This is a genomic window from Cronobacter sp. JZ38 (assembly GCF_008932145.1).
In the GTDB taxonomy this organism is placed as follows: Bacteria; Pseudomonadota; Gammaproteobacteria; order Enterobacterales; family Enterobacteriaceae; genus Cronobacter; species Cronobacter muytjensii.
In genome coordinates this window covers 1,722,726-1,780,396 of record NZ_CP017662.1, presented here as the reverse complement: position 1 = coordinate 1,780,396, position 57,671 = coordinate 1,722,726, and the positions used below count along the sequence as shown (strand labels likewise).

Below are 57,671 nucleotides of genomic sequence, written 5' to 3'. Positions count from 1 at the left end.
CAGTTGAGTAATGAATAACCCAGGCGTTAATTTTTGCCGCTTCTTTTGCAATAGCTTCAACACTGGTTGCATTTAACAGCTGTGCAAAATCACGCTCCGATTCTGCTTTATCGACGGCGGTATGCGCAGCAGCATTGACAATCACATCCGGCCTGATACGCCTTACCGTCTCCGCGACCCCTTCCGGTTTACTAAAGTCACCGCAATAATCTTCAGAATTAAAATCCAGCGCAATAAGATTTCCCAGCGGAGCCAGGGCTCGCTGTAATTCCCAGCCAACCTGGCCGTTTTTACCAAACAGGAGAATATTCATTATTAGCGTGTTCCGTAATTCTCTTCGATCCAGCTTTTATAAGCGCCGCTCTTCACATTCTCGACCCACTGAGAATTATCCAGATACCATTGCACCGTTTTACGAATACCTGATTCAAAGGTTTCCTGCGGCTGCCAGCCTAGTTCGCGGCTGATTTTATCTGCGTCAATGGCGTAACGACGGTCGTGACCCGGTCTGTCGGCAACGTAAGTGATCTGTTCGCGGTAAGGCGTTGCTTTAGGTTTAATCTCATCCAGCAGATCACAAATGGTTAATACGACATCAAGGTTCTTTTTCTCATTATGACCGCCGATATTATAAGTCTGGCCAACCTGCCCTTGAGTCACTACGGTATAGAGCGCACGTGCATGATCTTCAACATATAACCAGTCGCGAATTTGATCGCCTTTGCCGTATACCGGCAGTGGCTTACCCTCCAGTGCATTGAGGATCACAAGCGGGATCAGCTTTTCAGGAAAATGATATGGCCCATAGTTATTTGAGCAATTGGTCACAATGGTTGGCAAACCATAAGTGCGCAACCAGGCGCGCACCAGATGGTCGCTTGAGGCTTTTGATGCAGAATAAGGACTGCTCGGCGCGTAAGGGGTGTCTTCTGTGAAGAGAGGGAGCGGTTCGCCGGCTTGCCATTCATCAGGGTGTGGGAGGTCGCCATAGACCTCATCAGTAGAGATATGGTGAAAGCGAAAAGCGGCTTTGCGGTCATCATTTAATGATGACCAATACGCACGCGCCGCTTCAAGCAACGTATACGTACCAACAATATTCGTTTCGATAAAGTCAGCCGGGCCGCTGATAGAGCGGTCGACGTGGCTTTCTGCTGCCAGGTGCATCACCGCATCGGGCTGATGTTCTTTAAATACGCGATCGAGCGCAGCGCGATCACAAATATCGGCCTGTTCAAAGGCATAGCGTTCGTTATTTGCAACAGAAGAAACAGATTCCGGATTGCCTGCGTAGGTAAGCTTATCAACATTGACGACCCAATCCTGGGTATTATCGATAATATGTCGTACTACAGCAGAGCCAATAAATCCGGCACCGCCGGTGACTAATATCTTCACAGTGAGTTATCTCTTATATGTGGATATTTTGAAAAGGGACTTGTATTAACGCTCAGCGTTTTAAGCATTAATAAAACTGCCTTAACATTACGATTTGAAGGGTCACTGCCTGGCACCGCTCAGCGTGGCGAAACAATGCTACCGCCCCTGGCTCAACAGCTACCAGTGTACTGGGGGTGAAGCTATCCTTTCGCCAGGCACAAGGCACTCTTTAACAACAGAGCCGCCACAAACGTCCTCTGTTAATGCCCGTCAGAGCGCTTTTTTACATCAAAAAAACAAAACGGCAGTGAGTCCGTCGAGTATAAATGCTTATCAACCCGAATGCTCTACTGCCGTTTTATCAAAGGCTATCCTGCCTGTATAGCGTACCGCGCATAGCGACTGGCTTACGCCAGGATTTTCTTAATGCTCTCGCGGAACTTCTGCCCTTCTTTCAGGTTACGCAGGCCGTAGTTCACGAACGCCTTCATGTAACCCATTTTTTTACCGCAATCGTAGCTCTCACCGGTCATCAGCATCGCCTCAACAGGCTTCTTCTCGTTCAGACGAGCGATAGCATCGGTCAGCTGAATACGGCCCCAGGCGCCCGGCTCGGTTTTCGCAAGCTCATCCCACACATCGGCGGAAAGCACATAGCGGCCAACGGCCATCAGGTCAGAATTCAGCGTCTGCGGCTGATCCGGCTTCTCAATAAAGTCGACGATACGGCTGATTTTACCTTCGGTATCCAGCGCATCCTGAGTCGTGATAACAGAATACTCAGAGAGATCGCCCGCCATGCGCTTCGCCAGCACCTGGCTGCGGCCGTTTTCCTGGAAGCGTGCAATCATAGCGGCCAGGTTATAACGCAGCGGGTCAGCTGAAGCGGCGTCAATAATAACATCCGGCAGCACGACGACAAATGGATTGTCGCCAATAATCGGGCGCGCGCAAAGAATGGAGTGGCCGAGGCCCAGCGGCTGCGCCTGACGCACGTTCATGATGGTCACGCCCGGCGGGCAGATGGACTGCACTTCCGCCAGAAGCTGGCGCTTCACACGCTGTTCAAGCAGCGCTTCGAGTTCGTAAGAGGTGTCGAAGTGGTTCTCAACCGCGTTTTTGGAGGAGTGGGTAACCAGCACAATTTCCTTGATCCCCGCCGCTACGATTTCGTCGACAATGTACTGAATCATTGGCTTATCGACAATCGGCAGCATCTCCTTCGGAATCGCCTTGGTGGCAGGCAGCATATGCATGCCAAGTCCTGCGACGGGAATAACTGCTTTCATATTAACCATCTCTTTCCACCTCTAAATGTTTGTTATCTTGAATTTGGTCAATCACAGCCACGTGAATCAAACGAGTGTCTCAACGGCTGCCATTCTGCGATTTTCAGATACCTGATAACATAAGAACTGACTTAACTCTTAATTGGGCTCAGAGAATTCGGAAAACAGCCAAATACGATTTCCAGAGCTTCCTTTCCGTGCACAAAAGAATCAGTGCATTTTCCCTTATTGTCTGACCGCGTTTTACTCAGAGACGAAAGTAATGTCGTCATGTTTTACGGCGACAAATTCATATTGTAACGTGCGATCGAGCCCTTCTGAGAGCGTGAATGGCGCAACAAAGCCAGACTGATGCACTTTGGTGGCGTCAAACTGCGTCGTTGCGCAGAATTTTTTCACACGTACCGCGCTGACAGCGTACTTCTTACCTGTCACTTTGCTCAGTATGTCGAAACAATAACCACCGAGCATACCGATCGGATAAGGCAAATGGACTGAAGGGATCTTTTTGTCGAGGCTCTTCTCAACTTCCGCGACAAGCTGGTTCATATTCAGATCCGGCTTATCCACGTAATTGTAAACCTGGTATCCAGGTGCTACGTTTTTCAGTTTCCAGGTAATAAACTCAACAATATTGCCTACATAAGCCATTGATTTATAATTATTACCTGCACCAACCATAGCAAAACGGCCACTGGCTATTTGCTTGAGTAAATTATAAACGTTGCCGCGGTTGCGCTCTCCAAAAATAACCGTCGGGCGCACAATGGTCAGTGAACGGCTTTCCGGTGCGCGGTTAAACCACTCACGTAACACTTCTTCCGCCTGCCACTTACTTTTACCGTAATGATTGAACGGATCGACCGGGTGGTTTTCATCGGGGTTCTTTTTATTGAGACCGTACACCGCCACGGAGCTGGTGAAGATAATATTCTTGATGTTGTGTTTATCCATCGCTTCAAGCACATTGCGCGTGCCTTCGACATTAACGTCATAATAGAGCGAGGTAGGGCTCACATCATCACGGTGCTCGGCGGCCAGAAGGACAACGGTAGAGCATTCGCTAAGCTGTTTCTCAAGCGAGGCTTTATCACGCACATCGCCCGCTACCGTGATATCGGGATAGAAATGGCTGTTTTGCTTGTCAAAATTCGTGATATCGAAGTCAGACAGTGCCCTCTCAATAAGTCTGGTGCCGACAAACCCAGACGCGCCGATAAAAATTACCTTCTCTTTCATATCCTGCCCGATGCGTTAGTGACTACTTCAATAAAAAACTGAAAGCGCCGCCCTGCCTTCCAGGAAGCAACTTTCAGCTAATGAGGTTCCCTTAATAATTTGAGGAAGTATAAGCTTTTACCGTCGGATCGCCAGTATGAATCGCGTAAGTTTGCTCATAAAACACGCATTCGTTGCATTTAAAAAGGCGCTCATTGTTTTGGTCTGCCTTGTCTAACGAGCTCTTTGCGGCAGCGCAAAATTCAGCTTTTCCGCATTCACGTGCTGATGATCCACGCGGTCAATGTCGACCGAACTCTGCCCTTTTTCGTTGACCGCCTGAATATTCGCCAGCGACAGCAGCGTGTCGTCTTTGGCCATAAAGCGGCCGCGCACGTCTTTACGCAGGTCAAAGTGCATCTTCAGCGCGGGGCCAACGGACGACTCCTGCATCACCTTCACATTGCGCACAAAGAGATGCTGCGGCTTGTTATGCAGCTCAAGCGTGGCGCGCTTCATATCGACGTTGGTAATGGCGACAAAAGACGTGGCGTTGCCAGAAGAGATCTGGATACCGCGCAGCTTATACGGCAGGTTGCGGTTATCCATATGGATGTCGTTAAGCTTAAAGTTCTGCGGAATCGACAGGTAGTTGCCCTTGATAACGCCGTAGCCAATCAGCATGCCCGCGCTGTTTACCATCTGAACGTTATCAATCAAGAAGTTATCGCAGCCATAAATCGCCACCGTGGCATTATCAATGCCCGCGGTTTTACTGAAGTCCGGCGTGATATTTTTGGCCTTCACGTTGCGGATGACAAAATGTTTGCCGTTCTCCACATGCACCAGCTGGCGGCAGTTGCTGCCGGTGATATTCGCCACGACGAAATTCTTCACCGCCTGACTTTCCGGGTAGTCGTTATCGTAGGTGCTGCCCGCAAGGCCAATGCCGATGCCCCAGTTGATCTTGCCGTTGGTGCAGTTGATGTTATCAAGCACGTGATCGGAGATAAGCAGCTCCGAATCATTGATAGCCACGTTCCACTCTATGGCGTCGCCCTGCAAACGCTCAAAGCGCCCGTTGGTGATGCGTACGTCGCGCAGTTCGTTATGAAAGCCCTGGCGCAAAATGCCGTAGTTGGCGTCGTGAATGTAAATATCATCAATCACCAGCCCCTGCATTTTCTGCGGTTTTTTGCCGCCGATGTAAATCTGCATCACCGGGCCGAAGCCGGTCATCTCGACGCCTTTAATCGCTACCTGCGAGCCGCGCACGTCGAGAATAATATTATGCAGCCGCCCTTTTTTCTCGCCGAGGATCTGACAGCCGTCCTGAAGAATAAACCGCCCTTTTCCATTGCCTTTGAGCGCGCCCAGGACTCGCAGAGTTTTACCGGCAGGCATAAAGACAGGGCTGTTGATGTTGTCGCAGGTAAGGTTTGCGGGCACTTCGACGGTCTGCGCCTCGTTGAACGCGAGCTTAAACGCCTGCGGCCAGTTATCGCGGTAGTAATCGGCGACATTCACCGTTTTGCCGCCCGGCACGGCACGGGCGGCGCGGCTGTGCAACAGCGGCAGTAGCGCCGTCGCGGCGCCGGCCTGCACGAAAGTCCGGCGGGTAAGGCGCCCGGACGACATCAATTTACGCATAAAACCTCGGGTTACAGGGTTTGCAGCAGGCCCGCGAGTTCGCGGTAGATGCGCTGCTGGTTAAACTCGGTTTCCACTTTTTCACGGGCGCGGCTTAGCATCGGACGCAGCGTTTGCTCGTCGATCGCGGCGAAGGCCTGCAGTTTTTCCGCCAGCGCCTGGGGGTCGTTCTCCGGCACCAGCCAGCCCGATTTTTCGGCGTCGATAAGCTCCGGTATGCCGCTGTGCAGCGTGGAGACGACCGGAATTCCCACCGCCATCGCCTCCATCAGCGCCACAGGAATGCCTTCCATATCGCCATCCACGCCGGTTACGGAAGGCAGAAGGAACAGATCGGCCTCGTCGAGCATTGCTTTTACTTCATGGCTGGGTTTAAAACCAGGCATAAAGACGCAATCTTCCAGACCATACTGCTCAATCAGCGTATGCAGGCGGCGCTCCCACGGCCCGGTGCCCAGGATGTTGTAACGAAAGTCCACGCCGCGGCCTTTCAGCAGGCGGCAGGCTTCGATCGCCACATGCAGCCCTTTTTTCTCAGTCAGACGCGCGACCGAGATAATCTCAAGCGGCGTACCCGGCTGCTTGAGCGGACGCAGCGAGAATTTCTCCATGTCCACGCCCATGCGCGAGACAGCGATTTTCTCCTGCGGGCAGCCCATCGCTTTAAGGCGCTCGGCCCACAGTTCGCTAATCGGCAGCATTAAATCACCACGGCGAAACAGCTGCTGATACTCCGGTGTATAGCGTGTCAGCACTTCACGGTGCGAGACATCGATACCGTGGAATACGGTGGCGATTTTGCCGTCCAGCACGCCGAGTTCGCGCAGTTTCGCGGCGGTAACTCCCGCCGGGCCGAAGTGCGCGATAAAAACATCGGCTTTCAGCGTGCCCGGCACGCGCCCGCAAATGGCAGAGAGGATCAGGTTACGCGCCTCGTCGCCGTAGCGGCCCATATTCAGCGCCCGCCAGGTGCGGGCGTTAAACAGCCCGCGCGCAGTGTGCGTGGCGCGATATTTGAGCTTCGCGGCTTTGCCTTCCGGCTCTTCCAGCAGAAAACGGGTTTTCTGCGCCAGGTTGTACTCGGTATAGGCCGCATGGGTGTTCTTAAGATCGCCCTTTTGCAGCGAGACGATCTCCACCTCATACCCCATGTTGATAAAGCCGACTATCTGGTTCAGGACGAACGTTTCAGAGGCGACCGGGAATTTCAGCAGAAAAAAGCTGATTTTCATCGGGCCCCTCCCGCACGCATCAATACCGATTTCACCATCTGCTGGCCCTTCTCACGCTCGGCGGCGACGGCCGCCGCAAGGCGCTCGTTAATCGCTGGCAGCTGGCCTAAAGTGTCGCCCACCATCGCCTGCAGCGAGCCATCCAGCAGGTGGCGGATCTCAATCGCCATCTCCGGCATGCCGAGCTGCTGCATGATGCCCGCGGACTTGTGCTCGTAGTTAATGGCGATGGCAGGTGTGCCGAAGTTCATTGAGATAATCGCCGAATGCAGACGGGTGCCCACGGTCAGCTCGCAGGCGCCCAGAATTTTGCCCATTTCGAGGTCGTTCAGTTCATCCATCACCACGTGGAAGCGCGACGGATCTTTCACCAGCTTGCTGAGATTCAGCGCCACCATGCGGTCATCTTTGTTATAGCTGTCGATGCCGGTACAGGTAGAGAGCGCCAGCACCTGGTAGCCTTCATCGATGATGCGGTTGACCACATTCGCGAACGCCTGCTCGTAAGCCTGCTGGGTGGTGCCGAGACGTTTGTCGAATGGCGCGAGTTCACGCAGCGTAATCGCCACGGTTTTCTCGCGCGCCGCCACGTCCAGCCAGTGCTGTACGGCGTAGCTCGGGACGAAATCGTCGTTATGGTGCTCGACAAGCCAGGCGGTATCGACGCCGAGCTCCACTTTTGAGGTATCGATCTGGCCTTTTTTCATCAGATCAAGGCTCACGGTTTCGCGCAGGATCAGCGCGTCGCAGTGGCCAAACACATAGTTTGCGAGCTGATTAAACTGCGGCTCCTGGAACGGGCCGACACTATGACCAACCATAAACAGCGGCTTTTTCGCCATAAAGGCGCACAGCGCATGTTCGAACTGCGGAGTGCCGTAAAGATCGACGAAGAACGAGCCGCCGACCTGAATAATCGCGTCGTAGCCGCCAAGCAGGCCGACGAAATCAGTAAACCCCTGCGGCAGAGAGATATTGCGCAGCTTGCCGTTGCCGGTCACTTTGGCCAGCAGCACCTGGTGCTGATAGCGACGACGCAGCACTTTCTTCACGCGGCCCATCACGCCTGCCGCGTTATTAAATTGCTTCATCTGTTTGTAGAGCGGGTCAGGCATGACCTCTCTGTCCAGCAGCCAGGCGGAGCTCACCGGGTAGCGGCTCATGACGTCGACGTCTGCCGTCGGGTCCTGAAGCGCTATCGCATCAATCAATCCGCGCAGGATGGCGCTGTCGCCACGGTTTCCGCAGGTGTGGTTGCCAAGAATGAGTAACTTCATGTTGACCTCTGAAATATACGCTCGCCCTTTTCGCGGCACTCCGGCCGCAGGGGCTTGCGCATCAATAATTTTTAACGGGATCAGCCTGCACGGAGCAGCATTTTCATTTTATCGTTGCGGCAAAACTGACGTTTCAGTTCCACCACCAGCGCATTGCGCGACAGCACCATCGTCACGGCGAACGCCAGCACGCCGGCCGCAATCTGCACCGCCAGCAGCGAGGCGAGCGGCAGATGCCCCTTCAGCGCCACGCCCAGCGCAAAGCTGACCACCAGCGTAGGCAATGAGAGCCAGAATGGCAGCAGAATGCTCTGGATATACTCGCGGTAACTGGAGCCCAGCACTGGCTTAATCATGATGAAATAGCTCAGGATAGTGTTGATAACCTGCACCAGCAGGAAGCCGAGCGTCACGCCGAGCGCGCCGCCGAGATGCCCGCCCGCGATAATGGCCGGAATAAACAGGAAGGTTTTAAACACGTTGAATTTAAAGCTGATATCAACACGCGCTTTCGCCATCAGCAGCGAGCCAATCGGGTTGCCGATAGAGCGCAGCAGGCCGACAACGCACAGCAGTTGCAGGACAGGCACAATGCTCACCCACTTTTCGCCGAACACCAGCGGCACGAAGTTATTCGACACCACCATCAGCCCCAGCAGCGCCGGAAAGTTAATAATGCCGACCACCGAGAGCAGCTTGTAGAAATTCACGCGCAGCTTGTCAGTATCGTCCTGAATTTTGGCGAAGGCCGGGAACAGCACGCGGGTGATGATGGGGTTGAGCTTCATCGGCGGCACAACCGCCACGTTGTACGCGAGGTTATAGCCCCCGGCCACCGCCGCGCCGAGGATGCGCGCCAGCACCAGCGTTGAGAGGTTGGTATTGATATAATTCACCAGGCTGTCCGCCGTCAGCCAGGCGCCGAACTTCAGGTTAGACGACACAGACGCCAGTGAGAAATGCAGGCCCGGACGGTAAATCTTGCGCCCGAAGAAACCGAACAGCAGCGTACGCACTGCGGTATTCACCAGATAACCGAGAATGGCGGTCATCGCTACCGGCCAGTACTGCGCGGAAATCACCGTAAAGGTGAAGCCCGCCAGCACCGAGAAGGTTTCGATAGAGCCAATCTTGTTGAACTCCAGCTCTTTTTGCATCAGCGCGCGGAACTGCTGACCGTGCGGGATCACCACAAAGGCGAACGCCAGCGTTTTGATAAGCGGCGCCAGATCCGGGTTATGCAGCACGCCCGCAATCAGGTCGCTTAAGAGAAACACCGCCGCGCAGACCACTATCCCGAGACCGACGTTCAGCCAGTACAGCGTTGTCAGTTCGAGATGGCTGATGGTTTTGCGCTGGATAATCGAGTTCGCAATCCCGAAATCGGAGAGCGTATCGGCCAGCGCGATAATCACCAGACTGATAGTCAACAGGCCGAACTGATGACCATCCATCAGCCGCGCCAGGATGGTCATCTGCACCAGCCCGAGGCTGATGATAATGACCGTCGAAATCGCGGACCACTTGGCGCCGCTAATGGTTTTGTCGCGAAGGCTCATGACCCACTACCCTTAATAAGCCGCTTTGTTAACAAAGCCTTTGAACACGGTCAGGAAAACGATTTTGATATCGAGCCAGACACTCCACTCGCGGATGTACTCCAGATCGAACTCGATGCGTTTTTCCATCTTCTCCAGGGTATCGGTCTCGCCGCGCCAGCCGTTGATCTGCGCCCAGCCGGTGATGCCAGGTTTCACTTTATGGCGCAGCATGTAGCCCTGAATCAGCGCGCGATACTGCTCGTTATGCGCTACCGCGTGCGGACGCGGGCCGACAATCGACATCTCGCCGGTCAGCACGTTGATAAACTGCGGCAGTTCATCAAGCGAGGTGCGGCGCAGGAAGTTGCCTACTTTGGTTACGCGCGGATCGTTCTGGGTCGCCTGCTTCACCACCTTGTCGTTTTCCATCACGCGCATGGAGCGGAATTTCCACACCATGATAGGCTTGCCGTCCATGCCGTAGCGGGTCTGGCGAAAGATAATCGGGCCTGGCGAGCTGAGCTTCACGGCGACCGCGATACAGCACAGCACCGGCGAAATCAGCAGCAGGATCATCGAGGCCAGGATGATATCTTCCACGCGCTTCAGAATGCGGTTAATGCCAGAAAGCGGCGTGTCATACAGCGGCACCACCGGCACGCCGTTCACGTCGTCCAGGCGCGAGTGCAAAATGTTGAACGTAAATACGTCCGGGATCAGCATCACAGAGCAGGTGGTATCGGAAAGCCGGCGCACCAGCTTCTTCATCGCCGCCTCTTCGCTCATCGACATGGCGATATAGACGTTGTGGATCTTGCCCGCGCGGGCGTCTTCCACCAGCTGCTCAAGGTTGCCGGCCCAGCCGGTCGGCACGCCGCCCGGCTCCGGATCGTGATAAATACCGACCACTTCAAAGCCCAGCCACGGCTCATTGCGAAAGCTTTCGGCGAGCTGCTGGCCCACCGGCTGCGCGCCCGCGATCGCTACGCGACGGGTGTTATAGCCGCGATTACGCAGCCAGCCCGCGCCGAAGCGAATCGCCGAACGGCAAATCACCATGCCGGCGCCGGTCAGCAGATACCAGGCCAAGAAGACGCGGAACGGGCTTTCGAAATCGGGGTTAAACGCCATCAGGCCGGCGCTGAACACCAGGCTCATGGTCCAGTTCTGCAACAGCAGCAGCAGTTCGGTCGAGATTTTGACGCCGCGCCAGGAGCGGTAAAAATCGGTGATCCCGCCAATCATCTGGAATACAACAAGGGTGGTCAGGGCCATCAGCAGATGCATGTAGAAAAACGGCAGCTCATTGATCCTGCACACCACCCACAGTCCGACGAACATAATGGTTATGTCGGAGAATCGTTGCACCAGAGAGATTAACGATGCATTCGTTTTGGCTCGTTCGCGCTTTTTTAGATTTGTCATCGTCGTACCTTCAGGCGCCGTAAGGCGCAGTTAAGCGGCTGCCCGGCACCCGGCAGGCCTGCGCCTGCGGGGCGATGGCGTCGCAGTGAAGCGACGCCGGGCGGCCGCGCCGTTTTACTGATTCAGCAGAGCCAGAATTTCTTCGGTTTTCGCCTGCATCAGCGCCGTATCGCCGCGTGACTCCACATTGAGACGCACCACCGGCTCGGTGTTGGACGAACGCAAGTTAAAGCGCCAGTCGCCAAACGCCATGCTGATGCCGTCGGTGTGGTCTGTCTCGCTTGCCTGCGGCGCGAAGTGATCTTCCACGCGCTTAATCGCCACGGCAGGCTCTGCCAGCTTGCTGTTGATTTCGCCGCTCGCCGGGAACGCCGCCATACGGTCGCGTACCAGCTCGCCCAGCGACTGGCCTTTCAGGCACAGCAGTTCAGTGACCAGCAGCCACGGGATCATGCCGCTGTCGCAGTAGGCGAAATCACGGAAGTAATGGTGCGCGCTCATTTCGCCGCCGTAGATGGCGTCTTCCTGGCGCATACGCTCTTTGATAAACGCGTGACCGGTTTTGGACATCACCGGCACACCGCCGGCGGCTTTCACCACGTCCACGGTGTTCCAGGACAGACGAGGGTCATGGATGATTTTCGCGCCAGGGTGTTTTTCGAGGAACGCTTCGGCCAGCAGACCGACAATGTAGTAGCCCTCGATAAACTGCCCGGTTTCGTCGAACAGGAAGCAGCGGTCGAAATCGCCGTCAAACGCGATGCCCATGTCCGCGCCGTGTTCAATCACCGCGTTACGGGTGTCGTCGCGGCACTCCGGCAGCAGCGGGTTAGGAATACCGTTCGGGAAGTTACCGTCCGGGGTGTTGTGAACTTTAATGAACTCAACCGGCACGCCCTGCGCTTTAAAGCGCGCTTCAATGGCGTCCACCACCGGACCTGCCGCGCCGTTGCCGGAGTTAATCACCAGTTTCAGCGGTTTGAGGTTGTTAACGTCGATATAGCCCAGCAGGTGGTCGATGTACGCCTCGCGCAGGTCGATTTTTTTGTAGCTGCCGCGTTTGGCCTCGTTCACCGGCGGGAAGTCGTTCGCTTCCGCGAGACGCTGCACGTCGCGCAGGCCAGTGTCGCCGCTAATCGGGCGCGCGCCTTCGCGCACCAGCTTCATGCCGTTGTAATCCATCGGGTTGTGGCTTGCGGTCACTTCAATGCCGCCATCCACGCCCAGATGGAAGGTGGCGAAGTAGATCTCTTCGGTGCCGGACAGGCCGATATCCAGCACGTCCACGCCCGCGTCCTGCAGACCTTTCGCCAGCGAAAGCTTCAGGGATTCGCTGGTCAGGCGCACATCGCCGCCCAGCACGATAGTTTTCGGTTTCAGGAACTCGCCATAGGCACGGCCAATACGCCATGCGATATCGTCATTCAGTTCTTCGCCAAGACGCCCACGAATGTCGTAGGCTTTAAAACACGTTAACTTTTCCATTTTTTATCTCTTGGGTGGTCTTTTTTATCGGAAAAAATTCTGCACGGTTCTGCATGCCGATTTCGCGCCCCGGTCGCGCCGTCATCGACGTGACCGGGGCGCATAAACGATGCCGCAGAATCAAACCCGCCCGTAACGGTCGGCGAAGCGAATCACATCGTCTTCTTCCAGATACGTGCCGGAGCGCACTTCAATCAGATCCAGCGGGATCTTGCCGGGGTTTTCCAGGCAGTGGGTGGCGCCGAGCGGGATGTAGACCGACTCATTCTCGCCCACCAGTTTCACCTCGTCGTTAATCGTCACCTTCGCGGTGCCCGCCACGACAATCCAGTGTTCAGCGCGGTGATGATGCATCTGCAACGACAGGCCCTCGCCCGGCTTCACCGTGATGCGTTTCACCTGGTAGCGGTCACCCTGATCGATGGAGTCATATTTGCCCCACGGGCGGTACACTTCGCGGTGGATATGATGCTCATGGCGACCATCGGCTTTGATCTTCTCGACCACTTTCTTCACGTCCTGAACGTGATTACGGTCGGCAATCAGCACCGCGTCTTTGGTCTGCACCACGACGAGATCTTTCACGCCGACGGTCGTCACCAGACCGGATTCGGCATAGACGTAGCTGTTTTCGGTGTTGTGCGAAATCACGTCGCCGTGATGCACGTTGCCTTCCGGCGATCGGTTGGAGATTTCCCACAGCGATGACCAAGAGCCGACATCGCTCCAGCCCGCGTCCATCGGCACCACGACCGCGTCGGCGGTTTTTTCCATCACGGCGTAGTCGATAGACTCTTCCGGGCAGGCCAGGAAGGCTTCTTCATCAACGCGGATAAAGTCGAGATCGGGGTCAACCGTGCCCATGGCTTTTTCACAGGCATCCAGAATGTCCGGGCGGTATTTCGCCAGCTCTTCCAGATAACGGCCGGCACGGAACAGGAACATGCCGCTGTTCCAGTAATATTCGCCGCTGTTGACATAAGAACGGGCGGTCTCCAGATCCGGTTTTTCCACGAACTGCGCCACGCTGAAGGCGACGGCGTCAACCGCCACCTCCGGGTTGCACACCTCGCCGCGGCGGATGTAGCCGTAGCCGGTTTCCGGCAGATTCGGCACGATGCCGAAGGTCACCAGCTTGCCGCTCTCAGCGAACGGCATCGCGGCGCGCACGGCGCTGCGAAACGCGTCTTCGTCCTGAATCATGTGATCGGCCGCCAGCACCAGCATCAGCGGATCGGTGTCCGGGCTGTTGCGTTTCGCCGCCAGCGCTGCCAGAGCGATGGCCGGCGCGGTATTGCGTCCGGCAGGCTCAAGAATGATGTTTTCGGTGAGCTTGTTTAGCTGGCGCAACTGCTCGGCGACGATAAAACGATGCTGTTCGTTGCAGATAACCACCGGGCTTTCGCACTGCACGCCGTTTAAGCGGCAGACGGTGGTCTGAAGCATTGTCAGATCCCCTTTCAGGCAGAGGAACTGTTTTGGGTAAAGCACGCGGGAAAGCGGCCACAGACGGCTGCCGGAGCCCCCTGCCATAATTACCGGAAAGAGTTTTGACTGACTCATGGCTTAACCCCGAATATCAGCGATAAATTGGCTTAACACGTTCTCTTTTTCGAGCGTGCGTTCGGCATATTCACGTGCCACCGTGTTGTCTTTGGGCAGCGCCAGGGCGCTTTCGATCCCTGCCGCCAGCGCGTCGACCGACTCTGGCTCCACGCAGACGGCGATGCCAGGCTCCGCGATACAGAGCTGTCCGAGCTCGGTGTCGCTCTCCGCCGTGATAACCGCATTGCCGCCCACCGCCAGAATATTGGTGAGCTTGGATGGCAGAACCGCGTCGGCTGCGCCGCGCTTTTGAATCACCAGATGGCAATCCGCCATCTTGAGCAACGCCGGGAGCGCTTCATAAGGCTGTAGCGGGAAGAACCGCACGTTAGTGAGCCCGCGCTCCGCGACCATTTTTTCGAGGCGCGCTTTGCCGCCGCCCTGGCCGACAATCGCGAAAATCCACGGCTGGTCGGTAAAGCGGGCCGCCACCTCAATGGCGTTTTCCAGCCCCTGTTTCTCCCCGATGTTGCCGGAGTAGAGGATGATTTTTTTATCCGCAGGCAGACCCAGTTCGCGGCGCAGCGCGTCGACGTCTTCGGTTTTCACATCCCGGAACCGCGCCACTTCGGACCAGTTCGGGAAGAAAATCACGCGCTCCGCAGGGACCCCTTTTTCTTTGGCTTTGTTCATCATGGAGCGCGAAATGGTCGACACGTTATCGACGTTATGCAGACCGCTGCGCTCAAAACGGCTGGCGAGACGGGCGATTTTGCCCCCCTTGCCGCGGCCCGCCATGCCAAGACCGAGCATGGCGTCCACTTCGTAATCCTGTATGTGCAACACGGTTTTCGCGCCGGAGAGCTTCGCCAGCAGGCGCATGCCCGGCGTACAAAACAGTGTCGGCACCACGCCGATGATGCGATCCGGCTTCCAGCGACGCTGGGCCAGCAGCGGGAAGAACGAGCTGGCTGCAAAGCTGCCGAGATGGATCAGGCGTTTTAAAGTAGAAGGCTGTTTCGGGACATAAAGCGGGCAGCGCCACACCGTGGCGGCGCCCTGCTCTTTGCGCCAGCGCCAGGAGGAGTAGTTCTCCCCCACTTTCCAGGCCGGGTAGTATGGCGGTGCGGTAATGACCCGCACCTCATGGCCCTGACGGGCCATCCATTCCACCATCTCGCCGGTGTACTTACCGATACCGGTCAGCTCCGGCGAGTAGTTGATGCCGTAAACCAGGATTTTCATAAGCCCGGTACTCCGGCAAAGCGTTCAGCCATAAAGTAGGCGCGGCTGTTGTCATGCACATCTTCACTTGCCACGATCGAGGCGGGCGACTGCCAGCGGTAGGCTTCGTGCTGCTCTTTGGGCAGGTTGAGCTCCTCCGCGTTTACGCGCAGCCGGAAACCCAGCACGATGTAATGGGTCGTGAAGTCGGTCCCGGAGAAGTTGTCGTCATAGAAGTGCTGCCAGACGCCGTAAAACTCTCCCTCCGGCATCGAAAAGCGTTTGCCAAGCTCCGCCTGCGTCAGGCGTTCAAACGCCTGCGCCAGCGGCTCATCTTTCTGAACCCGACCGCCAGGCACGAACCAGAAGCCCTGCGCCGGACGATTGGTGCGATGACCGAGCAGGAACTCCCCCTGCTCGTTTTCGACAATCAGATCGATGGAGATAAGCGGCGTGGAGCGCACCACGGTGGCAAAATCTTCCTGACTTAAAAACATCCTTACCCCCGGAAACGATGCTGGTTTTCAAGGAACCACTGGTATGTGCTGGCAAGGCCTGCCTCCAGTGAAATCTCGTGATACCAGCCCAGTGAGTGCAGACGATTAACGTCGAGCAATTTGCGCGGCGTACCGTCCGGTTTAGACGCGTCAAACACCACGCGGCCTTTGTAGCCCACCACTTTCGCGATGGTCTGCGCCAGCTCGCGAATGGTGCAGTCGACGCCGGTGCCCACATTAATGTGCGACAGCATCGGCTCGGTGTTCTCCTGCCACACTTCGCGGTCAAGCTCCATCACGTGAATGCTGGCGGCTGCCATGTCATCCACATGCAGGAATTCGCGCATCGGCGTACCGCTGCCCCACACCACTACGTCCGCCGCGTTCTCCTGGGTCGCTTCATGGAAGCGACGCAGCAGCGCCGGGATAACGTGCGAGTTGCTCGGGTGGAAGTTGTCATGCGGACCATACAGGTTGGTCGGCATCACCGAGCGGTAGTCGCGGTTGTGCTGGCGGTTGTAAGACTCGCACAGCTTGATGCCCGCGATTTTGGCGATAGCGTACGGCTCGTTCGTCGGCTCCAGCGTCCCCTGCAGGAGTTCGCTTTCCTTAATTGGCTGGTTGGCCAGTTTCGGGTAGATGCACGACGATCCGAGGAACAACAGCTTGTTCACGTTGTGCAGATGCGCCGCGTGAATGATGTTGCTCTCAATCATCATATTTTCGTAGATGAAGTCCGCCGGATAGGTGTTGTTGGCAACAATGCCGCCCACCTTCGCCGCCGCCAGGTAAACCTGGTCAAGCGCGGCATCCGCGAAGAACGCGTTGACCGCCGCGCTGTCCAGCAGGTTCAGCTCGTCGCGCCCTTTGAGCACCAGCTCGACGTCGTCGCGCTGCTCAAGCTGGCGAACGATGGCCGACCCCACCATCCCGCGGTGGCCGGCCACAAAAATACGTTGCTTTTTCATGCTCAGGACTCCAGCGCGATGGCAACCTCGTAGCCGTGAGATTTCAGCAGCGAGTGTTTCTTCGCGGCTTCGAGATCTTTCGCGACCATTTCAGAGACCATTTCCTGCAGCGTGATTTCCGGTTTCCAGCCCAGTTTCTCGTGTGCTTTGGTCGGGTCGCCCAGCAGGGTTTCCACTTCAGCAGGACGGAAGTAACGCGGGTCAACCTGAACGATAACGTCGCCCGGCTTCACACCCGGTGCGTCGTGACCGGTCACGGAAACTACGATGCCTTTCTCTTCCACGCCTTTGCCTTCAAAGCGCAGTTTGATGCCCAGCTGTGCGGCCGCCATTTCGACGAACTGACGCACGGAGTACTGCACGCCCGTTGCGATAACGAAGTCTTCCGGCTGCTCCTGCTGCAGCATCATCCACTGCATTTTCACGTAGTCTTTGGCATGGCCCCAGTCACGCAGGGAGTCCATGTTGCCCAGATGCAGGCAGGATTCCAGACCCTGAGCGATGTTGGCGATAGCGCGGGTAATTTTGCGGGTTACGAAGGTTTCGCCGCGACGCGGAGATTCGTGGTTGAACAGAATGCCGTTGCACGCGTACATGCCGTAGGATTCACGGTAGTTCACGGTGATCCAGTAAGCGTACAGTTTCGCGACCGCGTATGGAGAGCGCGGGTAGAACGGCGTGGTCTCTTTCTGCGGAATTTCCTGCACCAGGCCATACAGCTCAGAGGTGGACGCCTGATAAAAACGGGTTTTCTTCTCCAGACCCAGGAAGCGAATCGCTTCCAGCAGGCGCAGGGTGCCCATGGCGTCTACGTCTGCGGTGTATTCCGGGGATTCGAAAGAGACCGCTACGTGGCTCATCGCGCCCAGGTTGTACACTTCGTCCGGCTGCACTTCCTGCAGGATACGGGTCAGGTTGGAGGTATCCGTCAGGTCACCATAGTGCAGGTGGAATTTCGGGTTGCTGCTGTGCGGATCCTGATAGATATGGTCAACACGCTCGGTATTGAAAGAAGACGCGCGGCGTTTGATACCGTGAACTTCATACCCTTTCTCAAGCAGAAACTCAGCCAGATAGGAGCCATCTTGTCCGGTTACGCCGGTAATGAGAGCAACTTTACTCATAATTTGTTTTTCCTCTGTTTAAATCGGACTTTGCCTGGCTCACCAGGCCGTTTATTAATTCAGGGATCAGTGTCCTGCTCCCCTTTCCCAAACCCTCTCGGCTTGAGAGGGGAAATCTGTTGTGGCGTGACGCGTTATTGCGTCTCTACGCGGTCACGAACAATCTGCGCCGGGTTGCCGCGGCAGATCTTGTTCGCCGGCAGCGTCTTAAATACGCTGCTGCGTGCGCCAACCACCGTGCCTGCGCCGACAGTGACGCCCGGTGCGACAAACACATCCGTCGCAAGCCAGGCCTTCTCGCCAATCACAATCGGCTCGGCGGTAATATCAAAATGCGGGCTCATATAGTCGTGGCTGCCGGTGCACAGGTAGCATTTCTGCGACACCACGGCGTTGGCGCCGATAGTGATGTCCCCGAGCGTGTAGAGCACCGCGTCATCCCCAACCCAGGCGTAATCGCCGATAGTTAATTTCCAGGGGTAGGTAATTTGCACCGAAGGGCGAATGACCACACCTTTGCCAATACGCGCGCCAAATAACCGTAATAAAAAGGCGCGCCAGCGATATAATATTTGTGGAGACCAGGCAAAAAGCGTCGCCTGAACCGCCCACCACAACTGAACCTTAATAGGGTGCCCGCCCCGGAAACCTTTCGGCACCGAGAATCCGCTTAAATCCTGCATATGCTTTCCTTATGGCAAGGCTTTATGCTTTGTTATACAGCGCCTTAGCTTTTCCGGTCGTACGCATGCGTAATAAATAAGAAAGTTCTGTTAATATTCCAGGAACCCGTAATATGTTGCGCTGAACTTTTTTAGCGTCCTGACATAATTCCAGATTATTCGAGGTTGACACGCCGCCCATTGAGAATTCTGACACCAGTCCTTTCAGCTTTTTAAAGCCGTAGCCGGATTTATACATTTTGGCGGTTAACGCGTAATCGGATGAGACTTTATATTGCAGATCGTAGGGGTACTTTTTAAGCCCGGAAACCGGGAAGAAAATGGCCTGATGGCTGGCAGGCAGGCTGTGGTAAATATACCAGCCGCTTTTCGCGCTGCGGCGAATTTTATTGCCGTCGCCAAAATCCAGCAGCGCGTCGCCAATATACATCGCGTCTTCATTCGCAGGCGCAGCGGCCAGCTGGCGCGCTACGTCTGCCACATTCGGATGAAATACGTCACCGGAATTCAGAAAAATCGCAAAGCGACCATTGGCCATAGCGATGCCTTTATTCATCGCATCGTAAATGCCGTTGTCTTTTTCGCTGACGAAACGCAGGTTGTACTGACCGTCGAGATCTTCCAGGAACTGCGCCGTGCCGTCGTTTGAACCGCCGTCCACGACAATCCATTCAAACTCGATTTCCGGGGCCTGCGCCAGGTGGGCCAGGGACTGCCAGGTCTTCACCACCCCTTCGTAATTGCGCCAGGCGACAGTAATTACACTTAAAAGCATCCGGGCCTACCTCATCAGGAATCTGTAATGTTTAACGCTTTACGCAGAATAAACGGACAAACAATTAAGAACGCATATTCCGGGCTAAAAATCGAACCGGTAAAAAACAGGGATACAGGTGTAAATAACCACAGCTGTACGCGAAAATTCTGATTATTACCAAAAGCGTTAATCATCATTTTCCCGACCCTGAACAAATACCAGCCGGTGAGTAACACTGCAAACCATGAGAAATAAATGATTAGCAGGTAGAGCCCATTGTCTATTGTTTTTCCGACGTCCGCACCGTTAAAAATTCCGAATGATGCGACATATTCGTAAAGCGAACCAAAACGCACTACACCATCGATATTCGTCAGCGAATATCCCACCATGACCAGCGGTCCGATGATGCGATAATAGGATGACGAACCCTCTGTGCCTAAATCACCGATACGCTCCGCGATATACGGGAAGGCGAACACCACGCCCACGATAAAGACAGCCAGGGAAACAATTGCCAGCGGCAACTTTTTACGAATCGCGTTTTTATTAAGATACTGAAACGCCCACTCAAGCAAATAAAACAGGATAAATGTCATCACGCCCGAAAACGAACCCGATAAGACTATCCCTAAAAGAATCATACCATCGGTTTTTGGGGTTTTGATACCAAACTGTTTGATGCTGAGCCAAATTGAGATTAACGCCAGAGCGAAGAACGCCGGCTCGAAATACATCGCCGTGGTGCGTTTGCCGCCAAACTTAATGAAATTGAGTACATAGCTGTTGCTGTAGATGAGGAACTTCGAAATGTTCTCCATCAGACTGCTGCCGCCGGTGAGGATAATCTGCGCCATCTCCAGCGCCGCCAGCGCGACGATAAAGCCCACCACCAGGTAAAATAGCCGCAGGATTTTGCGGTAGTTACGCGGTGAGATGGTCTTGAAGCGGATGCTCCACGTCATCCCGATAATGATGACCGTATAGAGAAACAGCATCGTCGAGGTGACATATTTACTGGCGTCGAGCGACTTACCGAACAGATAGTTGAAAAGCGTCAGACCGGCGCCGATGCCCAGCGCAATCATCAGCTTTTTCAGGTTTATCTTGTCCACGAACAGCAGCAGCAGCACCGGCAAAAACGTCACAATCGTAATCGGGAAACTCTCGCCGAGCTGCGCCAGTTTGACGTTCACCACCAGATAGATGAACGGCAGCAGCAGATAGCTACAGATTCTGATAGAACGAGACATATTCCTCCAGCATCTGTTGACCGCTGTACGCTTCCCGGCTGCGCGCCCGGAAGGCCTCAAGCGTGGTGCCGAATACCGCTTCGGCGATCTGCGCTTTGCCGCGCTGCGCAAGCAACAGCGCCTCGCCCTCATCGACCGTTTTACCGCCCGATTTATGCAGTACTTCCTGCGCCGCCTCGCTGTGGGTAGCGATAACCGGCACGCCAATCGAGAGCGCTTCGCAGAGGATAAGCGGGTAGTTGTCGACGCGTGAGGTAAACAGCAGCGCGTCCATCTGGTTCAGATCGTTCATCAGTTTGCGCTTGTCAGTGAGGAAGCCGTGGTTTACCACGTTGGCGCCCTCAAATGGCGAGAACTTGCCGAAGGTGTGCACTTCGACTTTATCGCCAAGCGCCACCAGATCGCGCACCAGGCGCTGATTGGTTTTGCCGTCATAGCGTAAATCGTGCGCAACCACCGCGATTTTCGGCGCGCCGGTGCCCGGCGCCATCAGCGGCAATTCGGCGAGGATCGCTTCCGTCGCCACATCGATGCCGTTATTGATAATTTTGCAGCGCCCGGCCCCGTAGAGGCTGTTGAAAGCGTCGGCGACATGCTGGCTTGGCGAAATAAAATGGCAGCCGAGCGCCAGCATATCGCGGAAACGCTGGCGTTTGCTGTCGACCAGGCTGCGCGCGCGGTCGACTTTGACCGGCGGATAGTTATCCAGCGTCGGGCATTTCTGGCAGCCGGTTTTCCAGCCTTCGCAGCCGTCGAGAAACGCGCAGCGGCCCGTAACGCTCCAGTGGTCGTGCAGCGTCCAGACGAAATTAACGTCGCGCTTGTGCGCTTTGAGCTTCTGGCAGAACGCCACAACCTTATCGAGATTCAGCCAGTAGCTGTGCAGTACATGAAAATGCAGCACCACCGGCCCGTCGGTGCGGGTGACGCGGCGATACAGCCCGTCGAGCGAGCCGAAAAGATCCTGGTTTGCAAAGCGGAACAGCGCAATATTGGCAATGGAGGTCAGACGCGGCGTATGTTTTTCCACTTCCGGGAAATTGTCGTGACTGACGCTTTTTTTGCCGCCCTTGCCATAGCCGTAAATAAAACGAGAGCGCATCCCTTTTTGCAGGGCGCGCTGGTGAAGATCCAGCGCTACGCCTGCTGCGCCGCCTTCTGCGAGGCGGACATTAAACTGTAAAATATTCATTTAATTACCTTCACCCGCGCTTTTTCGCCCACGACCAGCGCGTTATCCGGCACGCTGTCCAGCACCACGCTGCCCGCGCCGATAGTCACGTTATTGCCGATAGTGATATCGCCAATCACCACCACATTCGCTCCCAGCTCCACGCCGTTGCCGATGACCGGACAGGCGAGATTATCCGCGCCGCGGTTGCCGATGGTGACGCCGTGGCGAATGGTGAAATCGTCGCCCGCTACCACGTTTTTATTGATGACGACGGCATAACCGTGGTGAATGGTGAAGCGGCGGCCAATGGAGGCGGCGGCCTGGATTTCATAACCGAAGAAACACTCGGTAAAAAAGCGGTAGAGCAGCAGCACCGGCGCCGCCCAGAGGTTGTTCAGTACATTTTTTTTGCGCCACACCGAGCAGAAGTGCGCGATGCGATAGGCGACCACCATGCAGCAGGGGCGCAGGTTCCATGAGTTGGCGCGCAGATCCTCAAGCAGCATTATTTCCCCCGCAGGCTGTCGGCCAGACGTTTGGTATTGCGAACAGAGAGCAGCGTCAGCAGCGTGCGCCAGTTCATGCGCTTATTACGGATCTGATAGAGCGTAAATAGCTGATACTTTTTGCTCGCACGGTCGAATTTGTCTTTATGTTTGCGATAGAAGTGGAAATAACCGGCAAACTTTTTCGCGGATTTGGTTATCTGCATTTCACCGTGGTTGATATGCAGAATTTGCGTCGCCTCTTCCACTTTCCACGGTTCGCCATAGTTGACCACCATGCGCAGGAACATGTCGTAGTCCTGGGCGGCGGCAAGCTCGTTATCAAACAGCGACTCTTTAAAACGCCAGGCCCAGGTAAACACCTGGTTGCCGACGATATTGCGCTTGTAAAACAGCTTCAGCGACCACGGCGATTTTGGGTAAAGCGGCAGGCTGTTCGGCTGCGAGTACACCTGCCCTTCGCACAGATAGTCGTTGGCGTAGAGAAACGCGTGCTGGTTGAGCTTGTCTTTGTGCGCGAGAAAGACCGACAGACGGTTCGGCATCCATTCGTCATCATCGTCAATGCCGGTAATGAATTCGCCCTTCGCCTGCAAAATGGCCTGGTTGCGTACCGCGCACGCGCCGGAGTTGAAATCGTTGCGCGTATAGCTGACGCGCGGATCGTTGAGCGCCAGAACGAAGTTTTGCAGCTGTTCCCAGTTGCTGGAGCAGTCATCGACAATGATAAGCTCCCAGTTGTCATAGTCCTGGCGCAGCACGGAATTAATAGCCCGGATGGCCAGTTGCTGGCGATTCCACGTCGGCATGTAAACAGAAACTAATGGGCGCGCTGTGCTGGTCATTGTGGTGTCTCCGAATGCTAAATGGAAAGTTATGCACGTTGCCGCAAGGGCGCAGCCGCAGCGGGCTGTGCCTGGTTCTTTACCCTCGCCCCCGCCCTCCTCCTCTTAAAAGAGGAAGAAACTATGCCTGCCGTTGGGGGTGCTTTCCCTCCCGCAGAAAGCGGGAGGGCGGGGTGAGGGGTAATGCCGCTACTTATGATCCGATTTGTATTCGTACTCGTAGTAGCCGTAGTCCTGATAGCCTGAAGCGCGACGGAAGATGGAGTTGAGGATAACCCCTTTCACCTGGATGCCGTTCTGTTCGAAGCGGCTCAGGCTGGTCTGCACTTCTTTGAGCGTGTTGACCGCATAGCGCGCCACCATCAGCGTGGTGCCGGCGTGACGGCCGACCACGGCGGCATCGGTGACCGCAAGGATAGGCGGCGTATCGATAAGCACCATGTCGTAGTTAGCGCTCGCCCACTTCACCAGCTCCGCGAAACGTTCGCTCATCAGCAGCTCAGATGGATTCGGCGGCACCTGGCCACGCGGCACCAGGTCGAAGCCCGGCACAGAAGTTTTCTGCGCGCAGCGGCTGATATCGCCCTGCCCGGCCAGCACGTCGGAAAGCCCGTTGACATTGGTGGTGCCCAGCAGCTCGTGGGTGTAACCCTTACGCATGTCACAGTCGATCAGCAGCACGCGTTTATGGGTCTGGCTGATGACCGCCGCCAGGTTGGCGCAGACAAACGTTTTACCGATAGACGGGCTTACGCCGGTCAGCATCAGAACATTGTTCGGGGCCTGCATCATGGCGAAGTGCAGACTGGTGCGCAGGCTGCGGATAGCCTCGATGGCGAGATCCGTCGGGTTGCCCACGGCCAGCAGCTGGCTCTGTTTGAAGCGTTTGACGCCTTTGACCGTCTTCACGCTGTCGCGTGATTTCTGCCATTCAGAAAGCGGGATGCTCGCGTAAACGTTGATACCGGCTTCTTCCAGCGCCATCGGGCTTTCGATACCGCGGTTAAAGAGCGAACGCAGCAGCACAATCACGATGGAGAGCAACAGGCCGAGAATAATGCTGCCCAGCACAATCAACGCTTTCTTCGGTTTCACTACGCCCGGCTGGGTAATTGCCGGGTCGACGATACGCACATCGCCCACGGTGCTGGCCTCGGTGATTTTCAGCTCCTGCTGTTTGTTCAGCAGCTGCATGTAAACCTGCTGGCCAGACTCCACGTCGCGGGTCAGACGGACAATCTCCTGTTGGGTTTTCGGCATCGCGGTGACGCGGTTGTTCAGCTTGGCTTTCTCATCTTCCAGCGCCTGCCGTTTTTCCAGCAGCGTGCGGTACGCCGGGTGCGCTTTGGTGTAGAGCTTGGAGATTTCCGCTTCCTTGAAGGTCAGCTCATTGAGCTGGGCGTCGATGTTGACCATCGAATCCAGCACCGCTTTAGCCTCCAGCGGCAGGTCTACGGAGTCCTGCTGCTGGCGGTACGCGTTGAGTTTGTTCTCCGCGACATCCAGATTCGCGCGCACTTCCGGAAGCTGTTTGGCGAGGAAGGCCAGGCTCTTGGCCGCTTCTTCCGACTTACGCTCAATGTTCTGCTCAAGGTAGTTGCGGGTGATGCTGTTGAGGATATCGCGGATCTGATCGCGATCTTCACCCATATAGGTGAGGCTCAACACGCCGGTGTCTTTCCCGGTTTCGGTCACCGTCAGGTTGTTTTGCAACTGATTGATCATGCCGAGCGTCGAGTATTTGGTGACGGTAAATTCGCTGCCTTCCTGGGCGTGAATTTCCGAGACCGTGATGCTGACGCCGTCTTTGCTGAGCGGTTTACCCACTTCGCCGCGGGCGCTAAAGCCGCCGCTGCTGGTGAGCTGATACTGTTTCGGGCCGAGGACCGCGACGGTGAACTCCTCCTCCGCCATGCCTTTCGGCAGATTGAAGGTGGTCACTTTGATGGTCTCGTTGGCGCGGCCCATCAGTCGCTCCCAGCCTGAGCCGAATAGCGGGAAGGTCTTTTTCTCAACGGCGATGTCGAGGTCAAGATCGTCAACCGTTTTGCCAAGCACCAGACGGGACTGGATCAGCTGAATTTCCGCATCGGACGCCGGCGGCTTATTCTGCAGCGCCGTGCTGATGTCTTGCACCAGCGAGTTGCCCTGATTCTGCTCGATTTGCACCAGCGCATCGGCGCTGTAGATGGGGGTGGCGAACATGACATAAATCAGCGCGCCCAGCGCGAACAGCGCCGTAATACCAAGCACCCACCAGCGCGCTTCCACTACGGTACCGACCAGGCGTCCAATATCTATCTCGTCGCCGCCCTCCGCCGGAGCGGCAGAATGTCTCACTTTATCAGTCATCGTTATCCCTGCTGCGTTTTCAGTGCCTGCGCCCACTGGCGGGCAGAGTGATCCAGAAGTGCGTAAACCGCCTCAAAGGCGTCCCGGCTCTTACGATACGGGTCGGGAATATCGCGCTGGTCGTCCCAGTGACCAAACAGCATCACTTTGCCGCGCATCTCCGGTGCCATCTCGCAAATCGAGGCGACATGGCGTTTTTCCATTGCGAGGATTAAATCGTAATCGCGGCACATCGCGCTGGTTATCTGGCGGGCCACGTGGCCCTCCAGAGAGAGGTCGTGCCCGGCCGCTACGCTTACCGCGCTGGCGTCCGCGCCCTTCCCGACCAGCGCCCCGAGCCCTGCGGACGCCACCGTCACCTCCGGCAGGTAGCGTTTAAGCAATCGCTCCGCGGTCGGGGAACGACAGATGTTCCCCACGCAAACCACAAGAATTTTGTTAAACATACGCGTTACCAGTTGTGAACGTCGCTTGCCGTATCCGTCATATAACGGACACCACTGATGGTCGGCAGCAGTTGGTTGATAAGACGGTTCCAGCGCGCCACCGGTGCGGTGGTGACATAGACCACGTCATAAGGCTGCAGACGGAATTCCGTCGCCATCACGAGTGAAGTGGCATCGGACATATCGAGCTGGTAAATGTTGGCAATCTTGCCGCCGCGCTGCTTGTCGCCGCGCAGAGGACGGATAACGAAGATGCCGCTGGCGTTAGACGTGTTCAGATCGATGCCTTCGGCCTGGCCAAGCGCTTCGGTCAGCGTCATACCGCTGAAGTCCATTTTGAGCGTGCTCTGTTTCTTCACTTCGCCCATGACGAAGACTTTCAGATCGTCGTTACGCGGTACGAATAAGATGTCGCCCGGATAGAGCAGATGGTTCTGGCTCAGATCGCCGTTTTGCATCAGCGCCTGCAGGGAGATGCGGCGTTCCTGGCCGTTGTGGGTCAGCACCACGTTGCGCCAGTCGGCGTCTTCCGTAAGACCCCCTGCGGCGTTGATCGCGTCAAGCACGGTCAGCGGCACGTTGGTGATGGCCTGCTGGCCCGATTTCGCCACCTGGCCTGAGATGTACGCTTTTTGCGAGCGGAATGCGGCGATATTAACGTCCACCTGCGGGTCAGCGATGTACTGCGCTAAACGGCCGGTAATATCGCTGCGAATTTCAGCGAGCGTTTTGCCAACAACGTGGACTTTGCCAATGTAGGGATAGAACATGGTGCCGTCTGGCTGCACCCAGTTGCCGGTATCGCTGGAGCTGCGGTACTGGCCCGCAGGCGTGGTCAGCTCCGGGTGATCCCAGACGGTGACGTTCAGCACATCGCCTGGCCCTACGCGATATTGATAGCTGGCAATCTCCTGATCGAGAGACATATTCGGCTGGGCGACATTCGGACGAGGACGTAATTGTTCTACCAGTCGCGGCGTCAGCGGATATACGTTCACCATCCGGTCAAGATCAAAGTCTGCATCCTGTTGCTTGATCACGTCCTTTCCCATCGTAGACATATTGCTGCCGGGAAAAACAGTGCAACCGCTCATCAAGGTTACAGACACCAATAAAGGCATCAATTTCAGTCTGGATTTCATCATTGAATTTTTATCACTTTGGCAGAGTAATTATTCTGACCCTTTAAATAAGCCACCGTACCGCTTGTTCCTGCATCAAGAATGCGGCGTCAGGCGCCAGAATATAACTGGAATCATTCCTAAAAGTCGCTTATTTACCCATATACTATTGACAGAATAATTGAGGCTAATTGACAGACTTCAGGCACGCTACCGCCCTTGGCTTTCAGTTACCAATCTACTGCAAAAACAGACGGTTATATTGACACACCCCTGTGAAGCCTCTTCCAATTGGATTTGTCTTATTGAAAGAGACGGTTCATTACGCTGGCGCACCGCTCATTCATAACGCACAAAGAAAAAACCTTGTGTGCCGGTGGGAATAAGAAATGCTGAGTGGATTGTTGCAGCTAAAGTTTTAGCAGGCAAGTTAACGCACCGTTGCGAGGCTGTTTTTAAGAATAATATGAACAGCGCAATTTAATGCTTTTAGGATTTTCTTCATGTTGACAGCCAGGCGGGAATAAACTACACAGACAACCTAATTAAGATATATCTGGGTAATATTATTATTTCATTCTTTTTGATTATGACCAAAATATGGCATCTGGCTATTTATTAGCATTAATTTGCCTTTTTTGGTTATTTTCCCGCCACTGTTAATGGTTCAGATAATTCTGCCTCACATTGCAATTTAAGCGCGGTTTATCCAGGATCATCAGACTGCTATTTATCTTAAAAGGTAACTGACCTCATATGGAATGGATTGCCGACCCCTCTATCTGGGCAGGTCTGGCCACGCTTATCGTGCTGGAACTGGTGCTCGGAATCGACAACCTGGTGTTTATCGCCATCCTTGCTGAAAAACTGCCCCCTGCACAGCGCGACCGCGCGCGCGTCACCGGTCTGATGCTGGCGATGGTGATGCGCCTCGGCCTGCTCGCGTCTGTCTCCTGGCTGGTGACGCTCACCACGCCGCTGCTGACCGTAAAAGGCTTCAGCTTCAGCGCCCGCGATCTCATCATGCTGCTGGGCGGGCTGTTTCTGCTCTTCAAAGCGACGGTGGAGCTTAACGAACGGCTCGAAGGCAAGGACACGGCCAACCCGACGCAGCGGCGCGGCGCGAAATTCTGGGCGGTGGTGGCGCAAATCGTGGTTCTTGATGCGGTCTTCTCGCTCGATTCGGTGATCACCGCCGTGGGCATGGTTGATCATCTGGCGGTCATGATGGCCGCCGTGATTATCGCCGTGTCGCTGATGCTGCTGGCGAGCAAGGCGCTGACGCGCTTTGTGAATCACCACCCGACGATTGTTATCCTCTGCCTGAGCTTCCTGCTGATGATTGGCTTTAGCCTTATCGCCGACGGCTTCGGCTTTCATATTCCGAAGGGCTATCTCTACGCGGCGATTGGTTTCTCCATCATGATTGAAGCGCTCAACCAGCTCGCGATTTTCAACCGCCGCCGCTTTCTCTCTACCGCTAACCGCACGCTTCGCCAGCGCACCACGGAAGCGGTGATGCGGCTTATCAGCGGTAAAAAAGAAGATGCCGATCTCGACCCGCAAACCGCATCGCTGCTTGCCGACTACGACAACCACCCGCTGTTTAATCTTCAGGAACAACTGATGATTGAGCGCGTGCTGAACCTTAATCAGCGCAGCGTTAGCAGCATTATGACCTCGCGCCACGACGTGGAGCATATCGACATCAACGCGCCAGAGGCGCAGGTGCGCACGCTGCTGGAGCGCAATCAGCACACCCGCGTGGTGGTGCGCAGCGAAGAGGACGATGACGATCTGCTGGGCGTGGTGCACATTATCGACCTGCTGCAACAGTCGCTGCGCGGCGAGCCGCTCGATTTGCGCGCACTGGTGCGCCAGCCCCTGGTCTTCCCTGAAGGGTTGCCGCTGTTAAAAGCGCTGGAGCAGTTTCGCAACGCCCGTACCCACTTCGCGTTTGTGGTGGATGAATTCGGCTCGGTGGAGGGCGTGGTTACCCTGAGCGACGTGATGGAGACCATCGCCGGCAACCTGCCGAATGAAGTGGAAGAGATTGACGCGCGCCACGACATCCAGAAAAACGCCGACGGTAGCTGGACCGCCAACGGCCATATGCCGCTGGAAGATTTAATTCAGTATGTGCCGCTGCCGCTCGATGAGAAGCGCGAATACCACACGCTGGCCGGGCTGATGATGGAGTATTTACAGCGTGTACCGGGCGTGGGAGAAACGCTGAAGGTCGGGCATTACCAGTTGAAAACCCTGAAGGTGGAGCAACACCGCATCCAGAAGGTGCAGATTGTCGCCCAGGCCGCGCCTGAGGAGAGCCCGCCAGAAGATGCATAACACCAAAAAAAGCGGCCGCCAGGGCCGCTTTTTTACACTGTTGTGCTGCGCTTAAAGTTTATCGAGTAACTTTTTCACATCCTGCGCGTCGTTGCTGCCTTTGTGACGCTCGCTCCAGTCACTCAGGCGACGCTTCGCCTCATCCTGCATATGCTTACGCAGCAGCTGATCGACCTGCAAATTGTAGTTAAGCGCTTTCCAGGAGCCGTAGACGCGCAGCGGTACGGGCGTGGCTTTAAGCCACTGCACCAGCTTGTCATCGCCCTGCCAGCCCTCGGTGACCTGCACCTTAAAGCGCGTGTCGCACTGCTCGCGCACCAGATCAAGCGTGCCTTCGCCGCTTAACGCCAGCAGCGATGAACGCCCCTGCATCTCGTCAAGCGCCAGCTCGCCGTGATCCAGCGTGGCGTGTGTGGTGAAACTGTCGAGCGTCGTGGCGTTGTCAAAATCCTGACGGGCGCTGACGCCGCCGCCGCTGCGCTCCACCGCCTGCTGGATCAGTTGCTGGAAGTTAAGCCCTTCCATGCGGCTGCCGGTCAGACTGAGCGCCGCCTCGCCTTCCCAGTTTTCACGAAACGCCTGTGCGTCGATACGATCGCCGCGAAACGTGCCGTCGACATTCATCTTGCCGGTCAGCGCGATAGGATAATTAAAGGCGCGCAGGATCTCGCCCACCTCAATATTTTTGACGTTAACGGCGAAACGCGCCTGCGGAACATCTTCACGGGCGTCGAGTGTGCCCGGCAGCGACAGCTCGCCTGCGCCCAGTTTGCCGCGGAGCGTTTTCAGCTCCAGCAGCCCCGCCTGATTGCGCATGTCGGTGTTGACATCGTTGAAGGTGAGCCCGCGCCAGCGCACGCTGTCAGCCTGAATACGCGCGCTGGCGTTAAAGCCGCGAAGCCCGGTATAGGGCGCCTCTTCGACTTCAGCGGCGATCACCGGGCGCGGCAGCGCGCTCTGCTGACCCTGCTGGGCAACCGCCGTGGTGGTCGCCGGATCGGGCGCGAGCAGTTTTTCGAGATTCAGCGTAGTGAAGTGTAAATCAAGATCCCAGGCGGGCGCGTCGCCGAGCGTCACGCTCCCCTGCCCCGCCAGCTGGCTGTCGTTGGCTTTGAGATTAAGCTGGCTGAACTCCAGGCGTTTTTCCGCCTCCAGCCAGCGCGCCTGGAACGTGCCATCGCCCTGAATGCCGTCACGCGGCAGGTCGGCGCCATGCAGTTGCCAGGAGAGTTGCGACACCGTCGCGCTCAGCGTTTGCGGATAGTCAGCGGCGTTCAGCGCCGCGGAGAGCGAAAGCGTAAGGTCGCGCTGGTCGCGGCTTACTTTGCCGCTTAACTCCAGCTGCGCGTCATGCCGCTCGTTCTGCTCCATTTGCAGGTTGATATTGCGAACGGTTATCTGTTCATCATCCTGGTGCTGAAACACCAGCACGCTGTCCGCCACTTTAAGACGCGCGATATCGAACGACCAGCCGCGGGTATCTTCCACCGGCGGCGCGCTGTTTTTCGGCCCAACCGGCGCGCCCGGCTCATGACGCGCCTCGCTCTGGGGCGTGAGCTGCACCACCGCGCCTTTCAGCATCACCTGACGCACAGAGAGCTGATGCGACAGCAGCGGGAACAGCGCCACATCGAGGCGCATGTTATCGGCGCTCACCAGCGGCTGACTGGCGCCTGGCGCGGTGAGGCTCATCCGGCCCGAGAGAATGCTGAGCTGCGGCCAGACGTGCCAGCGCAGCGGGCCGTCGAGCTTAAGCTGATAGCCGCTGCGCCGCTCCACCTGGCTTATCATGTAACTGCGAAAATCGTTGGGATTTACCAGCATCACCAGCGCGGAAAGACCGGCGAAAAACACCACCAGTAAGATCATCAGCGTGGTCAGAACTCGTCTCATGGCATCCTCTGCAGACCGGCCCGCAGGCGTTTAGTCTTTGTCTATACGGCTGGCGACAGCGCCCTGCTGATCGCGGTATTTCGCATCCTGACGGCGGTTGTAAGGCCGCGCCGCCGGGCCGGAGAGCGGCTCGAAGCTCAGCGCGCCTATCAACATGCCAGGGCGTAGCGCTAATGGCAGCTTCCCTGAATTATAGAACTCCAGCACGATACAGCCCTGCCAGCCAGGATCGATACGGTGCGCGGTAACGTGCACCATCAGCCCAAGACGCGCCAGCGACGAGCGGCCATCGAGCCAACCAACCAGATCCGCAGGCAGCGTGACGGATTCATACGTCACCGCCAGCGCCAGTTCGCCCGGATGCAGAAAGAACGCTTCGCCGTCCTTCAGTACAATCTCATCGCTCATCACGCGATCGAGCGCCGCGCTCACTTCATCTTTCGGGCCACTTAAATCGATATACGCGGCGGTATGGCCGCGGAAGGTGCGGAATTTATTGCCAAGACGCACATCCACCGTGGCGCCGTTAATGCGCTCCACTGGCGGACGCGGGGTGATAGCCAGTCGGCCTTCGTCCAGCCAGGCTTCAATATCTCGGTCACAAAGACGCATTACACTCTCCTGATGTGTTCAGGCTTCCGGCGAACGCCGAAAGCCTGAGGGTAACTTCTGGAACGGTACACGCAAAACGCAGCTTATTCAAAGAACTGGCTGATTTTCGCCTTGAGAATATCGATAGCGATGCGGTTTTTGCCTCCGCGCGGCACGATGATGTCAGCGTACTGCTTGGAAGGGTCAATAAACTGCAGGAACATCGGACGCACCGTTTTCTGATACTGCGTCATTACGGAGTCCATAGAACGGCCGCGCTCGTTGACGTCGCGCTTAATGCGGCGCATCAGACAGATATCCAGCGGGGTATCGACGAAAATCGAGAAATTCATCTCTTCGCGCAGGCGCGCGTCGGTGAGCAACAGGATCCCTTCCAGAATAATCACCTTTTTCGGTTCGATATGTACCGTCTGCGCGGTACGGGTGTGTTCCACGTAGCTGTAAACCGGCAGCTCAATGGGTTTGCCTGCTTTCAGCATTTGCAGGTGTTGAAACAGCAGGTTGTGATCCATCGCGTTAGGATGGTCATAGTTGGTTTTAACCCGCTCCTCCATGGACAGATGGCTTTGATCCTTGTAATAGCTGTCTTCTGGAATAACACCAATGTGTTCATCACCGACCTGTTCACGCAGCTCCCGATAGAGGGTGCTTGCGATAAGGCTTTTACCTGAAGCCGATGCGCCGGCGATGCCGATGATGACGCATTGATGGGACTTGTCAGTCATAAATTAGCGACCTGGTTTACATAATAAAGAGAAAAGGAAGGGTGACGCCGTCGCGCCAGACGCGGCAATTATAGGGATTTCACTAAATTGATACCAGTCGATGCTGCAATCGTGAGAATAAGTGCGCAAATTCTGTCGTCTTCGGCAGGGTAAAATCACGGTTTTTTGCTGCGTAAACAGGCATTAAGCGAGGCGAAAGTTCTGCGGCGCGCTTTTTATTATTCATGACAGTTAATTTATGAGCAGACGCCATAGGAATTGTAAATTGTTTGTACTAGCATAACCGAAACATTTTTCCTGATACGTCCGGGTATTGCACCTGACGGCAATGCCTATGCGGATTATGTGGTAATGACCAAAAAAAAGAACAAGCAGGAGCTGGCGGCCACGCCGCATCCACTGCTGCGCTTAGTAAGCCTTGGACTGCTGACTTATATTTTCACGCTCTTTTCGCTTGAGCTGACGCTTTTCGATACGCTGCTGGCCCCGCTGTGGTTCCCGACCTCAATTATGATGGTGGCGTTCTTTCGCCACGCCTTGCGCCTGTGGGTGCCCATTGCGCTGGTGTGCGGCGCGGGCACGATTCTGGCGACGCTGACGCTGTTCCCACCTGGCCATCTTGAGCCCGCCTACACCGTCATTAATATTATCGAAGCGCTGGTCGGCGCGACGCTGCTGCGCAAGCTTCTGCCCTGGTATAACCCGCTTAAAAACCTCAACAACTGGCTGCGGCTGGCGTTCGCCAGCGCGGTCGTGCCGCCGCTGGTGGGCGGCTGTCTGCTGGCGGCCATCAGCGAGCATGACGTGACGCTGCGCGTCTTTCTGGTGTGGATCTTATCGGAAACCATCGGCGCGCTGGCGCTGGTGCCGCTCGGACTGCTCTTCAAAGCGCGCTATCTGTTGCGCCATCGCAGCCCGCGCCTGCTGGCCGAAAGCCTGGCGACGCTGTGCGTTACGCTGCTGTGCAGCTGGCTGGCGCTACACTATATGCCCTGGCCGTTTACCTTCGTGATTGTGCTGCTGATGTGGAGCGCTATCCGCCTGCCGCGACTGGAGGCGTTCACGGTCTTTCTCGCCACCGTCATGATGGTCTCGTTTGTTATCGCCTCTAACCCGACGCTGCTTGATTTGCCGCACGAAGGCATGGTGGTGAACGCCCCCTGGCTTCCGTTTTTGATGATCCTGCTGCCCGCCAACGTCATGACGATGGTGATGTACGCCTCGCGGGAAGAGCGAAAACTTATCACCGAGAGCGAAACGCGTTTTCGCAACGCGATGGAATATTCCGCCATCGGCATGGCGCTGGTCTCCACCGAAGGCAGTTTTTTGCAGGTCAATAAAGCGCTCTGCACGTTTCTCGGTTACACCCCGGAACAGCTCGCCAGCATGAGTTTTCAGCAGCTCACCTACCCGGAAGATCTGCACGCCGATATGGCGCTGGTCGAAAAACTGCTGAACGGCGAGATGAACAACTATTCGCTTGAAAAACGTTACTACACCCGCGCGGGCGACGTGGTCTGGGCGCTGCTGGCGGTCTCTATCGTGCGCCAGCGCGACGGCTCGCCGCTCTACTTTATCGCTCAGATAGAAGATATTACCGATCTCAAACGCACCGAATGGGTTAATAAACGCCTGATGGAGCGCATTACGCTCGCCAACGAAGCGGGCGGCATCGGTATCTGGGAGTGGGAGCTTGGTACCGACATCATCGCCTGGGATCAGCGCATGTTCGAGCTCTACGAAGTGCCGCCGCATACCCGTCCGACGTATCAGCTCTGGAAGTCGCGCCTTTTTAAAGAAGATGTCGCCCAGGCCGAAGCCACTATCCAGGAGGCGCTGCGCTCCCGCGTGCCGTTTAAGCTGGAGTTTCGCATCCAGGTGAAAAACGGCGTGCGCCATATTCGCGCGCTCGCCAACCGCGTGCTGAATAAACAGGGTGAAGTGGAGCGCCTGCTCGGCATTAATATGGATATGACCGAGGTCAAACAGCTCAACGAAGCGCTGTTTCAGGAGAAAGAGCGTCTGCATATCACGCTCGACTCCATCGGCGAGGCGGTGATTTGCACCGATGTCGATATGAACGTCACCTTTATGAACCCGGTGGCGGAGAAGATGAGCGGCTGGCGCCAGGAAGAGGCCATCGGCCAGCCGGTACTCGCGATTCTGCGCATTACCTTTGGCGATAATGGCCCGCTGCTGGAAGATATTCACAGCGGCGACGCCACGCACGCCAGCACCGGCATCGATCAGGATGTAGTGCTGCACTGCCGTAGCGGCGGGCATTACGACATCCACTACACCATCACGCCGCTCAGCACGCTGGAAGGGGAAAATATCGGCTCAGTGCTGGTTATCCATGATGTCACTGAGTCGCGAAAAATGCTGCGCCAGCTCAGCTATAGCGCCTCGCACGACGCCCTGACCCATCTCGCCAACCGCGTGAGCTTTGAAACGCACCTCAAACGCCTGCTGCAAAGCGTCAGCGAAACGCACCAGCGCCATGCGCTCGTCTATATCGATCTCGACCGGTTTAAAGCGGTGAATGACACCGCCGGCCACGCTGCGGGCGACGCGTTGCTGCGCGAGCTCGCCTCCCTGATGCTCGGCATGCTGCGCACCACCGACGTGCTGGCGCGCCTCGGCGGCGATGAGTTTGGCCTGCTGCTGCCGGATTGCAGCCTGGAGAACGCCCGCACCATCTCTGAGCGCATCGTGGCGGCCATCAATGAATATCCGTTTGTCTGGGAGAGCCGCCTGCATCGCATCGGCGCCAGCGCGGGCATCACGATTATCGACGCCTCGAATAACCAGGCGCAGGAGGTGATGTCTCAGGCGGATATCGCCTGTTACACCTCGAAGAACGCCGGGCGCGGCGTGGTGACGGTTTACGAGCCGCACCAGCAGCAACTGCACAGCGGGCGCGGCACCCTCGCCGCTCACGAACAGCAGCGCATGATAGCCGAACATCACCAGATGCTGATGGTGCGCCCGGTCGCCTCGCCGCGCGTGCCGGAAACCGCGACCTTCTGGTTGCTGTCGCTGCGGCTGTGGACCAGCGAAGGGGAGATGATCGAAGAGCACAGCTTCCGGGCCGGGCTTAGCGATCCGGAACTGTTGCAGGCGCTGGACGCGCGTCTGGTCGCCGATTTCTTTCGCGATCACGCCGCCTGCGTGGCGGCAAAAGGCGTCGGCGTCGCGCTGACGCTCTCCGGCCCCACTCTGCTTAACCCGCAGCGTCTCGATGCCCTGCTGGCACAGCTTGCCGCAAGCCCGCTGCCGCCGCGTCTGCTGCATTTTATCGTCAGCAGCGAAGTGCTGATGCAGGACGCCGCCGCGGCGCGACGCCAGTTATTGCGTCTGCGCGAAGCGGGCTGCCGGGTGGTGCTGAGCCACGTGGGCCGCGAACTGGAGGTGTTCGAGCATATCTGCGCGCAGTGCGCCGATTACATCATGGTGGCAAGCGATCTGGTGATGGACGCCCATTCCAGCCTGATGGATGAAATGCTGCTGACCATTGTGATGGGCAACGCGCGCCGTCTCGGCCTGCAAACCATCGCCGGGCCCGCCGACCAGCAGTCACTGCTGGAGACGCTCGCCAGCATAGGTATCGATCTGGCGTACGGCGAAACCGTGGCCCAGACGCAATCGCTCGCCGCCCGGCTCGCCACCAGCTACTTTTCTATTCACTGACCGGTGTCTGCCAGTCGCTGGCATACCAGATGTGCAGCAGCGCGTAGGTGCGCCACGGCTGCCAGCGTGCGGCGTAGCGGCGGATCTGCGCAGGCGTCATCGGCGCGAAACGCTGCTTAATCAGATAATCGTCCGGCAGAAAGACGTCGGGCGCCTGCCAGCCGCGCATCGCGAAGTAATTGGCAGTCCAGGTGCCGATGCCTGGCAGTTGCGTCAGCGCTTTCACTCCCGCCGCCACATCCTCCGGGCAGGTCAGCGGAAACCGCCCGGCCAGATGCTCACGCGCAAGCTGGATAAGCGCGCCCGCCCGCATGAGCGGCATTCCGAGCGCTTTTAGCGTGGCGGGTTCCGTGCGCGCCATCTCCTCGGGGGTGGGAAAGCGCCAGCCGCTGCCGTCGTCAAGCGGCGTGCCGACCGCCTGCACCACTTTGCCAGTGAGCTTCGCTGCCATCGCCACGCTCACCAGTTGCCCGAGTATGGCGCGCACGCCCTGCTCGAAGACATCTACCGAGCCCGGCAGGCGCAGCCCCGGACGCGCGGCGGCGAGCGGGCCGAGCGCCTCCAGCATTGGCGCAGGGTCAAAACGCAGATCAAATAAGCGCGCCACGCGCGCCTGTACCTCGTCCGCCACCGGCAGCAGCCCGTCGCTCATCGCAAGCGCAAGCGTCGCGCGCTCCGGGTACGGCGTGACGCTAAACCAGCCCTGATGCGCGCCGACCGCCAGCGTGCGCCGGTACTGGCTGTCGCTCACCTCTTCGATGCCCGCCACGGCACGGTCAGCCAGAAAGCGTAACATCCACGGCCAGTCGTAAGGCGGCTGATAGCGAAGCGTAAACATAGCGTCTCCTTTGTTTTTGATTTCTTTAGCTTAATCGCTACGGGCTTTTTTTGCCTTGCGCAGATATTCCATATTGCCGCCGACGCGACATTTCGCTAAAGTCGCCCCCCTTCTTCACGGCATGGGGAAAATGTGAATGTTTATCGGTTTTGACTACGGCACCGCGAACTGTTCGGTCGCCGTTATGCGCGACGGCGCGCCGCAGATGCTGCCGCTTGAGCAAGGCTCAACGCTGCTGCCGTCAATGATTGGCGCGCCGGTGCGCGAGGCGGTGAGCGAATGGCTTTACCGCCATCAGAATGTCGAGGCGAGCGGCGCAGAGACGCAGGCGCTGCTGCGCCGCGCGGTCAGCTATAACCGCGAAGAGAGCATCGACGTCACGCCCGCCAGCGTGCAGTTCGGCCTGAGCGCGCTGCGCCAGTATATGGACGACCCGGAAGAGGTCTGGTTCGTGAAGTCGCCGAAATCGTTTCTCGGCGCCAGCGGCCTGAAGCCGCAGCAGGTTGCGCTGTTTGAAGATCTGGTCTGCGCGATGATGGTGCATATTCGCAAAACGGCGCAGGTACAGGCGGACGCGGAGATAGACCAGGCGGTGATTGGTCGCCCGATTAACTTCCAGGGGCTCGGCGGCGATGACGCTAACCAGCAGGCGCAGGGTATTCTGGAACGCGCGGCGCACCGCGCCGGTTTTCGCGATGTGGTATTTCAGTATGAGCCGGTCGCGGCCGGGCTCGATTTTGAAGCCACGCTCAGCCAGGAACAGCGTGTGCTGGTGGTGGATATCGGCGGCGGCACCACGGACTGCTCGCTGCTGCTGATGGGCCCGCAGTGGCGCGCGCGCCGCGACCGGGATCAGAGCCTGCTTGGCCACAGCGGTTGCCGCGTGGGCGGCAACGATCTGGATATTGCGCTGGCGTTTAAACAACTGATGCCGCTGCTCGGCATGGGCGGCGAAACGGTAAAAGGCACGTCGCTGCCAGTGCTGCCGTGGTGGAACGCGTGCGCTATCAACGATGTGCCGGCGCAGAGCGACTTTTACAGCGCCGCATGCGGTCGTCTGCTGGCGGACTTAGTGCGCGACGCCCGCGAGCCGCACAAGGTGGCGCTGTTGCAGAAGGTCTGGCGTCAGCGTCTCAGCTACCGGCTGGTGCGGGCGGCGGAAGAGAGCAAAATCGCGCTTTCGCAGGCCACGGAATGCCGGACCGCGCTGCCGTTTATCGAAGGCGATCTTAGCAACGATATTACGCAGCAGGCGCTGGCGCTCGCGCTGAACCCGCCGCTACAGCGCATTCTGGAACAGGTGACGCTGGCGCTGGAAGCCAGCAACGAACGCCCGGATGTGATTTACCTCACCGGCGGCAGCGCGCGTTCGCCGCTTATCCGCGAGGCGCTGCAAACGCAGTTGCCGGGCATCCCGGTTCAGGGCGGCGACGATTTCGGCTCGGTCACCGCCGGTCTTGCGCGCTGGGCGCAGGTGGTGTTTGCGTAACCGCGTTAAACAGGAATGACTTTGCTGCCTTCGGGCAGCTCAACCAGCAGGGACAGCTTCCCGCCCAGCGCTTCGACATAGCGCTTGAGCGTCAGCAGTTTGATCTCCTTTCCGCGCTGTTCGATGGCGGCGATAGCGGGCTGCGTAACGCCCATTATCTCCGCCAGCCGCTGCTGCGAGAACGCCCTTTCTTCGCGAAGGCGCGGCAGCCCGTGTTCAAGGGCGATTTCATCAGCCATGCGCAGGATCTCAGCTTGCCGCTCTGGCGGAAACTCCGCCATCACATCATCAATCGTTTTCATTTTTACTCTCCATTATTTTTTGCAGATGCTGGAAGAACGCCGTCTCCGCCTGCGTGATTAAGGTTTTATAAAAATCTTTGTGACCGCGCTTGTTGCCTGCACACAGCACCACAGCCTGACGGGTTGGATCGAAGGCAAAAAATACCCGCCACGGCGAACCGCCATACTGAACGCGCAGCTCTTTAAGATTGGCGATCCGCGAGCCTTTTATCGTGTCCACCAGCGGACGCCCAACCAACGGGCCGCTGTGGCGTAAATTCCATAACAGCGCGGCGATACGATCCTGTAATCCTTCGGGCTGTTGTTGATACCACTCATAAAAATGCGGGGTAAAAATCACCGTCCATGTCATACCCATCCCTCATAAACTATAGTTTATATCCGAGCACAAAACCATACTTTAATAAGGGCTTTGAGGCTTAGTCAGAAAAGGATTACGCCTCTGCGAGACGTCTCGTAAACCCTGAGCGATTCAGACAGTTCTAAACGGTGTTTCATATTTCCTCCATCTTTCTGCGGTGAAGGCTCACTAAACTTGTATCATTACGCCTAATCGTTTCAGGAAAAGAAGACGTACCGCTTATGAAAAGCACGTTTAAAAAACGCGGGTGGATTATCGCCGGTGTTATTGTCGCGGCCCTTGCCGCTCTCCTTTACTGGCGTAGCGCCGATACCGACGCTCCGGCAGGTAAAGCCTCGCATGGACGCGCCGGGATGCGCGCAGGCGGCGCGCCCGCACCGGTACAGGCTGCGACCGCCCGCAGCGAAGCGGTGCCGCGCTACCTCACGGGCCTTGGCACTATCACCGCCGCAAACACCGTCACGGTGCGCAGCCGGGTGGATGGGCAACTGATGGCTATTCATTTTAAAGAAGGTCAGCAGGTGAAAGCGGGCGATCTGCTCGCGGAAATCGATCCGAGCCAGTTTAAGGTCGCGCTCGCCCAGGCGCAGGGGCAACTCGCCAAAGACCGCGCCACGCTTGCCAATGCCCGACGCGATCTGGCGCGCTACCAGCAGCTTGGTAAAACGAACCTGGTGTCGCGCCAGGAGCTCGACGCCCAGCAGGCGCTGGTCAGTGAAACCGAGGGCACGCTGAAGGCCGACGAAGCTGCGGTCGCAAGCGCGCAGTTACAGCTTGACTGGAGCCGTATCACTGCGCCCATTGATGGTCGCGTTGGCTTAAAACAGGTCGATATCGGCAACCAGATCTCCAGCGGCGACACTACGGGCCTCGTGGTGCTGACCCAGACGCACCCGATAGATTTGGTGTTTACCCTGCCGGAGAGCGATATCGCCGCCGTGATGCAGGCGCAGAAAGCGGGAAAAACCCTGTCGGTAGAAGCCTGGGATCGCACCAACAGCACGAAACTCAGCACCGGCGAACTGCTGAGCCTCGATAACCAGATTGACGCCACGACCGGCACCATCAAGCTTAAAGCGCGTTTTGCTAATGAGGACGACGCGCTGTTTCCAAACCAGTTCGTCAACGCCCGGATGCTGATAGACACCCAGCAGAACGCGGTGGTGATCCCCACCGCCGCGCTGCAAATGGGCAACGAAGGTCATTTCGTGTGGGTGCTGAATGACGAAAATAAAGTGAGCAAACACACCGTCACCACCGGTATTCAGAACAGCGAAAGCGTGGTGATCGCCGCAGGTCTCTCAGCAGGCGATCGCGTGGTGACAGACGGTATCGACCGCCTGACTGAAGGCGCAAAAGTGGAAGTGGTGGCCGCGCAAACCGCGACGGATAACGCCAAACCCGCGCGCGGCGAACGCACGTCCACCGACAGCGCCCGCGCGGCCAAAGGAGCGCGTTCCTGATGCAGGTGTTACCTCCGAGTGCTACGGGCGGCCCGTCCCGCCTGTTTATTCTGCGCCCCGTCGCCACCACGCTGTTAATGGTGGCGATACTCCTGGCCGGGATAATCGGCTACCGTTTTCTGCCGGTCTCCGCGCTGCCTGAGGTGGATTACCCGACTATCCAGGTGGTGACGCTCTACCCTGGCGCCAGCCCGGATGTGGTGACCTCCGCGATTACCGCGCCGCTGGAGCGCCAGTTCGGCCAGATGTCCGGCCTGAAACAGATGGCCTCGCAGAGCGCGGGCGGCGCTTCGGTCGTCACGCTACAGTTTCAACTGACGCTGCCGCTCGATGTTGCGGAGCAGGAAGTGCAGGCGGCCATCAACGCCGCGACAAACCTGTTACCGGACGATCTTCCTAACCCGCCGGTCTACAGCAAAGTCAACCCGGCGGACCCGCCCATCATGACGCTTGCGGTCACCTCCTCGGCCCTGCCGATGACGCAGGTGGAAGATATGGTGGAAACCCGCGTTGCGCAGCGTATCTCGCAGGTGACCGGCGTCGGGCTGGTGACGCTCTCCGGCGGCCAGCGGCCAGCGGTACGGGTAAAGCTTAACGCGCAGGCGCTGGCGTCTCTGGGTCTTAACAGCGAAACGGTGCGCACCGCTATCACGGGCGCGAACGTCAATTCGGCGAAGGGCAGTTTCGACGGCCCCGAACGCGCCGTGACGCTCTCCGCCAACGACCAGATGAAATCCGCCGACGAGTACCGCAACCTGATTATCGCCTACCAGAACGGCGCGCCGGTACGGCTTGGCGATGTGGCGACCGTTGAGCAAGGGGCGGAAAACGCCTGGCTCGGCGCCTGGGCCAATAAACAGCCCGCGATTGTGATGAACGTACAGCGCCAGCCGGGCGCAAATATCATTACTACCGCTGAAACCATCCAGAAACTGCTGCCGCAGCTCACCGAAAGCCTGCCGAAATCGGTGCAGGTGAAGGTGCTGACCGACCGCACCACGAACATCAGCGCCTCGGTCAATGACACGCAGTTTGAGCTGATGCTGGCGATAGCGCTGGTGGTGATGATTATCTATCTGTTTCTGCGCAACGTACCGGCGACCCTTATTCCGGCGGTGGCGGTGCCGCTCTCGCTGGTCGGCACTTTCGCGGCGATGGTGTTTCTCGATTTCTCCATCAATAACCTGACGCTGATGGCGCTGACCATCGCCACGGGCTTTGTGGTGGATGACGCTATCGTGGTGATTGAGAATATCTCGCGCTATATCGAAAAAGGCGAAAAGCCGCTGGCCGCGGCGCTCAAGGGCGCGGGCGAAATCGGCTTTACGATTATCTCGCTCACCTTCTCACTGATTGCGGTGCTGATCCCGCTGCTGTTTATGGGCGATATCGTGGGCCGTCTGTTCCGCGAATTCGCCGTGACGCTGGCGGTGGCGATTTTAATTTCCGCCGTGGTGTCGCTGACGCTGACGCCGATGATGTGCGCGCGGATGTTAAGCCACGAATCGCTGCGTAAACAAAACCGCTTTTCGCGCGCCTCGGAGCGCGTGATTAACCGCGTGATTGGCCGCTACGGCCAGTTACTTCAGCGGGTGCTGAACCACCCGTGGCTGACGCTCGGCGTCGCCTTCGGCACGCTGGCGCTGACGGTGCTGCTGTGGATTGTCATCCCCAAAGGCTTTTTCCCGGTGCAGGATAACGGCATTATTCAGGGCACGCTCCAGGCGCCGCAGTCGGTTTCGTTCGCGAGTATGGCCGAACGCCAGCGCGCGGTGGCGGACGTCATCCTTAAAGATCCGGCCGTCGAGAGCATGACGTCATTCGTCGGCGTCGACGGCACCAACCCCTCGCTCAACAGCGCGCGGCTGCAAATCAATTTAAAGCCGCTGGAGAAACGTGACGATCGCGTGCAGACGGTGATTGCGCGTCTCCAGGAGGCCGCCGCCAGCGTGCCGGGCGCGACGCTCTACCTGCAACCCATCCAGGATCTGACCATCGATACCCAGGTGAGCCGCACGCAGTACCAGTTTACGTTGCAGGCTAATTCGCTGGAGGCGCTCAGCACCTGGGTGCCGAAACTGACAGAGAGACTGAAAACGCTGCCGCAGCTCGCGGATGTCAGCAGCGACTGGCAGGATAAAGGGCTGGTGGCCTTCGTCAATGTGGATCGGGCCAGCGCCAGCCGGCTGGGTATCAGCATGAACGATGTCGATAATGCGCTTTATAACGCCTTTGGTCAGCGGCTTATCTCAACGATTTACACCCAGGCCAACCAGTACCGCGTGGTGCTGGAACACGATACCGCCGCGACGCCGGGCCTCAACGCGCTGGACGGCATTCGCCTTACCAGCAGCGAAGGCGGCATGGTGCCGCTTAGCGCGATTGCCAACGTGGAACAGCGCTTCGGGCCGCTCACGATTAATCATCTCGATCAGTTCCCGTCCACGACGCTGTCGTTCAACGTGCCGGAGGGGTATTCACTGGGCGACGCGGTGGAGGCCATCACCCAGGCAGAGGCGGATCTCGCCTTCCCGGCGGAGATTACGACACAGTTCCAGGGCAGCACCCTCGCCTTCCAGGCGGCGCTCGGCAGTACCGTCTGGCTGATTGTGGCGTCGGTCGTGGCGATGTATATCGTGCTGGGCGTGCTCTATGAGAGCTTTATTCACCCGATAACGATCCTTTCGACGCTGCCGACCGCAGGCGTCGGGGCGCTGCTGGCGCTGCTGATTGCAGGCGCGGAGCTGGACGTTATCGCCATCATCGGCATCATTTTGCTGATAGGCATCGTCAAAAAGAACGCCATCATGATGATCGACTTTGCGCTGGCCGCCGAGCGCGAACAGGGCATGTCGCCGCGCGAGGCGATTTATCAGGCCTGCCTGCTGCGCTTTCGGCCAATCCTGATGACGACGCTCGCCGCGCTGCTCGGCGCGCTGCCGCTGATGTTAAGCACCGGCGTCGGGGCGGAGCTCAGGCGCCCGCTCGGCATCGGCATGGTCGGCGGCCTGCTGGTAAGCCAGGTGCTGACGCTCTTTACCACGCCGGTGATTTATCTGTTGTTCGACCGTCTGGGCCATGCCGTACGCCGTCGTTTTCCCCGGCGAGAAGAGGAGGCGTAAGTGAAGTTTTACGCGCTCTTTATCTACCGCCCGGTGGCGACCATTCTGCTCTCGGTCGCCGTGACGCTCTGCGGCGTGCTGGGCTTCCGCCTGCTACCGGTGGCCCCGCTGCCGCAGGTCGATTTCCCGGTGATTATGGTCAGCGCGTCGCTGCCCGGCGCATCGCCAGAAACCATGGCCTCGTCGGTGGCCACGCCGCTTGAGCGCTCGCTCGGGCGCATCGCGGGCGTCAACGAGATGACCTCGTCGAGTTCGCTTGGCAGCACGCGCATCATTCTGGAATTTAACTTCGACCGCGATATCAACGGCGCGGCGCGCGACGTCCAGGCGGCGATCAACGCCGCGCAAAGCCTGCTGCCAAGCGGCATGCCTTCGCGCCCGACCTACCGCAAGGCGAACCCCTCCGACGCGCCAATTATGATCCTGACGCTCACGTCAGAGACTTACTCTCAGGGCGAGCTTTACGACTACGCCTCGACGCAGCTTGCCCAGACTATCGCGCAAATCGACGGCGTGGGCGATGTCGATGTGGGCGGCAGCTCGCTGCCCGCCGTGCGCGTGGCGCTTAACCCGCAGGCGCTGTTTAACCAGGGCGTGTCGCTGGACGCCGTGCGCAGCGCCATCAGCAACGCCAACGTGCGCCGCCCGCAGGGCGCGATTGAAGGCGCGCAGCGCCGCTGGCAATTGCAGACGAATGACGAGCTGAAAACCGCGGCGGAATATAAGCCGCTCATCATTCACTACAACAACGGCGCGGCGGTGCCGTTAAGCGATGTGGCGACGGTCACCGATTCGGTGCAGGACGTGCGCAACGCGGGCATGACCAACGCCAAACCGGCGATCCTGTTGATGATCCGCAAACTGCCGGAAGCGAACATTATCGACACCGTGGACCGCATCCGCGACGCGTTGCCGGCGCTGCGCCAGACCATCCCCGCCGCCATTGATATGCAGATAGCGCAGGATCGCTCTCCTACTATTCGCGCGTCGCTTGAAGAGGTGGAGCAGTCGCTGGTGATTTCCGTCGCGCTGGTCATCCTGGTGGTCTTTCTGTTCCTGCGCTCCGGTCGCGCGACGTTTATCCCGGCCGTCGCGGTGCCGGTATCGCTTATTGGCACCTTCGCCGCCATGTACCTGTGCGGTTTTAGCCTTAATAACCTCTCGCTGATGGCGCTGACTATCGCTACCGGCTTTGTGGTGGATGACGCCATCGTGGTGCTGGAGAATATCTCGCGGCATCTGGAAGCCGGAATGAAACCGCTTCAGGCGGCGCTACAAGGGGTGCGCGAAGTGGGCTTTACCGTGCTCTCCATGAGCCTGTCGCTGGTGGCGGTGTTCCTGCCGCTGCTGCTGATGGGCGGGCTGCCGGGGCGGCTGTTCCGCGAGTTCGCGGTGACGCTGTCGGTGGCTATCGGCATTTCGCTGGTGGTGTCGCTCACGCTCACGCCGATGATGTGCGGCTGGCTGCTGAAAGCCCGCGCGCCGAAGGAGACGCGCCGCCGCACCGGCGTCAACCGGCTGCTGCTGGCGCTCCAGGGAGGTTACGCCCGCTCGCTCGGCTGGGTGCTGAACCACGCGCGGCTGGTGGGCGTGGTGCTTATCGCCACCATCGCGCTGAACGTCTGGCTCTATATTTCCATCCCGAAAACCTTTTTCCCTGAACAGGATACCGGACGGCTGATGGGCGGCATTCAGGCTGACCAGAGCATCTCTTTCCAGGCGATGCGCGGCAAATTGCAGGATTTCATGAAAATCATCCGCGACGACCCGGCGGTGGATAACGTCACCGGCTTTACCGGCGGTTCCCGGGTTAACAGCGGCATGATGTTTATCTCGCTCAAACCGCTTGGCGAGCGCACGGAAAGCGCCCAGCAGGTTATCGACCGGCTGCGTAAAAAGCTCGCGAAAGAGCCTGGCGCGAGCCTGTTTTTAATGGCGGTGCAGGATATCCGCGTCGGCGGGCGCCAGTCGAACGCCAGCTACCAGTATACGCTGCTGTCAGACGATCTCGCGGCGCTGCGCGAATGGGAGCCGAAAATCCGCCAGGCGCTGTCCGCGCTGCCGCAGCTCGCCGATGTGAACTCTGACCAGCAGGATAACGGCGCGGAGATGAGCCTGGTTTACGATCGCGAATCGATGGCGCGCTTAGGGATCAGCGTTCAGGACGCCAACAGCCTGCTGAATAACGCGTTCGGCCAGCGCCAGATTTCGACCATCTACCAGCCGCTGAACCAGTACAAAGTGGTGATGGAGGTGGACCCGCGTTACACCCAGGACATCAGCGCGCTGAATCAGATGTTTGTGATGAACAGCGAGGGCAAGCCGATTCCGCTCTCCTGGTTCGCCAAATGGCGGCCTGCCAACGCGCCGCTGTCGGTGAACCATCAGGGGCTGTCGGCGGCGTCGACCATCGCGTTTAACCTGCCGACCGGCGTCTCGCTCTCCGAGGCGAGCGACGCCATCACCCGCACCATGACCTCCCTCGGCGTGCCGTCGTCGGTGCGCGGCAGCTTTGCGGGCACGGCGCAGGTGTTCCAGGACACCATGAATTCGCAGGTGATCCTGATCCTGGCCGCCATCGCCACGGTCTATATCGTGCTGGGTATGCTGTATGAGAGTTACGTGCATCCGCTGACTATCCTTTCCACGCTGCCGTCGGCGGGCGTCGGGGCATTACTGGCGCTGGAAGCGTTCGACGCCCCGTTTAGCCTCATCGCGCTTATCGGTATTATGCTATTGATTGGTATCGTGAAGAAGAACGCGATAATGATGGTGGACTTCGCGCTGGATGCCCAGCGCAGCGGCGAGCTCAACGCCCGCGAGGCGATTTTTCAGGCCTGCCTGCTGCGTTTTCGTCCGATCATGATGACGACGCTGGCGGCCCTGTTCGGCGCGCTGCCGCTGATGATAGCGAGTGGCGACGGTGCGGAGCTGCGCCAGCCGCTCGGCATTACCATCGTCGGCGGGCTGGTCATGAGCCAGCTGCTGACGCTCTATACCACGCCGGTGGTCTACCTCTTCTTCGACCGACTGCGCCTGCGCTTTACCCGCCGGGCGAAACCTGAGGACACCCTGACCGCGAGCGAATAGCCTATGACCGACCTGCCCCAGAACGTGCGCTGGCAATTGTGGATTGTCGCCTTTGGCTTTTTTATGCAGGCGCTGGACACCACCATCGTCAACACCGCCCTCCCCTCTATGGCCGTAAGTCTCGGGGAGAGCCCGCTGCGGATGCATATGGTCATCGTCTCCTACGTGCTGACGGTGGCGGTGATGCTGCCCGCGAGCGGCTGGCTGGCGGATCGCGTCGGGGTGCGCAATATCTTCTTCTGCGCCATTGTGCTGTTTACGCTCGGCTCGCTGTTTTGCGCCTGGTCGTCAACGCTCAACGAGCTGGTGGCGTCGCGGGTGTTGCAGGGCGTCGGCGGCGCGATGATGGTGCCGGTCGGCAGATTAACGGTGATGAAAATTGTTCCGCGCGAACAATACATGGCCGCGATGACGTTTGTCACGCTCCCCGGCCAGGTGGGGCCGCTGCTCGGCCCGGCGCTTGGCGGGCTGCTGGTGGAGTACGCCTCGTGGCACTGGATCTTTCTCATTAACCTGCCGGTCGGCATCGCGGGTGCCGCCGCGACGCTCTGGCTGATGCCGAATTACACCATGCAGACCCGGCGTTTCGATTTCTCCGGTTTTCTGCTGCTCGCCTTCGGCATGGCGGCGCTGACGATAGCGCTCGACGGCTACAAGAGCACGGGCCTTTCCGCCGCCGGGCTCGGCGCGCTGGTGGCGGGCGGCAGCGCGGCGGTGTTGCTCTATCTGTGGCATGCGCGCGGCAACGAGCGGGCGCTGTTCAGCCTGCGGCTTTTCGAGACCCGCACCTTTTCGCTCGGGCTGCTCGGGAGTTTATGCGGGCGCATCGGCAGCGGAATGCTGCCGTTTATGACGCCGGTTTTTTTACAGATTGGCCTCGGCTTTTCGCCGTTTCACGCCGGGCTGATGATGATCCCGATGGTGCTTGGCAGCATGGGGATGAAGCGTATCGTGGTGCAGGTGGTCAATCGCTTTGGTTATCGCCGCGTGCTGGTGGCTTCCACGCTTGGCCTGGCGCTGGCGAGCCTGCTGTTTATGGGCGTGGCGCTGGCGGGCTGGTACTGGCTGCTGCCGGTAGTCCTGCTTTTTCAGGGGATGGTCAACTCGGTGCGTTTCTCGGCGATGAACACGCTGACGCTGCGCGACCTGCCGGATGAGATGGCGAGCGGCGGCAACAGTATGCTCTCGATGGTAATGCAGCTCTCCATGAGTCTCGGCGTAACCCTCGCAGGCCTGCTGCTTGGCGCGTTTGGCCATAACCATCTGGCCGCCGACAGCAGCGACGCGCACGGGATCTTCTTCTGGACGTACCTGTGGATGGCGGTGATTATCGCCGTGCCAGCGCTCGTCTTTGCCCGCGTTCCGAACGATACCAGTAAAAATGCCGTGATCGCGCGGCGCAAAAGGAGAGCTTCATGAGGTTCTGGCGGCCCGGCATTATGGGCAAGCTGTTTCTGGCCATTTTCGCCACCTGCATTCTGCTGTTAATTACGATGCACTGGGCGGTGCGCTTTAGCTTTGAGCGCGGCTTTATCGACTACATCAAACACGGCAACGAACAGCGGCTGGCGCTGCTAAGCGACGCGCTGAGCGATCAGTATCAGCAGCACGGCGACTGGGGATTCCTGCGCCATAACGATCGCGTGGTGTTCCAGATTTTACGCTCTTTCGAGCGAGAGAACGCGCACGATGGCCCGCCGCCGCCGGACAGAGGGCCGCCGCCCCATATGCCGCCGCACGGCTGGCGCACGCAGTTCTGGGTGGTGGACGCCGATCAGAATGTGCTGGTCGGCCCGCGCTCGCCGGTGCCGCAGGACGGCGCGCGGCGGGCGATTGTCGTTGATGGCAAGCGTGTCGGCTGGGTCATCGCCTCGCCGGTGGAGCGCCTGACGCGCAGCACCGATATTAATTTCGATAAACAGCAGCGACGCACCAGCTGGCTTATCGTCGCGCTCTCGACATTGCTCGCGGCGGCGGCCACGTTGCTGCTGGCGCGCGGCCTGCTGGCGCCGGTAAAACGGCTGGTGGAAGGCACGCACCGACTCGCGGCGGGCGATTTCACAACCCGCGTCGTCGCCACCGGCCAGGATGAGCTGGGCCGTCTCGCGCAGGATTTCAACCAGCTTGCCAGCACGCTTGAGAAAAACCAGCAGATGCGTCAGGCCTTTATGGCGGATATTTCTCATGAACTGCGCACGCCGCTTGCTGTGCTGCGCGGCGAGCTGGAGGCGATTCAGGACGGCGTGCGCCAGTTTACGCCGGAATCCGTCGCCTCGTTACAGGCGGAAGTGGGCACGCTGACCAAACTGGTGGACGATTTACATCAGCTTTCGCTCTCCGACGAGGGCGCGCTCGCCTACCAGAAAAAACCGCTGGAGATAGTGACACTCATTGAGGTGGCCGCCGGCGCGTTCCGCGAGCGCTTCGCCGCGCGCGGACTGACGCTGAATCTCTCTATGCCTGAGAGCGTCACGCTGTTTGGCGACCGGGACCGGCTGATGCAGCTGTTTAATAATCTGCTGGAAAACAGCCTGCGCTATACAGACGCAGGCGGCGGCCTGCTGATTCAGGGCGAATGCCAGGCGGCGCGGTTTGTGCTGCGTTTTAGCGACAGCGCGCCGGGCGTGAGCGACGAGCAGCTCGCGAAACTGTTTGAGCGTTTTTACCGTGCCGAGGGCTCGCGCAACCGCGCCAGCGGCGGTTCCGGCCTGGGCCTCGCCATCTGCGCCAATATCGTGTCGGCGCATGGCGGCACCATCAGCGCCGATCATTCATCGTCAGGCGGTGTTAGCATTACCGTATCTTTGCCGCTTGATGCCGTACTTCCGGGAGACGTATGACAGAGTTACCGATTAACGACAAAACCCCACGCATTCTGGTTGTTGAGGATGAGCCGAAACTCGGCGCGCTGCTGGTGGATTATCTGCGGGCGGCCAGCTATGCGCCGACGCTGATTAACCACGGCGACCAGGTGTTGCCCTATGTGCGCCAGACGCCGCCGGATTTGATTCTGCTGGATTTGATGCTGCCCGGCACCGACGGGCTGACGCTGTGTCGCGAGATACGCCGCTTTTCAGAAGTGCCGATTGTGATGGTGACAGCAAGAATTGAAGAGATAGACCGCCTGCTGGGGCTGGAGATTGGCGCCGATGATTATATCTGCAAGCCCTTCAGCCCGCGCGAGGTGGTGGCGCGCGTAAAAACCATCCTGCGGCGCTGCAAGCCGCAGCGCGACCTGCAGGCGCAGGACGCCCAGAGCCCGCTGGTTATCGATGAAGGCCGTTTCCAGGCGAGCTGGCGGCAGAAGCCGCTCGATTTGACCCCCGCCGAGTTCCGCCTGTTAAAAACGCTCTCCAGCGAGCCGGGCAAGGTCTTTTCCCGCGAGCAGTTGCTCAATCATCTGTATGACGACTACCGCGTGGTGACCGACCGCACCATCGACAGCCATATCAAGAACCTGCGCCGCAAGCTCGAAGCGCTCGATGATGACCAGCCGTTTATCCGCGCCGTGTACGGCGTGGGCTACCGCTGGGAGGCGGATGCAGGACGCGTGGTGTAGAGATTACCTGCACGGGTGAAACGCTGGGCCCTGCAATATGCACGCCCGGTGACCTGTTCCGTTCGCCAGCGCGCGGATTATCTCTGTCACCCTGATTCACGCGAACGTGTTAAGGGGGCTCGCCGCCGCCCCCTTAACAATCCCGGCTCGCGGCCAAAGGGCAGCCGCACGGGACCCCCTCTGCATTGGCGTTGGCTTTTAATTTTCCTGAGGTGGGTGCGCTTACCCACCCTACACAGAATGTGAATCGGTTTTTTGTAGGGCGGGTAAGCGTAAGTGCACCCGCCATCAACACCGCCATCAAATGAAAGGTATTGCCTGTTCAGGATTGGTGAGCCCTGGAATATGCACGCCCGGTGACCTGTTCCGTTCGCCAGCGCGCGGATTCTCTCTGTCACGTTTACTCACGCGAACGTGTTAAGGGGGCTCGCCGCCGCCCCCTTAACCATCCCGGCTCGCGGCCAAAGGGCAGCCGCAAGGGACCCTCTCTGCATTGGCGTTGGCTTTTAATTTTCCTGAGGTGGGTGCGCTTACCCACCCTACACAGAATGTGAATCGGTTTTTTGTAGGGCGGGTAAGCGTAAGCGCACCCGCCATCAAATGAAAGGTATTGCCTGTTCAGGATTGGTGAGCCCTGGAATATGCACGCCCGGTGACCTGTTCCGTTCGCCAGCGCGCGGATTCTCTCTGTCACGTTTACTCACGCGAACGTGTTAAGGGGGCTCGCCGCCGCCCCCTTAACCATCCCGGCTCGCGGCCAAAGGGCAGCCGCAAGGGAAAAAACACGGCGTTGGCCTTGGGTTTCGTAGTTTCGTAGGGTGCGTAAGCGCAGCGCACCCGCCTCACGCCCATAAGCCCCGTAACGGTTTGCACCCCTGCGCCGCTGGCGCTACAATTCCCGCCCTTAACGTGGGGGTAAACGCGCCCCCCACCGCTTCAATGTTGAAGCGGCTCTGACCTGACATCAGAACGAGTCCATCATGTTTAAACCCGAACTCCTTTCACCGGCGGGAACGCTGAAAAATATGCGTTACGCCTTCGCCTATGGCGCCGACGCCGTGTACGCCGGTCAGCCGCGCTATTCGCTGCGCGTGCGCAATAATGAATTCAACCACGAAAATTTGCAGATCGGCATTAACGAAGCCCACGCGCTTGGCAAAAAATTCTACGTGGTGGTGAATATCGCGCCGCACAACGCCAAGCTGAAAACCTTTATTCGCGACCTCAAACCGGTGGTCGACATGGGGCCGGACGCGCTGATTATGTCCGATCCGGGTCTTATCATGCTGGTGCGCGAGCACTTCCCGCAGATGGATATCCATCTTTCGGTGCAGGCTAACGCCGTCAACTGGGCGACGGTGAAGTTCTGGCAACAGATGGGGCTGACGCGTGTCATTCTCTCCCGCGAACTGTCGCTGGAAGAGATTGCCGAAATCCGCGAACAGGTGCCGGAAATGGAGCTGGAGATTTTCGTGCATGGCGCGCTCTGCATGGCCTACTCCGGCCGCTGCCTGCTTTCCGGCTACATCAACAAGCGCGATCCGAACCAGGGCACCTGCACCAATGCCTGCCGCTGGGAATATAACGTTCAGGAAGGCAAAGAAGACAGCATCGGCAATATCGTCCATATCCATGAGCCGATCCCGGTGCAAACCGTCGAGCCGACGCTCGGTATCGGCGCGCCGACCGACAAAGTCTTTATGATTGAAGAGGCGCAGCGCCCTGGCGAGTATATGACCGCGTTCGAAGACGAGCACGGCACCTACATCATGAACTCCAAAGATCTGCGCGCCATTCAGCACGTCGAGCGGCTGACGAAAATGGGCGTTCACTCGCTGAAAATCGAAGGGCGTACCAAGTCGTTCTACTACTGCGCGCGCACAGCCCAGGTCTATCGCCGCGCGATTGACGACGCCGCCGCAGGCAAACCGTTCGACCCGAGCCTGCTGGAAACGCTCGAAGGCCTGGCGCATCGCGGCTATACCGAAGGCTTCCTGCGTCGTCACACCCATGACGACTATCAGAATTATGAATATGGTTATTCGGTATCGGATCGTCAGCAGTTTGTCGGCGAATTTACTGGCGAGCGCAACGGGGCTCTGGCGGCCGTGGCGGTGAAAAATAAATTCTCTCTCGGCGATAGCCTGGAGCTGATGACGCCGCAGGGCAATATCAGCTTTACGCTGGAACATATGGAAAATGCCAAAGGCGAGAAAATGGACGTGGCGCCGGGAGATGGATACACCGTCTGGATGCCGGTTCCGGAGGATTTAACACTGGAATATGCGCTACTGATGCGCAATTTCTCTGGCCAGACCACCCGAAATCCACACAGCAAATAATTTATAAGGGTTATTTTTATCGCGCGAATGTTTCTTCGAATGGGATCACAAACCGTTATGTTTAAAGCGGTTATTATCCCCGGCGCTGAAAAACATAATCCATAAATGCCAGTTGTACCAGGAACCACCTCCTTCAGCCTGCGTAATCTCCCTTACGCAGGCTTATTTTTTTGTCCTTTCAGCCAGTTCTTAAGCGACGCGCCAGACTCTGCGATAAACTCAGTGAATCCGTATTCACAGGAGTGCATTCATGTCCCGTTCCCCAGGTTCGTTTCTGATTTTAAATGGTAAAAGCGCTGATAATGAGGTGTTGCGCGGCAGCGTAAAACTGCTGCGCGAGCAGGGCCACTCGCTGGATGTGCGCGTGACCTGGGAGAAAGGCGACGCGGGGCGCTATGTCAGTGAGGCCGTCGAACAGGGCGCGCAAACGGTGATTGCCGCAGGCGGCGACGGCACTATTAACGAAGTGGCGGCGGCGCTGGCGTCGGTCGCCGGGGAAAAACGTCCGGCGCTCGGCCTGTTGCCGCTCGGCACCGCCAATGATTTCGCGACAAGCGCAGGCGTGCCGGACGATATCGAACTGGCGCTGAAGCTGGCTATCGAAGGCCGTGCGGTGCCCATTGATATTGCGCAGGTGAATGATAAAGCCTGGTTTATTAACATGGCTACCGGCGGTTTTGGCACGCGCATTACCACCGAGACGCCGGAGCGGCTGAAGGCGGCGCTTGGCGGCGTGTCGTATCTGATCCACGGTCTGATGCGTATGGACGCTCTGAAAGCGGACCGCTGCGAGATTCGCGGTGAGAATTTTCACTGGCAGGGCGACGCGCTGGTTATCGGCATCGGTAACGGGCGTCAGGCGGGCGGCGGCCAGGAGCTTTGTCCGGCGGCGCTGATTAACGATGGGCTGTTGCAACTGCGCATTTTTACCGGTGAAGAGCTGCTGCCAGCGCTCTTTACCACGCTGACGCAGCCGGAAGACAGCCCGAATATTATCGACGGCGCGTCAGCCTGGTTTGAAATAACAGCCCCGCACGACATTACCTTTAACCTCGACGGCGAACCGCTGAGCGGCCAGCATTTCCGCATTGTGATTAAGCCCGGGGCGCTGCACTGCCGCCTGCCGCCGGATTGTCCGCTGCTTAAATAAATGGATGTATGGCATCGCGGTTTGCGGGACGGCGGGTGCGCTACGCTTACCCGCCCTACCAGTGATGCAACGGTATGAAACGTTGTAGGGTGGGTAAGCGCAGCGCACCCACCATCAGCACCGCCATCAAATGAAAGGCATTGCCTGTTCAATACGGGTGAACCATGGAACTCAGGAATATGTACGCCTGGTGACCTGTTCCGTTCGCCACAACGCGGATTCTTTCTGTCACGTTTACTCACGCGAACGTGTTAAGGGGGCTCGCCGCCGCCCCCTTAACAATCCCGGCTCGCGGCCAAAGGGCAGCCGCAAGGGAAAACACACGGCATCGGCGGTGGCTTTTGTGGTTTCGTAGGGTGGGTAAGCGCAGCGCACCCACCATCAGCACCGCCGTCAAATGAAAGGCATTGCCTGTTCAATACGGGTGAATCGTGGAACTCAGGAATATGTACGCCTGGTGACCTGTTCCGTTCGCCACAACGCGGATTCTCTCTGTCACGTATACTCACGCGAACGTGTTAAGGGGGCTCGCCGCCGCCCCCTTAACAATCCCGGCTCGCGGCCAAAGGGCAGCCGCAAGGGAAAACATACGGCATCGGCGGTGGCTTTTGTGGTTTCGTAGGGTGGGTAAGCGCAGCGCACCCACCATCAGCACCGCCATCAAATAAAAGGCATTGCCTGTTCAATACGGGTGAATCGTGGAACTCAGGAATATGTACGCCTGGTGACCTGTTCCGTTCGCCACAACGCAGATTCTCTCTGTCACGTATACTCACGCGAACGTGTTAAGGGGGCTCGCCGCCGCCCCCTTAACAATCCCGGCTCGCGGCCAAAGGGCAGCCGCAAGGGAAAACACACGGCATCGGCGGTGGCTTTTGTGGTTCGTAGGGTGGGTAAGCGCAGCGCACCCACCATCAGCACCGCCATCAAATCAAAGGCATTGCCTGTTCAATACGGGTGAACCATGGAACTCAGGAATATGTACGCCTGGTGACCTGTTCCGTTCGCCACAACGCGGATTCTCTCTGTCACGTTTACTCACGCGAACGTCTTAAGGGGGCTCGCCGCCGCCCCCTTAACAATCCCGGCTCGCGGCCAAAGGGCAGCCGCAAGGGAAAACACACGGCATCGGCGGTGGCTTTTGTGGTTTCGTAGGGCGGGTAAGCGCAGCGCACCCACCGTTTACCTCGCCACACTATTTACCCCACCCACAAAAAACGCGCCCGCAGGCGCGTTTTCAATGCGTAACCACACCGCCGTCAGGCAATCGTCACTTTCTTGTCCAGATACACATCCTGCACCGCGTTAATGAGCTTCACACCGTCGGCCATCGTTTTCTTAAACGCCTTACGCCCCAGAATAAGCCCCATGCCCCCCGCGCGTTTGTTGATAACCGCCGTGCGTACCGCATCGGTGAGATCGGCCTCGCCGCCGGACGCGCCACCCGAGTTGATAAGCCCCGCGCGGCCCATATAGCAGTTCGCCAGCTGGTAGCGCACCAGATCGATAGGGTTATCGGTGGTCAGCTTGCTATAGACGCGATCGTCGGTATAGCCGAATTTCAGCGCGCTATAGCCGCCGTTATTCTCCGCCATTTTCTGCTTCACGATATCCGCGCCGATGGTCGCTGCCAGATGGTTTGCCTGACCGGTCAGGTCGGCGCTGGAGTGGTAATCCACGCCATCTTTCTTAAAGCCGATGTTACGCAGATACGCCCACAACACCGTCACCATGCCAAGCTCATGCGCGCGCTCAAACGCGGCAGAAATTTCTTCAATCTGGCGACGCGACTCTTCGGAGCCGAAATAGATAGTCGCCCCCACCGCCACCGCGCCCATATTGAACGCCTGCTCAACGCTCGCATACAGCGTCTGATCGTATTGCGTCGGGTAGCTCAGGGTTTCGTTGTGGTTAATCTTGACCAGGAAAGGAATACGGTGCGCGTAGCGACGCGACACCGACGCCAGCACGCCATAGGTTGAGGCCACGCAGTTGCAGCCCGCTTCAATGGCCAGCTCGACGATGTTTTTCGGGTCGAAATACATCGGGTTAGCTGCGAACGACGCGCCCGCCGAATGCTCGACGCCCTGATCCACCGGCAAAATAGAAAGATAGCCGGTGCCCGCGAGGCGCCCGGTGTTATAGAGAGTCTGCATATTTCGCAATACCGCCGGAGGCCGGTTGTTATCGATCATTACGCGATCGACATAATCCGGCCCTGGCAGATAAAGCTGGTCGGAGGAAATGGTCGTACAGCGGTGCTGTAACAGGCTATCGGCATCGTTGCCGAGCAACTGCGCAATATCAGTCATCATACGCTCCCGTAATTGTCGGCGGACGACGCCCGCCGGACGAAAAGATCCTTACCCACCCGCTGACCGGGCAGTCTAAGCCTGGTACTGAATAGCACAGATTGCCAGACCTGAGCGCATTTTCAGTTTATTCTGCTGGCACGGTTCACCACCATGCATGAAAATGATGGACAGGCCCGATCCCCTCCCCTACTTCCAGACTATCCGCCTGTTGCAGCGCTTTTGTCAGCCACGCTTTCGCCGCTGTCACGGTTTGCACCCAGTCATAGTGGCGTGGGTACAGCGCCGCCAGCGCGCTGGAGAGCGTACAGCCGGTGCCGTGCGTGTTTTTCGTCGCCACGCGCGGCGCAGTAAAGCGCGTGGCGCCGTCGCGGGTAAAGAGCCAGTCCGGGCTTTCGGCATCATTGAGATGGCCGCCTTTCATCAGCACCGCGCCGCAGCCGAGCGCCAGTAACGCCTCGCCCTGCTGGCGCATCTCCGCCTCGCTGCGGGCGTGGGCGGTATCAAGCAGCGCCGCCGCCTCCGGCAGATTTGGCGTGATAATCGCCACCTGCGGCAGCAGCCGTTCACGCAGCGTACGCACCGCCGACGGGCTCAGCAGCGGATCGCCGCTTTTCGCAAGCATCACGGTATCCAGCACGATATTGCGCACCCGGTAGCGTGAGAGCCGCTCCGCCACGGCCTCAACCACGTCCGTTTCGGCCAGCATGCCGATTTTAGTGGTGTCGATACGCACGTCGCTTAACACCGAATCGAGCTGGGCGGCGACAAACGACGGCTCAATACGGTACACGGACTGCACGCCGCGCGTGTTCTGCGCCACCAGCGCGGTGATGACCGAGGTGCCATAAGCGCCCAGTGCCGAAAAGGTTTTCAGATCCGCCTGAATACCCGCCCCGCCGCTCGGGTCGGTGCCGGCGATAGTCAGCGCGTTAATGCGTTGCATGGTGACCTCCGAACGCCTGCGCATGCAGGCTGTCGAGCAATGCGGACGCGAAACTGCCCGGCCCCTTCGCGACAGCAAGCGCCTGTTCGCCCGCGCGCTTCATCAGCCAGCAGGCCGTCGCGACATTCTCAAGACGATCGCCCGGCAGCGCACAGCAGGCGGCCACTACCGCCGAGAGCGCGCAGCCGGTGCCGACCACGCGCGTCAGCATCGCGGTGCCGCCGTTGACCGCCAGCATACGCTCGCCGTCGGTGATGTAATCGACCTCGCCGGTCACCGCGACGACGGCGCCGCTGCGACGAGCCAGCACAGCCGCGGCTTCACGGGCGTGATGCGCGCTCTCGGTGGCATCAACGCCGCGTCCGCCACGGCTCACACCGGCCAGCGCGAGGATTTCCGATGCGTTCGCGCGGATCGCCGCGGGCCTTTGCGCCAGAAT

The 57,671-nt window shown here is 58.1% G+C and carries 44 protein-coding genes (2 of these 44 cut by a window edge); 11 read left to right on the top strand and 33 right to left on the bottom strand.

Features of this window, described 5'->3' with window-relative positions:
- From rfbD to BJP61_RS08215, 24 genes are all read right to left on the bottom strand, one after another.
- A protein-coding gene (gene rfbD / locus BJP61_RS08330; protein ID WP_171998132.1) for a dTDP-4-dehydrorhamnose reductase crosses the window boundary here: on the bottom strand, positions 1 to 313 show its 5' end (the start). Its footprint begins 584 nt before the window's first position; 313 of the gene's 897 nt are visible here — the first part of the coding sequence; it begins with the start codon at positions 311 to 313; the stop codon falls past the left edge of the window.
- A gap of 2 nt (positions 314 to 315) precedes the next feature.
- Positions 316 to 1,398 carry a dTDP-glucose 4,6-dehydratase gene (gene rfbB / locus BJP61_RS08325; RefSeq protein WP_171998131.1) on the bottom strand — a complete coding sequence of 361 codons (1,083 nt, stop codon included), beginning with the start codon at positions 1,396 to 1,398 and terminating at the stop codon, positions 316 to 318.
- 389 nt (positions 1,399 to 1,787) lie between these two features.
- Positions 1,788 to 2,678 (bottom strand): UTP--glucose-1-phosphate uridylyltransferase GalF, encoded by an 891-nt coding sequence (galF, locus tag BJP61_RS08320; RefSeq protein WP_171998130.1) that lies wholly within the window; start codon positions 2,676 to 2,678, stop codon positions 1,788 to 1,790.
- A 234-nt stretch (positions 2,679 to 2,912) separates the two neighbouring features.
- A complete protein-coding gene (locus tag BJP61_RS08315) occupies positions 2,913 to 3,908 on the bottom strand; it encodes an NAD-dependent epimerase/dehydratase family protein (protein WP_161578929.1) in 996 nt (331 codons plus the stop codon).
- A gap of 213 nt (positions 3,909 to 4,121) precedes the next feature.
- Positions 4,122 to 5,537 carry a colanic acid biosynthesis protein WcaM gene (gene wcaM / locus BJP61_RS08310; protein ID WP_171998129.1) on the bottom strand — a complete coding sequence of 472 codons (1,416 nt, stop codon included), beginning with the start codon at positions 5,535 to 5,537 and terminating at the stop codon, positions 4,122 to 4,124.
- A gap of 11 nt (positions 5,538 to 5,548) precedes the next feature.
- Positions 5,549 to 6,769: a colanic acid biosynthesis glycosyltransferase WcaL gene (wcaL, locus tag BJP61_RS08305; protein ID WP_171998128.1), complete on the bottom strand. Its 1,221-nt coding sequence runs from the start codon at positions 6,767 to 6,769 to the stop codon at positions 5,549 to 5,551.
- On the bottom strand, positions 6,766 to 8,046 hold the full coding sequence (gene wcaK / locus BJP61_RS08300; protein WP_171998127.1) for a colanic acid biosynthesis pyruvyl transferase WcaK: 1,281 nt from the start codon (positions 8,044 to 8,046) through the stop codon (positions 6,766 to 6,768). Before wcaK ends, wcaL begins: the two co-directional genes overlap by 4 nt.
- Before the next feature lie 80 nt (positions 8,047 to 8,126).
- Positions 8,127 to 9,605 (bottom strand): MOP flippase family protein, encoded by a 1,479-nt coding sequence (locus BJP61_RS08295; RefSeq protein WP_171998126.1) that lies wholly within the window; start codon positions 9,603 to 9,605, stop codon positions 8,127 to 8,129.
- 12 nt (positions 9,606 to 9,617) lie between these two features.
- On the bottom strand, positions 9,618 to 11,012 hold the full coding sequence (gene wcaJ, locus BJP61_RS08290; RefSeq protein WP_171998125.1) for an undecaprenyl-phosphate glucose phosphotransferase: 1,395 nt from the start codon (positions 11,010 to 11,012) through the stop codon (positions 9,618 to 9,620).
- Positions 11,013 to 11,126: 114 nt separating this feature from the next.
- A complete protein-coding gene (gene cpsG / locus BJP61_RS08285) occupies positions 11,127 to 12,497 on the bottom strand; it encodes a colanic acid biosynthesis phosphomannomutase CpsG (RefSeq protein WP_075192402.1) in 1,371 nt (456 codons plus the stop codon).
- Positions 12,498 to 12,617: 120 nt separating this feature from the next.
- Positions 12,618 to 14,060 carry a mannose-1-phosphate guanyltransferase gene (cpsB, locus tag BJP61_RS08280; RefSeq protein ID WP_038861959.1) on the bottom strand — a complete coding sequence of 481 codons (1,443 nt, stop codon included), beginning with the start codon at positions 14,058 to 14,060 and terminating at the stop codon, positions 12,618 to 12,620.
- 3 nt (positions 14,061 to 14,063) lie between these two features.
- A complete protein-coding gene (gene wcaI / locus BJP61_RS08275) occupies positions 14,064 to 15,287 on the bottom strand; it encodes a colanic acid biosynthesis fucosyltransferase WcaI (protein ID WP_038861956.1) in 1,224 nt (407 codons plus the stop codon).
- The gene (locus BJP61_RS08270; RefSeq protein WP_171998124.1) at positions 15,284 to 15,763 is read right to left on the bottom strand and encodes a GDP-mannose mannosyl hydrolase; all 480 of its coding nucleotides are present in this window, start codon (positions 15,761 to 15,763) and stop codon (positions 15,284 to 15,286) included. Before BJP61_RS08270 ends, wcaI begins: the two co-directional genes overlap by 4 nt.
- A gap of 2 nt (positions 15,764 to 15,765) precedes the next feature.
- The gene (locus BJP61_RS08265; RefSeq protein WP_075192400.1) at positions 15,766 to 16,731 is read right to left on the bottom strand and encodes a GDP-L-fucose synthase; all 966 of its coding nucleotides are present in this window, start codon (positions 16,729 to 16,731) and stop codon (positions 15,766 to 15,768) included.
- 2 nt (positions 16,732 to 16,733) lie between these two features.
- On the bottom strand, positions 16,734 to 17,855 hold the full coding sequence (gene gmd / locus BJP61_RS08260) for a GDP-mannose 4,6-dehydratase (RefSeq protein ID WP_004386768.1): 1,122 nt from the start codon (positions 17,853 to 17,855) through the stop codon (positions 16,734 to 16,736).
- Positions 17,856 to 17,989: 134 nt separating this feature from the next.
- On the bottom strand, positions 17,990 to 18,538 hold the full coding sequence (gene wcaF / locus BJP61_RS08255) for a colanic acid biosynthesis acetyltransferase WcaF (RefSeq protein WP_038861949.1): 549 nt from the start codon (positions 18,536 to 18,538) through the stop codon (positions 17,990 to 17,992).
- 22 nt (positions 18,539 to 18,560) lie between these two features.
- Positions 18,561 to 19,313 carry a colanic acid biosynthesis glycosyltransferase WcaE gene (gene wcaE, locus BJP61_RS08250; protein WP_038861945.1) on the bottom strand — a complete coding sequence of 251 codons (753 nt, stop codon included), beginning with the start codon at positions 19,311 to 19,313 and terminating at the stop codon, positions 18,561 to 18,563.
- Between the two features lie 14 nt (positions 19,314 to 19,327).
- Positions 19,328 to 20,548: a colanic acid polymerase WcaD gene (gene wcaD / locus BJP61_RS08245; RefSeq protein ID WP_038861944.1), complete on the bottom strand. Its 1,221-nt coding sequence runs from the start codon at positions 20,546 to 20,548 to the stop codon at positions 19,328 to 19,330.
- The gene (gene wcaC / locus BJP61_RS08240) at positions 20,523 to 21,740 is read right to left on the bottom strand and encodes a colanic acid biosynthesis glycosyltransferase WcaC (RefSeq protein WP_038861939.1); all 1,218 of its coding nucleotides are present in this window, start codon (positions 21,738 to 21,740) and stop codon (positions 20,523 to 20,525) included. The genes wcaD and wcaC overlap by 26 nt, the downstream gene beginning before the upstream one ends.
- The gene (wcaB, locus tag BJP61_RS08235; protein WP_108695648.1) at positions 21,737 to 22,225 is read right to left on the bottom strand and encodes a colanic acid biosynthesis acetyltransferase WcaB; all 489 of its coding nucleotides are present in this window, start codon (positions 22,223 to 22,225) and stop codon (positions 21,737 to 21,739) included. The genes wcaC and wcaB overlap by 4 nt, the downstream gene beginning before the upstream one ends.
- Before the next feature lie 2 nt (positions 22,226 to 22,227).
- Positions 22,228 to 23,073, bottom strand: coding sequence for a colanic acid biosynthesis glycosyltransferase WcaA (gene wcaA / locus BJP61_RS08230; protein ID WP_038861931.1), 846 nt, complete (start codon positions 23,071 to 23,073; stop codon positions 22,228 to 22,230).
- Between the two features lie 189 nt (positions 23,074 to 23,262).
- Entirely contained in the window at positions 23,263 to 25,425 is a 2,163-nt protein-coding gene (gene wzc / locus BJP61_RS08225; RefSeq protein ID WP_038861929.1) for a tyrosine-protein kinase Wzc, read from the bottom strand.
- A 2-nt stretch (positions 25,426 to 25,427) separates the two neighbouring features.
- Positions 25,428 to 25,871, bottom strand: a complete 444-nt coding sequence (wzb, locus tag BJP61_RS08220) for a low molecular weight protein-tyrosine-phosphatase Wzb (RefSeq protein ID WP_161578922.1) — start codon at positions 25,869 to 25,871, stop codon at positions 25,428 to 25,430.
- Between the two features lie 5 nt (positions 25,872 to 25,876).
- Positions 25,877 to 27,016 carry a polysaccharide export protein gene (locus tag BJP61_RS08215; protein ID WP_071603654.1) on the bottom strand — a complete coding sequence of 380 codons (1,140 nt, stop codon included), beginning with the start codon at positions 27,014 to 27,016 and terminating at the stop codon, positions 25,877 to 25,879.
- Between the two features lie 732 nt (positions 27,017 to 27,748).
- Between BJP61_RS08215 and BJP61_RS08210 the strand changes: the two genes are divergently transcribed.
- A complete protein-coding gene (locus tag BJP61_RS08210; protein ID WP_038861927.1) occupies positions 27,749 to 29,338 on the top strand; it encodes a TerC family protein in 1,590 nt (529 codons plus the stop codon).
- A 51-nt stretch (positions 29,339 to 29,389) separates the two neighbouring features.
- Here BJP61_RS08210 and asmA read toward each other — a convergent pair whose 3' ends face one another.
- The 3 genes from asmA to udk all read right to left on the bottom strand — a co-directional run bounded on the left by asmA (position 29,390) and on the right by udk (position 32,568).
- Positions 29,390 to 31,231 (bottom strand): outer membrane assembly protein AsmA, encoded by a 1,842-nt coding sequence (gene asmA / locus BJP61_RS08205; protein WP_171998123.1) that lies wholly within the window; start codon positions 31,229 to 31,231, stop codon positions 29,390 to 29,392.
- Positions 31,232 to 31,261: 30 nt separating this feature from the next.
- Positions 31,262 to 31,843 carry a dCTP deaminase gene (gene dcd / locus BJP61_RS08200; protein ID WP_038861923.1) on the bottom strand — a complete coding sequence of 194 codons (582 nt, stop codon included), beginning with the start codon at positions 31,841 to 31,843 and terminating at the stop codon, positions 31,262 to 31,264.
- 83 nt (positions 31,844 to 31,926) lie between these two features.
- Positions 31,927 to 32,568 carry a uridine kinase gene (gene udk, locus BJP61_RS08195; RefSeq protein ID WP_004386755.1) on the bottom strand — a complete coding sequence of 214 codons (642 nt, stop codon included), beginning with the start codon at positions 32,566 to 32,568 and terminating at the stop codon, positions 31,927 to 31,929.
- A 351-nt stretch (positions 32,569 to 32,919) separates the two neighbouring features.
- Here udk and BJP61_RS08190 point away from each other — a divergent pair, with 351 nt between their 5' ends.
- Positions 32,920 to 36,258, top strand: coding sequence for a diguanylate cyclase (locus BJP61_RS08190; RefSeq protein ID WP_075192394.1), 3,339 nt, complete (start codon positions 32,920 to 32,922; stop codon positions 36,256 to 36,258).
- Here BJP61_RS08190 and alkA read toward each other — a convergent pair.
- On the bottom strand, positions 36,248 to 37,096 hold the full coding sequence (gene alkA / locus BJP61_RS08185) for a DNA-3-methyladenine glycosylase 2 (protein ID WP_171998122.1): 849 nt from the start codon (positions 37,094 to 37,096) through the stop codon (positions 36,248 to 36,250). The two genes, BJP61_RS08190 and alkA, sit on opposite strands and share 11 nt — an antisense overlap.
- Positions 37,097 to 37,232: 136 nt before the next feature.
- Here alkA and yegD point away from each other — a divergent pair, with 136 nt between their 5' ends.
- Positions 37,233 to 38,585, top strand: a complete 1,353-nt coding sequence (yegD, locus tag BJP61_RS08180) for a molecular chaperone (RefSeq protein WP_038861914.1) — start codon at positions 37,233 to 37,235, stop codon at positions 38,583 to 38,585.
- A 5-nt stretch (positions 38,586 to 38,590) separates the two neighbouring features.
- On the opposite strand, the gene BJP61_RS08175 is transcribed toward yegD, so the two are convergent.
- Positions 38,591 to 38,887, bottom strand: a complete 297-nt coding sequence (locus BJP61_RS08175) for a helix-turn-helix domain-containing protein (RefSeq protein ID WP_038861911.1) — start codon at positions 38,885 to 38,887, stop codon at positions 38,591 to 38,593.
- Positions 38,874 to 39,239: a type II toxin-antitoxin system RelE/ParE family toxin gene (locus BJP61_RS08170; protein ID WP_038861909.1), complete on the bottom strand. Its 366-nt coding sequence runs from the start codon at positions 39,237 to 39,239 to the stop codon at positions 38,874 to 38,876. The genes BJP61_RS08175 and BJP61_RS08170 overlap by 14 nt, the downstream gene beginning before the upstream one ends.
- 230 nt (positions 39,240 to 39,469) lie before the next feature.
- On the opposite strand from BJP61_RS08170, the gene BJP61_RS08165 reads away from it, so the two are divergent.
- The 8 genes from BJP61_RS08165 to yegS all read left to right on the top strand — a co-directional run bounded on the left by BJP61_RS08165 (position 39,470) and on the right by yegS (position 53,974).
- Positions 39,470 to 40,711 carry an MdtA/MuxA family multidrug efflux RND transporter periplasmic adaptor subunit gene (locus tag BJP61_RS08165; RefSeq protein WP_171998121.1) on the top strand — a complete coding sequence of 414 codons (1,242 nt, stop codon included), beginning with the start codon at positions 39,470 to 39,472 and terminating at the stop codon, positions 40,709 to 40,711.
- Positions 40,711 to 43,833 carry an MdtB/MuxB family multidrug efflux RND transporter permease subunit gene (locus BJP61_RS08160; RefSeq protein WP_171998120.1) on the top strand — a complete coding sequence of 1,041 codons (3,123 nt, stop codon included), beginning with the start codon at positions 40,711 to 40,713 and terminating at the stop codon, positions 43,831 to 43,833. Before BJP61_RS08165 ends, BJP61_RS08160 begins: the two co-directional genes overlap by 1 nt.
- A complete protein-coding gene (mdtC, locus tag BJP61_RS08155) occupies positions 43,834 to 46,923 on the top strand; it encodes a multidrug efflux RND transporter permease subunit MdtC (RefSeq protein ID WP_171998119.1) in 3,090 nt (1,029 codons plus the stop codon). It abuts the gene before it with no gap.
- 3 nt (positions 46,924 to 46,926) lie between these two features.
- Positions 46,927 to 48,342: an MFS transporter gene (locus tag BJP61_RS08150; protein ID WP_075192387.1), complete on the top strand. Its 1,416-nt coding sequence runs from the start codon at positions 46,927 to 46,929 to the stop codon at positions 48,340 to 48,342.
- Entirely contained in the window at positions 48,339 to 49,763 is a 1,425-nt protein-coding gene (baeS, locus tag BJP61_RS08145) for a two-component system sensor histidine kinase BaeS (protein ID WP_053531558.1), read from the top strand. Before BJP61_RS08150 ends, baeS begins: the two co-directional genes overlap by 4 nt.
- The gene (gene baeR, locus BJP61_RS08140; RefSeq protein ID WP_075192385.1) at positions 49,760 to 50,482 is read left to right on the top strand and encodes a two-component system response regulator BaeR; all 723 of its coding nucleotides are present in this window, start codon (positions 49,760 to 49,762) and stop codon (positions 50,480 to 50,482) included. Before baeS ends, baeR begins: the two co-directional genes overlap by 4 nt.
- A 980-nt stretch (positions 50,483 to 51,462) precedes the next feature.
- A complete protein-coding gene (gene yegQ / locus BJP61_RS08135; protein WP_171998118.1) occupies positions 51,463 to 52,824 on the top strand; it encodes a tRNA 5-hydroxyuridine modification protein YegQ in 1,362 nt (453 codons plus the stop codon).
- A 250-nt stretch (positions 52,825 to 53,074) separates the two neighbouring features.
- Positions 53,075 to 53,974 (top strand): lipid kinase YegS, encoded by a 900-nt coding sequence (yegS, locus tag BJP61_RS08130; RefSeq protein ID WP_075192383.1) that lies wholly within the window; start codon positions 53,075 to 53,077, stop codon positions 53,972 to 53,974.
- Positions 53,975 to 55,233: 1,259 nt separating this feature from the next.
- On the opposite strand, the gene fbaB is transcribed toward yegS, so the two are convergent.
- The 3 genes from fbaB to thiM all read right to left on the bottom strand — a co-directional run.
- The gene (gene fbaB, locus BJP61_RS08125; protein ID WP_171999275.1) at positions 55,234 to 56,286 is read right to left on the bottom strand and encodes a class I fructose-bisphosphate aldolase; all 1,053 of its coding nucleotides are present in this window, start codon (positions 56,284 to 56,286) and stop codon (positions 55,234 to 55,236) included.
- Between the two features lie 145 nt (positions 56,287 to 56,431).
- A complete protein-coding gene (gene thiD, locus BJP61_RS08120) occupies positions 56,432 to 57,232 on the bottom strand; it encodes a bifunctional hydroxymethylpyrimidine kinase/phosphomethylpyrimidine kinase (RefSeq protein ID WP_038861890.1) in 801 nt (266 codons plus the stop codon).
- On the bottom strand, positions 57,219 to 57,671 hold the 3' portion of the coding sequence (thiM, locus tag BJP61_RS08115; RefSeq protein WP_171998117.1) for a hydroxyethylthiazole kinase. Its footprint extends 345 nt past the window's final position; only the last 453 of its 798 coding nucleotides appear in the window; the start codon falls outside the window, past its right edge; it ends in the stop codon at positions 57,219 to 57,221. Before thiM ends, thiD begins: the two co-directional genes overlap by 14 nt.

Coding starts and splice junctions, on each gene's coding strand:
- wcaK (WP_171998127.1), bottom strand. CDS start 8,046: ATGAAGTTACTCATTCTTGGCAACCACACCTGCGGAAACCGTGGCGAC.
- baeR (WP_075192385.1), top strand. CDS start 49,760: ATGACAGAGTTACCGATTAACGACAAAACCCCACGCATTCTGGTTGTT.
- wzb (WP_161578922.1), bottom strand. CDS start 25,871: ATGTTTAACAAAATTCTTGTGGTTTGCGTGGGGAACATCTGTCGTTCC.
- yegQ (WP_171998118.1), top strand. CDS start 51,463: ATGTTTAAACCCGAACTCCTTTCACCGGCGGGAACGCTGAAAAATATG.
- BJP61_RS08165 (WP_171998121.1), top strand. CDS start 39,470: ATGAAAAGCACGTTTAAAAAACGCGGGTGGATTATCGCCGGTGTTATT.
- asmA (WP_171998123.1), bottom strand. CDS start 31,231: ATGAGACGAGTTCTGACCACGCTGATGATCTTACTGGTGGTGTTTTTC.
- yegS (WP_075192383.1), top strand. CDS start 53,075: ATGTCCCGTTCCCCAGGTTCGTTTCTGATTTTAAATGGTAAAAGCGCT.
- BJP61_RS08210 (WP_038861927.1), top strand. CDS start 27,749: ATGGAATGGATTGCCGACCCCTCTATCTGGGCAGGTCTGGCCACGCTT.
- fbaB (WP_171999275.1), bottom strand. CDS start 56,286: ATGACTGATATTGCGCAGTTGCTCGGCAACGATGCCGATAGCCTGTTA.
- BJP61_RS08170 (WP_038861909.1), bottom strand. CDS start 39,239: ATGACATGGACGGTGATTTTTACCCCGCATTTTTATGAGTGGTATCAA.
- BJP61_RS08315 (WP_161578929.1), bottom strand. CDS start 3,908: ATGAAAGAGAAGGTAATTTTTATCGGCGCGTCTGGGTTTGTCGGCACC.
- BJP61_RS08160 (WP_171998120.1), top strand. CDS start 40,711: ATGCAGGTGTTACCTCCGAGTGCTACGGGCGGCCCGTCCCGCCTGTTT.
- wcaC (WP_038861939.1), bottom strand. CDS start 21,740: ATGAATATTTTACAGTTTAATGTCCGCCTCGCAGAAGGCGGCGCAGCA.
- BJP61_RS08150 (WP_075192387.1), top strand. CDS start 46,927: ATGACCGACCTGCCCCAGAACGTGCGCTGGCAATTGTGGATTGTCGCC.
- baeS (WP_053531558.1), top strand. CDS start 48,339: ATGAGGTTCTGGCGGCCCGGCATTATGGGCAAGCTGTTTCTGGCCATT.
- wcaL (WP_171998128.1), bottom strand. CDS start 6,769: ATGAAAATCAGCTTTTTTCTGCTGAAATTCCCGGTCGCCTCTGAAACG.
- dcd (WP_038861923.1), bottom strand. CDS start 31,843: ATGCGTCTTTGTGACCGAGATATTGAAGCCTGGCTGGACGAAGGCCGA.
- galF (WP_171998130.1), bottom strand. CDS start 2,678: ATGGTTAATATGAAAGCAGTTATTCCCGTCGCAGGACTTGGCATGCAT.
- wzc (WP_038861929.1), bottom strand. CDS start 25,425: ATGACTGATAAAGTGAGACATTCTGCCGCTCCGGCGGAGGGCGGCGAC.
- wcaD (WP_038861944.1), bottom strand. CDS start 20,548: ATGTCTCGTTCTATCAGAATCTGTAGCTATCTGCTGCTGCCGTTCATC.
- alkA (WP_171998122.1), bottom strand. CDS start 37,096: ATGTTTACGCTTCGCTATCAGCCGCCTTACGACTGGCCGTGGATGTTA.
- thiD (WP_038861890.1), bottom strand. CDS start 57,232: ATGCAACGCATTAACGCGCTGACTATCGCCGGCACCGACCCGAGCGGC.
- wcaJ (WP_171998125.1), bottom strand. CDS start 11,012: ATGACAAATCTAAAAAAGCGCGAACGAGCCAAAACGAATGCATCGTTA.
- wcaF (WP_038861949.1), bottom strand. CDS start 18,538: ATGCAGGATTTAAGCGGATTCTCGGTGCCGAAAGGTTTCCGGGGCGGG.
- wcaI (WP_038861956.1), bottom strand. CDS start 15,287: ATGAAAATCCTGGTTTACGGCATCAACTACTCGCCGGAGCTGACCGGT.
- BJP61_RS08190 (WP_075192394.1), top strand. CDS start 32,920: ATGACCAAAAAAAAGAACAAGCAGGAGCTGGCGGCCACGCCGCATCCA.
- BJP61_RS08270 (WP_171998124.1), bottom strand. CDS start 15,763: ATGTTTTTAAGTCAGGAAGATTTTGCCACCGTGGTGCGCTCCACGCCG.
- wcaM (WP_171998129.1), bottom strand. CDS start 5,537: ATGCGTAAATTGATGTCGTCCGGGCGCCTTACCCGCCGGACTTTCGTG.
- BJP61_RS08295 (WP_171998126.1), bottom strand. CDS start 9,605: ATGAGCCTTCGCGACAAAACCATTAGCGGCGCCAAGTGGTCCGCGATT.
- yegD (WP_038861914.1), top strand. CDS start 37,233: ATGTTTATCGGTTTTGACTACGGCACCGCGAACTGTTCGGTCGCCGTT.
- udk (WP_004386755.1), bottom strand. CDS start 32,568: ATGACTGACAAGTCCCATCAATGCGTCATCATCGGCATCGCCGGCGCA.
- BJP61_RS08215 (WP_071603654.1), bottom strand. CDS start 27,016: ATGATGAAATCCAGACTGAAATTGATGCCTTTATTGGTGTCTGTAACC.
- BJP61_RS08265 (WP_075192400.1), bottom strand. CDS start 16,731: ATGAAAAAGCAACGTATTTTTGTGGCCGGCCACCGCGGGATGGTGGGG.
- gmd (WP_004386768.1), bottom strand. CDS start 17,855: ATGAGTAAAGTTGCTCTCATTACCGGCGTAACCGGACAAGATGGCTCC.
- cpsG (WP_075192402.1), bottom strand. CDS start 12,497: ATGGAAAAGTTAACGTGTTTTAAAGCCTACGACATTCGTGGGCGTCTT.
- BJP61_RS08175 (WP_038861911.1), bottom strand. CDS start 38,887: ATGAAAACGATTGATGATGTGATGGCGGAGTTTCCGCCAGAGCGGCAA.
- cpsB (WP_038861959.1), bottom strand. CDS start 14,060: ATGAGTCAGTCAAAACTCTTTCCGGTAATTATGGCAGGGGGCTCCGGC.
- wcaE (WP_038861945.1), bottom strand. CDS start 19,313: ATGCTTTTAAGTGTAATTACTGTCGCCTGGCGCAATTACGAAGGGGTG.
- wcaA (WP_038861931.1), bottom strand. CDS start 23,073: ATGACCAGCACAGCGCGCCCATTAGTTTCTGTTTACATGCCGACGTGG.